Raw genomic sequence first — 55,966 nt, forward strand, 5'->3', positions numbered from 1 at the left:
AGCGGGAACCTCCTGCAGGACCGCGAGCAGCTCGAGCGCATCAAGGAGCTGGTGATCCCGCCAGCCTGGAAGGACGTCTGGATAGCCCCCTACGCGAACGGGCACGTGCAGGCGATCGGTACCGACGACGCCGGGCGCCGCCAGTACCTCTACCACCCCGCGTGGCGTGAGCAGAAGGACCGCGAGAAGTTCGACCGCGCACTGGACTTCGGCGCCAAGCTGCCGAGTGCGCGCCGCGTCATCACCCAGCACCTGCGCAGCGACGGCGTGACGCGCGAGCGGGCGTTCGCCGCGGCCCTGAGGATCGTGGACGCCGGCGCGCTGAGGATCGGGTCCACGCAGTACGCCGAGGCCAACGGGTCCTTCGGCGTCACGACCCTCCTCGTGGAGCACTGCCTCGTGGAGGGGCACACCGTGTCCTTCGACTTCCCCGGCAAGAGCGGCCAGCACTGGGACACGCGCCTCGAGGACGAGGACCTCGCGAACTCCCTGCGGCCGATGCTCGAGCGCGAGGACGCCGACACCGTGCTGGCCTACCGGACCGAGGACGGCAAGTGGCACCACGTCGACGGGTCGCAGCTCAACGAGTTCCTGCGTCAGGTCACCGGCGGTCCGTTCACCGCGAAGGACTTCCGCACGTGGCAGGCCACCGTGGTGGCGGCCATGGCGCTGGCCAAGGAGGATCTCGGGGCCACCACGCGCACCGCGCGGCAGAAGGCCGTCAGCACCACCATGAAGGCCGTGGCGGAGCATCTCGGCAACACCCCGACGGTCGCGAGGACCTCCTACGTGGACCCGCGGCTCGTGGACCGTTTCATGAGCGGCGAGGTCATCCCCATCACCACCTACTCGGGGTCGGAGAAGGCCGTGCAGGAACTCCTGCGCGACTGACGCCCACGTTCCCAACCTTCCCGGCGGTCAGTACGCTGACACCGGGCGCCCAACGAGGAGCGCATCCTTCGACGAAAGGCAGCATGATGACGGAGAACGCGCACGGCGGACACATCGTGAACCCCAACGAGGGCGACGGCTCGACCTCGGATCCGAACTGGCATGGCGACATCGGCGACCAGGGGAACGACCTCCGGTTCGCCGAGGAGCAGGCGCTCATCAACGAGCAGGCCGACCGCGCCGACCGCGACCCCTCGGAGGCCGTCCAGGCCGCCGAGCAGGAGGGCCACTACACGAGCACCGAGCCCGCAGGCGAGTCCGGCGGCTACACCTCGGCACAGGACCCGGCCGAGGAGGGCGAGTACACCGACAAGGACAAGCCCCTGCTCGACGCCCCGGCGGGCGAGGGTGAGTACACCGACCGCGACCGCTAGTCACGGTCGCGACCGCTCGGCGCACCAGCGCCGCAGCGGTCAGGAACGACGACGGCCGAACCCCAGCCGCTCGCGGTAGTCCTCGAGCCGACGCACGGAGACGGACGTCGACCCCGATGGTCCGGATACCCCTCTCGGGGGTACCCGGACCATCAGTGCGTCCGGGTCCACGCGAGCGGTCAGCGAGGTGATCGATCCGGAGGGGTCGCCGTCGAGCTGGGTGGCGATCGGCTCCGCCGACCACACCGTCACCTCGCGGGCCCGGTAGTAGGTGATCACGGGGATCCCGCCCCGGTGGCGCAGGAGGATCTTCGCGGCCATCCAGGTCCATCCGAGCAGGCTGCGGGGACTGAGCACCACCACGTCGAGGTGGCCGTCGTCGATCACGGCGTCGGGCACGAAGTCCACGCCGGCCGGCAGCTTGCCGCAGTTGGCGACCAGCAGACTACGCACCTTCCGGCTCTGCGGAGGCTGTCCGTCCAGGCTGATCGAGATGCGCCGCCGCCGCCCGGGCAGGTGGCGCACACCCGCTTCGCTGTAGGCCAGCCAGCCGAACTTCTCCTTGAGATCCTGCTTGGCGTCCGCCATGACGCTCGCATCGAAGCCCACGCCGCCCATCACGAGGAACGGGTGCTCGCTCGAGGCGCCCGTGCGCTCGTTGCGCAGCGTGATGCCGGCGGCGTCGATCCGCCGTTCGTGACCGTGCAGCGCCGTCCCGAGGCACCCGGCGACGTCGTGGTACGGCAGCCCGAGGTTCCGGACCAGGAGGTTGCCGGTGCCCAGGGGGAGGAGGCCGAGGCTCGCGGGTGCGTGGGCCAGCGCCTTCGCGACGGCCCGCACCGTCCCGTCGCCACCCGCGGCGATCACGAGGTCGGCACCGGCCGCGAGCGCCCGCTCCGCCTGGCCGGTCCCCGGATCCTCCACGGTCGTCTCCAGGATCAGCGGCGGCTCCCACCCGGCCTCGGAGCACGCCTGCTCGAGCAGGGCGCGCGCCTGCGCAGCCTGGGACTTCGTGGGATTGACCACCAGCGCCACGCGCTGCGGCCCGGGGCGTACGGGTACGGGATCGTGGACGGATGCGGTCGGTGTGCGGGTCTGCCGCAGCCGGCGGACGGACCAGTAGCTCTGGAGGGAGGCGGCGGCGGCGGACGCCGCGGCGGTTCCGGCGAGGAGTTTGCGGCCCATGCCTCCTCACGATAGCGGCACCCAAGAGGGCCGCCGGGGGGCGGTGTGGCTTTGGGTAGGCTTGACCGCGTGATCGACGTCAACGAACTCCGCCAGAGCCCCGAGCAGTTCCGAGCATCGCAGCGTGCGCGGAGGGCGGACGAGACCCTCGTGGACGCCGTCCTCGCGGCGGACTCCTCGCGCCGGGAGGCCGTGACGTCCTACGAGACACTGCGCGCGGAGCAGAACGCCTTCGGCAAGAAGGTCGCGCAGGCCAAGGGTGACGAGAAGAAGGCGCTGCTCGCCGAGGTCAAGGACCTCGCCGTGTCGGTGAAGGCGGCCGCTGCCGCCTCCGAGGCCGCGAAGGCCGAGCAGGAGGCCCTGCTGAGGAAGCTCCCGAACCTCGTGCAGGACGGCGTGCCCGAGGGCGGCGAGGACGACTACGTGGTGGTCAAGACCGTCGGGACCCCCCGGGACTTCACCGCCGAGGGCTTCGAACCGCGCGACCACCTGGAGATCGGCGAGCTCATCGGCGCGATCGACATGGAGCGTGGCGCGAAGGTCTCCGGCTCACGCTTCTACTTCCTCAAGGGCGTCGGCGCGCGGCTCGAGCTCGCGCTGCTGCGGATGGCCCTCGACCAGGCCATGGACGCCGGGTTCACCCCCATGATCACGCCCACGCTGGTGCGTCCCGAGACCATGCAGGGAACGGGCTTCGACATCGCGCACGACGCCGAGATCTACCGGCTCGAGGCGGACGATCTCTACCTGGTGGGCACCTCCGAGGTGGCGCTGGCCGGGTACCACGCGGATGAGATCCTCGACCTCACCGGCGGCCCCGTGCGCTACGCCGGGTGGTCGTCCTGCTACCGCCGCGAGGCGGGCTCCCACGGCAAGGACACCCGCGGCATCATCCGCGTGCACCAGTTCAACAAGGTGGAGATGTTCACCTACACGTCCGTGGAGGACGCCCCCGCGGAGCACGAGCGCATGCTCGCCTGGGAGGAGCAGATGCTCGCCAAGGTGGAGCTCCCCTACCGCGTCATCGACACGGCCGCCGGTGACCTCGGCATGTCCGCCGCCCGGAAGTTCGACTGCGAGGCGTGGGTCCCCACGCAGGGCGACTACCGCGAGCTCACGTCCACCTCCAACTGCACCACGTTCCAGGCCCGGCGCCTCAACATCCGGGAGCGGCAGGACGGCGAGGGGCAGAAGGGCACGCGCGCCGTCGCCACCCTGAACGGCACCCTCGCGACCACCCGGTGGATCGTCGCCATCCTCGAGCACCACCAGAACGCGGACGGTTCGGTCACGGTCCCGGCGGCGCTGCGGCCGTATCTTAACGGACTGGAAACCCTGCCCGTCCTCTGAGTGCACTGTGGGCGTCGCCCTACTCCGGCGTCGGTGGCAGGTGCTTCACTGAAGTATGAGTACCTTGATCGACGCCGGCATCGATGACCGGCACGAGAACCGCAGACACCACCTGATCGCCCTCGACGTCGACGGCACGCTCGTCGACCACGAGGGTTCCATGACGGAGGAGGTGCGCGACGCCGCCCGGGCCGTCATCGAGGCGGGGCACGACGTCGTCATCTCGACCGGCAGGTCCCTCGGGGCCACGCTGCCCGTCATCCGCCTGCTCGGGATCACCCGCGGCCACGCGGTCTGCTCGAACGGCGGCGTGACCCTCCGCCTGGACGCCGACCTGCCCGAGGGCTTCGAGGTGATCGATCGCGTGACCTTCGATCCGCGACCGGCCCTCACGGCGCTCCGCGAGCGGTTGCCGTCCGCGAAGTACGCCCTTGAGGACGACCGCGGCAGGTTCCTCTCCACCGAGAGCTTCCAGGACGCCAGCTTCGGGTCCGAGGCGGAGAACGTCTCCTTCGAGGAGATGCTCGGCAGCCGGGCCGTGCGCGTGGTGGTGTTCAGCACGGACAGCTCCGCGGAGGAGTTCGGCGAGGCCGTCGCCTCCATCGGTCTGCACGGCGTCACCTACTCGGTGGGCTGGACGGCCTGGCTGGACATCGCGGCGTCCGGCGTCACGAAGGCCAGCGCTCTCGAGGCGCTGCGCACCCGGCTGGGTACCCCGGCGTCGATGACCGTGGCGGTCGGGGACGGCCGCAACGACATCGAGATGCTCCAGTGGGCCGCCCGCGGCGTCGCCATGGGGCAGGCGCCGGAGGAAGTGCGCGCGGTCGCCACCGAGATCACCGGATCGGTGTACGACGACGGCGCGGCCAAGGTGCTCCGCTCGATCGTCTGACGGCGTCTGCGTCTGACGGATTTCGGCCTTCGCGTCCGACCGTCGCCTCTGACGGGCGTCTGACCGTCTGATGGCCCGTCTGGTCCCGCTCCGCCTGCTCAGTAGGCGAGTGCTGCCTCGGGGAGCGAGGCGGGCCCGTGGGTGAGGTCGAGCAGCCGGGCGGCGGCAGGCCGTGTGGCCCACTCCTCCAGCCAGTGCGACCTGACCACGGCGCGGCTCACGGCCTGTGCGGTGATGCCGAGTTCGGCAGCGATGTACTTCTGCTGCCCGCGCGCGCCCGGTGTCATGAGGTCCAGGACCGTCCACTCGGCGTCGGTCCGGGTGTAGACGATCTGCCCGAGCAGTCTGAGCACCGCTTCCGCCTCCGCCGCGATCTCGCCGTCGGGCCCTTCGACCGCCAGCGGGATGCGCTCGCCGGTCTTCCGCGCCCGGTCGACCGCGCGGCGGGCGTAGACGAGCCCGTAGCCCTCGGCGTCGACCAGGCGCTCCGGAACGGGTGGAGTCAGACCGCCGACGCCGATCCCCACGTGCCACCGGCGGTGGCGGATGGCACGCAGTGCGGCATCCACCGCAGTTGCCGCGTCGTCGACGACGCCCTGCACCTCGTCCCCGACCGATCGCTGGAAGGGGACCAGGGTAGGGAGCGGCCGCAGGGTCTTGAGGAGGTCGCCCGTCAGGTCGCCGACCTCGCGCGAATCGCGCTGGTTGATGGTCAGGACGTACCGCATGGGATCAGTATGGGCCGGGGGCGCCCGAAACCAACGCATTCGGGTTGATTCCGCGCAGTTGAGAGCGGGAGTCGCTAACTCCCGAGACGCACCACGTCGTCGGTGAGGCGGCGGCGGAGGGTCGCGGGCGAGACGTCGACGATGCTGTACTCGATGCCGCTCGGGCCCTTGCTCGCATCGAGTGTCCGGACCCGCGTCGGTTCGGCGTAGACCGTGACCGTCGCCTCGGTGTCGGCCTCGACACCGCCGGCCGCGATCGTCGTCACGGCGTGGGCATCGGCGAAGATCACCGGTGCGCCGGTCTCGAAGTCGCGCTCCCCGAGCACCTGCGGCACGCCGTCGTCGGCCGCGGCGGCCTCGCGATCCACGAGGACGCTCAGCCGATCCACGAGCTGCCCCACCGGGTACACCTCGAAGGCGTGTACACCGGCGTCGCTGATCTGCTCCTCGAGCACCTGCTCACCGTGCACGTAGCCGAACAGCCAGTGCGTGCCGGCGGCGGAGCGTCGCTCTCCGGATACGATCCGCTGACCTGAGCGCCGGAGCGTCAGAATGCCCGTGATGTCCGTCCGGACCCCGAGGCGTGACGGCTCGGTCTCGCCCTCGGGCGTGATCGGGAAGGCGATCTGCTTGGCGAGGAGTCCCCTGAGAGCCACCGTCGCTAGGGCGCGCCGTTCCACGGTCTGCCCGTCGAGGAACGGCAGCGGCACCAGCTGCGGGCGTTCCACGCCGTCGAGCGCCACGATCTCCTCGTCCGTCAGGGTGGGGAGATCGACCTCCGGACCGGCGTCGAGCACCGCCCGGGCACAGGTGAGGTCCCGCTCGGTCCAATCGATCTGCTGCCTACTCATGAGAGCCATCCTCCAAGTTTCCCGACCGGGTCCTTCATGAACTCACCGACGTCCTCCGCCGCGTCACCGACGTTCTCGGCCGCGTCCCCGATCACCTCGGACGCGTCGTCCAAGCGATCTTCCGCGTAGTCCTTCACGGCGCTCCCCGCATCACTGATGGACTCCCCCACGTTCCCGGTGAACTCCGTGATGTTGTCCCAGTTGTCGTAGATGTAGTTACCCGCGGCCCAGGCGCCCGCCGCGAGGCCGGCACCGATGACGATCCCCGCACCCACCGGGTTGAGCAGACCGGCCGCCATGAGCAAGGTTCCGCCACCACCGATCACGCTGAGCCCGCCTGCCACGCGGTCACCGACTCCACGCGCTCCCGAATGGGCGGGATCGATCATGTCGTGGATGCCGCCGGCGATCGCGAAGGGGGCCAGGGCCGGGCCACCGAACCGGAGGGCCTTGCTGAACCGGCTCGCGGTGACGAACTCGTCCGCGTAGGTCGCGTTCCGGATCCCATTCGTGATGTCGAGGAGCCGCTTGCTGTTGAGCAGCGCGCTCGGGGTACGGAGAAGACCGATCGCGTCCTTGATCTTGAGCCCGAGGGGTACCGCGACACTCCCGGCAGCGATTGCCTCGAGCAGCCAATTCCCGCCGGACGTGGCTCCGCCATCACCGGCCCCGCCAGGTCCGGACCCTGCCCCGGTTGACCCCGGTCCGCTGGATCCACCGGCGCCTGCTGCAGAACCTGAGGCCTGATCGCTGGCCTGCTCCTGCTCGCGCACGTTGTCGATCAGCTGCTGTGAGCCGGTAGCGAGGCTGCCTGCGATGCCTGCGAGGGCCGCATCGTGGGAGCCCCACTGGGCCTTGAAGCGGTCCGCGTCGCCTCCCCGCCAACCCTGATTGTTCACCACGCGCTGCGTGAGCGTGGAACGGATCAACCGCAGTTGCTCCGCCGACTGGGAGAACTGCTGCGCCAGTGTCGCGAGGTCCTGCAGGTTCGCGCCGATGATCGCCGTCATGGGAGCCTTCCTGAGCTGAGTGACCGCATTCCTTGCCAGACCCTACCTACGGCGGAGGTGATGGACCATGGGGAGCACTCCCCATGGTCCATCCGCCACCTGGTCCACCGCACCACCCGAACGGTCAGCGTGCTGGCGGTCGCGTGGTGACCACGGCGAAGCGCGGAGGATTGACGAGGCTGAACGAGGAGCCGCTGGTCACCATGCCCACGACGATGATCGGGATCCCCGGCACGAGGAGTGCGCCGCCAAGCATCCGGAGCATGCCGCGCCACGCGCCGGGGCGCCCGCCGTCCGCGATGCGCACGGTGCGCACCCCGAAGAGCGTCTGACCGAGCGTCCGCCGAAGGCCGTAGAAGAGTCCGTAGAAGACGACGGCGGAGAAGAAACCGCCGACGATGAAGATGAGACCCGCGGCGGCGTCGTCGAGCCGCTCCGATGCAGGACCGAGGACGAGCACGAGGACAAGGAGCGCGGCGAAGGACGCCCAGAGGATCAGCCCGACGACGACGTCCACGGCGTAGGCGCCGAGCCTTGGCCCGAAGGCGGCCCGCCGGAGGGTCTCACCCGTTCCGAGGTTCACGACCGTGCGGTCGATCGGCGTGCGGGGCTTCCGATCGGCTGTCTGGCTCATGAGGCCACAGTGTACCGACCAGCAGCGCGCGGACAGGAGCCCCCGCTGCGCGTGCAGCGGGGGCTCCTGGTCGAGGGCTCCGGAGAACCCGACGGCGCGCTCGGGCGCCGTGAGGTGAAGGGTCAGCGTCCCTCGGGCGTCTCCGTGGTGTTCTCGGCCTGCACGTCGACGTCGCGGCCCTGCGGCTCGTCGTGCGCGCTGGCCTCGCCCTGATCCTTGAAGCGCTTCAGCGATGCCTCGACCTCCGCCTCGGCCTCCTCGCGGCCCGCCCAATCGGCGGCCTGTACCCACTTGCCCGGCTCCAGGTCCTTGTACTTCGTGAAGAAGTGCTTGATCTCGTCGAGCAGGAAGTCGGAGACGTCGGACAGGTCCTGGATGTGGTCGAAGCGGACGTCGACCGGCACGCAGAGCACCTTCGCGTCACCGCCGCCGTCGTCCACCATGTTGAAGACGCCGATGGGGCGGGACTCCACGAGGACGCCGGGAATGAGGTCGAAGTCCTGGAGCAGCACCAGGGCATCCAATGGATCGCCGTCCTCGCCGAGCGTGTTCTCGAAGTACCCGTAGTGCGTTGGGTACTGCATCGACGTGAAGAGCACGCGGTCGAGGCGCAGCCGGTGGGTCTCGTGGTCGATCTCGTACTTGACGCGCGAGCCCTTCGGGATCTCGATGGTGACGTCGAGCTTCATCATGGCAACTCCTGGGTAGGTCGGGAAAGCGGACCGCGCCGTGCGGGGGAAGGGGCGAGGCGCCGGTCTACTGTTGATCGTCAGCCCTAACATATCGGTCGCGCACCGGGAGCAGGGCATCATGCTGGTGCGCAGACGGGCCGCCGGGCGTGTACTGCGGGTGGCCGGCGCAGTGTCGGGCGCAGTGTCGGGCCGGTGTCGGACGGCCGACCGAGCACCTGATGAGCACCTGATGAGCACCTGATGAGCACCGTCCGAGAGCCGCACCACCGCAGGAAGGGTTCCGTGAAGCGTCCACTGCGTCTGCTGACCAGCCTGCTGCTGATCATCGCGATCGCCGCGCTCGCCGTCCCGCTCGCCCTCCACCTCACGCCCGCGGTGCTGGCCGCCAACGATCCGCCGCCTCCGCCGCGGCCCGCGGTGACTCCCGCCGCGCAGATCCCACCGACGTCGATCCCGGCCCCCGACGTCGTCGGACCGTTGACCCCCACCGCACCCGCGCCTGCCCCGGCGGTACTCGGTCCGCAGCTCGACGCCGCCCTGCAGCTGGCAGGGCCGGGCGAGCTCGCGGGCACGGTACTCGACGCCGCGGACGGCACGGTGCTCTACGCGCGGGAGGGAACCCGCGTGCAGCCACCGGCCTCGAACATCAAGCTCGTCACGGCGGTGGCTCTCATGACGCACGCGCGGCCGGAGCAGACCCTCGCCACCTCCGTGCTCGCGGCGCCGAGTACCCCGGGAGTGCTCTACCTTCGCGGCGGCGGCGACGTGCTGCTCGGCTCCGGGGTCTCGGACCCCGCCTCGGTGGTGGGCCGCGCCGGGCTCTCGACGCTCGCGGCCGAGACGGCCGCAGCACTGCCGGCGGGGTCGGGGCCGTACACCGTGAACCTGGACGAGTCGCTGTTCTCCGGCGCCACCCTCAACCCCACGTGGGCGCAGGGTGACATCGACGCCGGGGAGATCGCGCCCATCCATCCCCTCGCCGTCACCTCGGCGTGGCTCGAGGAGGGCAGCACGGGCGGGCCGCGGTCCCAGGACGCAGGGCTCGACGCCGCGCGCATCTTCGCGTCCGCACTCACCACCGCCGCGGCGGGGCGGGGCATCTCTGTCGCCGGGGATGTGCAGCGCCGGACGGCACCCGAGGACGCCGAAGGGCTCGCCTCGGTGGAGTCGGCGCCCCTCGGCGAGCAGCTCGAACGCATGCTCGAGGTCTCCGACAACTACCTCGCCGAGTCCCTCGCGCGGATCGCCGCGCTCAGGAGCGGCCGCCCGGGGTCCTTCGGCGGCGCCACGGAGACGATGACCGCGGCCGCCGTCGGGCTCGGCGTCCCGCCGGGGGGGCTCCTCATCGGCGACGCCGCGGGCCTGTCCACCCGCAACGCCCTGTCCGCCGACCAGTTGGCCCTGCTGCTGCGCGCAGTCGTCACGTCTCCGGAGCCGGGGCTCGCGGGGATCGCCCATTCCATGCCCGTCGCAGCGCTCACGGGAACGCTGTCCACGCGGTTCGTCCCGGGCTCCGAGCCTGCGCAGGGTGCCGGAGTGGTACGCGCCAAAACCGGCACCCTGAACGCCGTCACCGGTCTCACCGGGCACGTGGTCACCACCGACGGCCGCCTCCTCGTCTTCTCGTTCCTCGCCTCGGGCCTCGACGGCAACACGGTCGAGGCGAGGGAGGCGGTGGACCGGGCAGCCGCGGTGCTGGCGGGCTGCGGCTGCCGCTGATGCAGCCCGGCGTCGGACGGCGCCACCGCCGGTCCGTCAGCGCGATGTGATCGAATGGGTGCATGACCAGGAACGAGTCCGAGACCTCACGCCCGCAGCTGGTCAACTGGGACATCGCGGCCTCCACCGCGGCGTCGCTCACGCCCGCCGGCCCCACCATGAAGCCCGCCGACATCGCGCGGGCCGTGCAGAACATGCGGGAGCTCGCGGATGCCTCCGTGGGCCACGTACACACCATCTCGCGCCTCGATGCCGCCCGGGACCTCCGTGACTCGGAATTGCTGATCGTGGACCGCGCCACGTGGTCCAGGGCGAACTCGCAGAGTTTCAGGACGCTGCTGGAGCCGGCGCTCGACCAGCTCGCGGCCTCCCGCCCCGACGCCCTGAAGTCGGCGTCCCTCGTGCTCGGTGGCACCCTCACGGGTGCGCAGCTCGGCGCGATCCTCGCGTTCCTCTCCAGCAAGGTGCTCGGGCAGTACGACCCCTTCACGCCCTCCCGCAACGGGCAGGGCGGACGGCTCATGCTCGTGGCACCGAACATCATCTCCGTGGAGCGCGAGCTCAACGTGGACCCCTCGGACTTCCGCCTGTGGGTGTGCCTCCACGAGCAGACCCACCGCGTGCAGTTCGCCGCCGCGCCGTGGCTGAAGGACCACATGACTGGGGAGATCGGGCAGCTGACGTCGGGTCTGATGGACAAGGCCGACACCCTCTCGGAGCGCCTCGGCGCGGCCGTGAAGAGCATCACCGCCGGCAGGGCCCGCGCCCGGGGTGAGGTGACGACGTCGGACGGCGCCCCCGCGCAGGAGATCGGCGTGCTGTCCATCCTGCAGGACCCGGACGACAAGGCCCGCCTCTCGCATCTCACCGCCGTCATGAGCCTCCTCGAGGGCCACGCGAACGTCGTGATGGACGGCGTGGACGGCAGCATCGTGCCCTCGGTCAAGACCATCCGCCGCCGCTTCAACGCCCGCGGCACGTCCCGTGGACCGCTCGAGAAGGTCATCCGACAGCTGATGGGCCTCGACGCGAAGATGCGCCAGTACAGCGACGGCTCGAAGTTCGTGCGCCGCGTGGTCAACCAGACCGGGATGGACGGCTTCAACGCCGTCTGGGAGTCGGCGTCGCACCTGCCCACCGAGCGCGAGATCCACGCTCCCGACGAGTGGATCGACAGGATGAGCCTCCGGCGCCATGGCTAGACGCCCGCGGCTCCTGCCCGCCGTCGGAACGGCCCGCAATCTCGTGTCGACGAGCCTCGCCGATCTGCTGCCGGAGCCGTCCGGACGGAGCGGCCGCGTCGAGCCCGACGACGGCACCGAGGGAGAGACGGTGCTCGCCGACCGTCCGCTCGTGCTCGTGGCCTGCAGCGGTGGACCGGACTCCCTGGCGCTCGCCGCCGTCGTCGTGCACCTCGCCCGCACGCGGCGTGCCCGCGTGGGCGCCGTCGTCGTCGACCACGGTCTGCAGCCGGGAAGTGACGAGGTGGCGGCTTCGGCCGCGCGTGCGCTGACGGAGCTCGGGCTGCAGCCCGTCGAGGTGCACCGCGTCTCCGTGGCGAGCGAAGGCATGGGTCCGGAGGCCTCCGCCCGGACCGCCCGGTACCGCGCCCTCGACGATGCCGCGGCGAGGCTCGGGGCCGACGTCGTGCTGCTCGGCCACACGCTCGACGACCAGGCGGAGCAGGTGCTGCTCGGGCTCGCGCGGGGCTCGGGCACGCGGTCGCTCGCGGGGATGCCGCAGCGGCGGGGCATCTACCGCAGGCCGTTCCTCGAGCTGCGGCGCACGGATACCGCGGCGATCTGCAGCTTCTACGGCCTCGACCCCTGGCACGACCCCGCCAACCGTGATCCCGCCTTTGCCCGGTCACGCGTCCGGACGGACGTCCTGCCGTATCTCGAGGACACCCTCGGCCCCGGGATAGCGCTAGCCCTCGCGCGGACGGCGCGGATCCTCGGCCAGGACGCCGACGTGCTCGAGGGCATGAGTGCCGAGGCCTACGCTCGCCTGCGGATCGAGGGCGACGACGGCGAGGTGCTGCTGCCCGAGGACGGCCTGCTCGCACTACCGGCAGCTCTTCGGCAGCGCGTGATCGCGCTCGCAGCCCTGGACCTCGGCGCCTACCAGCCGAGCTCGGAACGGTTGCGCGCTGCGGAGTCGCTGCTGGACCGCACGGGTTCCGCGGGGCCCGTGCAACTGGGCGGCAAGGTGAGCGTCCACCGCCAGGTACGGGGCCGGGCGGTTCTCCGCGGGCAACCAAGCTATGGCAATCTTGTCCTACGCGGTGCCGGCTCCCCGAGCGGTGCCCGCGGGCCCAGCAGCGATACGCCGGCGTGAAGCAGCCGTGCCGTCCAACACAGGAGTGACCGGTGGATTCCAACGACGTCCAGGCAGACCTCAAGCACGTCCTCTACACCAGGGAGCAGATCCAGCAGCGCGTCGACGAGCTCGCGCAGCAGATCGACGCCGACTACCAGGGCCGGGAGATCCTCCTCGTCGGCGTGCTGAAGGGCGCCGTGATGGTCATGGCGGACCTCGCCCGCTCCCTCCACTCGCACATCACGATGGACTGGATGGCCGTCTCCTCCTACGGCTCCGGCACACAGTCCTCCGGGGTGGTGCGCATCCTGAAGGATCTGGAGACGGACCTCATGGGCAAGCACGTGCTCATCGCCGAGGACATCATCGATTCCGGCCTGACGCTCTCGTGGCTCAAGGCGAACCTGCTTTCCCGCGGCCCGGCCTCGGTGGAGATCTGCACGCTGCTCCGCAAGCCCGACGCCGCGAAGGTGGACATCGACGTGAAGTACGTCGGGTTCGACATCCCCAACGAGTTCGTGGTGGGCTACGGGCTCGATTTCGCCGAGAAGTACCGCAACCTCGATTTCATCGGCACGCTCGCCCCGCACGTCTACGAGTAGGTCCGGCGGCCGGGCGCGCTTCGCCCAGAGGGAACTAACCCCCGGAGCCGCGCGTGGTCAGACACAGACGGTGTATATGTTGAGGTTCTCGCAAGGGCACCCGCACAGCAGTGCGCCCGCACACAGATACTTGCATCAGCAGGAGGGACGGGGCTTGCTGCCCCGAGACGAATGAAATTCAAGAACATCTTCAAGGGGCCGTTCTTCTGGATCGCCCTCGCGGTCGTGGCGCTCCTGCTGGTGCTCCCGAGCCTCTTCGGCAACGGCACCTCACGCGTGGACACCAACGTGGGTCTCCAGCTCCTCGCCGATGACCAGGTCACGCAGGCCAAGATCTACGACGGCGAACAGCGCGTGGACCTCACACTGCGCGACGACTACCAGGACATGGGCCGGAGCGTGCAGTTCTTCTACAGCACCGCACGCGCCGAGAGCGTCGTCGACGCCATCACCGCGTCCGACACCGACGGCTTCACCGACCAGCCCGCCGAGAGCAACTGGCTCCTCAGCCTCGCCGGTCTGATCTTCCCCATCCTGATCCTCGGCGTCATCTTCTGGTTCCTGCTCAGCCGTATGCAGGGCGGCGGCTCGAAGGTCATGCAGTTCGGCAAGTCCAAGGCGAAGCTCATCTCCAAGGACATGCCGCAGGTGACGTTCAACGACGTCGCCGGCGCCGACGAGGCGGTGGAGGAACTGCTCGAGATCAAGGAGTTCCTGCAGGAGCCCGCGAAGTTCCAGGCGCTCGGAGCCAAGATCCCCAAGGGCGTGCTGCTGTACGGGCCTCCCGGGACCGGCAAGACCCTCCTCGCCCGCGCTGTCGCCGGCGAGGCCGGCGTACCCTTCTACTCCATCTCCGGCTCGGACTTCGTCGAGATGTTCGTCGGTGTGGGTGCGTCCCGCGTGAGGGACCTCTTCGAGCAGGCCAAGAACAACTCGCCGGCCATCATCTTCGTGGACGAGATCGACGCCGTGGGCCGTCACCGTGGCGCCGGCGTGGGCGGCGGCAACGACGAGCGCGAGCAGACGCTGAACCAGCTCCTCGTCGAGATGGACGGCTTCGACGCCACCACCAACGTGATCCTCATCGCGGCGACGAACCGCCCCGACGTCCTCGACCCCGCACTGCTGCGTCCGGGCCGCTTCGACCGCCAGATCGGCGTGGAGGCACCGGACATGAAGGGCCGCGAGCACATCCTCTCCGTGCACTCCAAGGGCAAGCCCATGGCTGCCGGCGTGGACCTCAAGGGCGTCGCGAAGAAGACCCCGGGCTTCACCGGTGCCGACCTCGCGAACGTGCTCAATGAGGCGGCGCTGCTCACGGCCCGCTCGAACGCGCAGCTCATCGACGATCGCGCCCTCGACGAGGCGATCGACCGCGTGATCGCCGGCCCGCAGAAGCGCAGCCGCGTGATGAAGGAACTCGAGCGCAAGATCACGGCGTACCACGAGGGTGGTCACGCCCTGGTGGCCGCCGCGCTCCGCAACACGGACCCCGTCACCAAGGTGACCATCCTGCCGCGCGGCAGGGCCCTCGGCTACACGATGGTCATGCCGAGCGACGACCGCTACTCCGTGTCGAGGAACGAGCTCCTGGACCAGCTCGCATACGCCATGGGCGGCCGCGTGGCCGAGGAGATCGTGTTCCACGATCCGTCCACGGGTGCCTCGAACGACATCGAGAAGGCCACCGGTACGGCACGGAAGATGGTCACGCAGTACGGCATGAGCGAGCGCGTGGGCGCCGTGAAGCTGGGTCAGGGCGCGGGGGAGCCGTTCCTCGGCCGCGACATGGGCAGTGACCGCGACTACTCGGACCAGATCGCGCTCGTGGTCGACGAGGAGGTGCGCCGGCTCATCGACAACGCGCACGACGAGGCGTACCAGATCCTCACGGAGAACCGTGACGTCCTCGACCGCCTGGCCCTCGAACTGCTGGAGCGCGAGACGCTGAACCAGGCCGAGATCGCGGAGGTCTTCCACAACGTGCGCAAGCGCGATCTCCGGGAGATCTGGCTGTCCAAGCAGTCACGCCCCGTCCACTCGCTCCCCCCGGTGACGTCCCGCAAGGAACGTGCCGAGGCGCTCGAGAGCGGACGCCCGGCACCCGAGACGGTGTCCCCGCAGGACCAGATCGCGGATGCCGACGTGCCCGGCGACTTCGACGTCCACGGCTCCGAGCTGCCCTCGCCCGAGGCCGGCGGAGCGCCCGGGGGCGGCCGGGACTCCTAGTCCGGTCCGGCACCTGCGAGCGGACACGACGGATGCGGATCCGTCGGTGAGTACTGCCCGGTCCGATGTACGAGGGAGGATGGGCCATGACTGATTTCGACGACGAAGTGGTGGACGCGGCGCTGGTGGCCTCCGGATCGCCGGTGGACCAGCTGCGCATCCAGCGGGCCGTCCGTGAGATCCTCGCGGCCATCGGCGAGGACCCGGACCGCGACGGGCTGCTCGACACCCCGAAGCGTGTGGCGAAGGCCTACGCCGAGATGTTCGCCGGGCTGCACCAGGATGCCGGCGAAGTGCTGTCGACGTCCTTCGACATCAACCACCAGGAGCTCGTGCTGGTCAAGGACATCCCGTTCTACTCGACTTGCGAGCACCACCTCGTCCCCTTCCACGGAACCGCCCACCTCGGTTACATCCCGTCGACGGACGGCCGCGTCACGGGGCTGAGCAAGCTCGCACGCCTCGTCGAGGTCTATGCCCGGCGTCCGCAGGTCCAGGAGCGGCTGACCACGCAGATCGTTGATGCAATGATGGAACACCTCAAGCCAAAGGGCGCGATCGTCGTCATCGAATGCGAACACATGTGCATGTCGATGCGCGGGGTGCGGAAGCCCGGTGCGAAGACCGTCACGTCCGCCGTCCGCGGTCAGATCCGTGAGACGGCGACGCGTGCCGAGGCGATGAGCCTCATTCTCGGAAGGTAGGACCCGTTCCATGGATTCACTCGCCGCAGCGCCCGGTACAGGGCCGGCGACGTCGCCGCTGCCCGTGATCCGGCCGGTCCGGGTGGCACGGAAGGTCGCGGATCTGCCCGTGGGCCGGGCCGTCGTCATGGGGATCCTGAACGTCACCCCCGATTCGTTCAGCGACGGCGGGAAGTACGCCTCCACGAACGACGCCATCAGCCACGGGCTGCGGATGCACTACGCCGGGGCGGACATCATCGACGTCGGCGGCGAATCGACCCGGCCTGATGCACGGCAGGTGCCGAGGGACGAGGAACTCGCCCGCGTGCTGCCGGTGATCAACGCGCTGGTGAAGGCGGGGGCGCTCGTCAGCATCGACACCATGCACGCCGAGACGGCCCGGCAGGCTCTCGACGCAGGAGCCGCGATCGTCAACGACATCTCGGGGGCAGGGTTCGATCCGGAGATGCCCTCCCTCGTCGCGGAGCGCGGCGTGCCGTACATCCTCACGCATCGCCGGGGAACCGCCGCGACGATGAACGGCCACGCCCGGTACGAGGACGTGGTGCGCGAGGTCGTCGACGAGCTCACGGAGCTCCGCGACCGCTTCGTCGCGGCGGGCGTGGACCCGTCCTGCATCATCCTCGATCCAGGGCTCGGCTTCGCCAAGGCCGCCGAGCACAACTGGACCCTCCTGCAGAACCTCGGGGCGTTCACGGCCCTCGGTCACCGGGTGCTGATCGGTGCCTCCCGCAAGCGGTTCCTCGGGACCCTGCTCACCTCGGCGGGGAAGACGGCCACGCCGCTCGAGCGTGATCAGGCTTCCCTCGCGGTCGCCACCCTCGCTGCGGCATCCGGCGCCTGGGGTGTCCGTGTGCACGACGCCGCGGCCACGCTCGACGCCGTCAAGGTGGCAGCCGCGTTCGGTCGCAGGCCGTGAGCGACGTATCGGACGGCGTCCGCACCGGATCGCCGTCGGGTGAGCTCGACGCCGTGGAACTCCGCAGCATAACCGCCACGGGCCACCACGGGGTCTTCGACCACGAGCGGCGCGACGGACAACCCTTCGTGGTGGACATCGTGCTGCACCTCGACCTCCGGCCCGCCGGTGTGAGCGACGACCTCACGCGGACGGCGCACTACGGCGAGCTCGCGGAGCTGGTGCACGGCATCATCGGGGGTGAGCCCTTCGACCTCATCGAGGCCCTGGCGGAGACCATCGCCGCCGCGGTCCTGACGGCGTTCCCCGTCTCCGCCGTCGACGTCACGGTCCACAAGCCGAAGGCGCCCATCGGGGTCCCGTTCGGTGACGTGGCGATCACGCTGCGGAGGGGCCGGGCGTGAGCGCCGTGCGTGCGGTCCTCGCGCTCGGCAGCAACCTCGGTGCGAGCAGCGACACCCTGCTGCACGCCGTCGCCGATCTCGTGGAACCGGACGACGTCCGTCTGCACGCCGTCTCGCCCGTGGTGCGTACCCGGCCGGTGGGCGGCCCGGAGCAGCCCGACTACCTCAACATGGTCATCGAGGTCGAGACGGCCCTCGGCCCCTACGATCTCCTCGCTCACTGCCAGGCCGTCGAGGCGAAGCACCAGCGGGAGCGGACCGTCCGCTGGGGCCCGCGGACGCTCGACGTCGACATCATCACCTTCGGGTCCTGGACGTCCGACGACGAGGTCCTCACGGTCCCGCACCCGCGGGCGGCGTCCCGTGCGTTCGTCCTGCAGCCGTGGGCGTGGATGGACTCGGGGGCGGAGCTGAACGGGCGGTCGGTCGCGGAACTCGCCGCGGAGGCCGAGGATCTCCCCGGCCTGGTGCCCTTCGAGGGAGTCTAGGACGCCGTGAGCACCCTCCGGTTCCGCTGGCTGCTGGTCGTCGGGCTGCTCGCCGGGCTCGCCGGGTACGTGGTGAACCTGCTCGCCACTCGGAACGGCTACGGCACGCCCACGCTGCCGCTGACCTCGCTGGTGACCACGGCGGTCATCATCACCATCACGCTGGTCTTCGGGCGGCGGGTGCAGCAGTGGCGCAATGGTCGGCGGGACCGTCCGCTCGATCCGATCCTCGCCACGCGGACGCTCGTGCTGGCGCAGGCCTGCGCGTACGCCGGGGCCCTCAACCTCGGCTGGCACGCCGGGATCTTCGTGGACCAGCTCACCCTGCTGGGCGTGCGCTCCACCGTGGCCCCGCTCTGGGGGTCCGTGGCGCTGATGGCGGGCGGGATCGTCATGATTGTGGTGGGATTGATCGTCGAGAGCTTCTGCAGGCTGCCGCCCGACGACGACGGCACCGCAGCTCCGGGGCACAGCGAGGGGGAGTATGCGTAGCGAACCGATCGATCCGTCAGGGCTCGAGTGGACCCGGGTGTCGCCCAAGTACCTGCGCGTCCGGCTCCTGGGGTGGTTCATCGGGTCCCTCGTGTGGCTCGTGCTCGCCTGCGTGCCCCTGGCGCTCCGCCTGGCCGGCGTGTGGGACAGCTTCCCGCCGTACTGGCTCGCGTGGGGCCTGCCGGTGCTCGTGCTGGTCATCGCCGCGTGGCGCGGAGTGCTCCTGCCACGCCAGGTCGCGGCGATCGGGTATGCCGAGCGCGACGACGACCTCCTGGTCCGCCAGGGCGTGTTCTTCCGGCGCACCATGGTGGTGCCCTACGGCCGCATGCAGTACGTGGACGTGGCCGTCGGCCCCCTCGAGCGGGCCTTCGGCATCTGCACGCTGAAGCTGCACACGGCCGCCCCCGCCACCAACGCGTTCATCCCCGGCCTGCCCACCGACGAGGGCACGAGACTGCGGGAGCAGCTGTCCGCGCGGGGAGAAGCCAGGCTGGCCGGGCTGTGACCACCGAGCGCGCGCACGCCGAACCGCCGGAGCAGGCCCCGACCGCGCCGTCGCCGTCGTCCCGCACTGCCGGCGCTCCGGCGCCGTCGGCCGAGGCACCCTGGCTGCGCGTGCACTTCATCTCGCCGCTCGTGCGCGGGTGGATCGCCCTCGTGGCCATCCTCTACTTCGCGGGCCGCGACTGGTTCGAGGGCCTGTTCGACGCCGAGACACGGGGGAGGAGCCCGCTCCCCGAGGGTGTGGGGCTCCTCGTGGCGGTCGGCGTGCTGGTGGGCGTCGTGGTGCTGATCGCCCTGGTGTTCCTCGTGTCCTGGTACTTCACGCGCTACCAGGTCACCGAGGACCACGTGCGGGTGCACTCCGGCGTCGTCTTCCGGCAGCAGCGGCAGGCGAGGCTGGACCGCGTGCAGGCCATCGACATCGTCCAGCCCCTGCTCGCGCGCATCTTCGGCCTCGCCGAGCTCAAGTTCGAGGTGGCGGACGCCGGCGAGTCCGCGGTGCGGCTCGCGTTCCTCAAGATCCACGACGCCAAACGCCTTCGCGCCACCATCCTGGCCCACGCGGCGGGTGTCCGGACGGATCCGGAGCACCCGGAGGAGATCGTCGAGGCGCCCGAGCGTGAGGTCGTCGCGATCCCGCCCCGCCGCGTGGTCGGAGCAGCCCTGCTCTCCGGGACCACCGTGGCACTGGTGCTCCTCGTCGTCGTGGTGGTCACCCTGAGCATCGTGCTGGAGACGGTCATCATCGGGGCCTCGATGGCACCCATCCTCATCGGTGTGGTGGGTGCCTACTGGTCCGTGCTCAGCACGGGCTACAACTTCCGCGCCGCCACCTCGCCGGACGGCATCCGGCTCCGGTACGGGCTGCTGGACACCCGGGCGCAGACCGTCCCGCCGGGCCGCGTGCAGGCGCTGAGCATCACCCAGTCACCCCTCTGGCGGCTCAAGGGCTGGTACCGCGTCAAGGTGAACGTCGCCGGCTACGGGTTGTCCGGGAGCAACGAGGGGCAGGCGCGCGCCACCCTGCTTCCTGTCGGGACGCTCGATGAGGTCCTGCAGATCGTTGCCCTCGTGCTCCCGGATCCGGGTACCGCGCGTCCGGTGGAACTCTTCGCCCAGGGCCTCACGGGCCGGGACTCCGCGGAAGGCTTCGCCACCACGCCGCGGCGGGCCCGCTGGCTCGCACCGCTCGCCTGGCGCCGCAACGGATTCGCTGCCACGGACACCGCTCTGCTCGTGCGGTCCGGGGTGCTGTGGCGCCAGCTCGTGGTGGTCCCGCACGAACGGACGCAGTCGCTCTCGCTGCACCAGGGGCCGCTCGGCCGGCGCTTCGGCGTGGCCGACCTCCATTTCCAGACAACCCCGGGCCCGGTCAGCGCCCACGTCATCCAGGCCGACGACGCCGTCGCCTGGGAGCTGTTCCACGCGCAGTCGGCGCGCGCGGCCGAGGCGCGGAGCCGCAGCTCGCCCGAGCAGTGGATGATGCCCGTCCCGGTGCGCGGGCCCGACGCCGCCACTTCCGGGCATGCGCCCGGCACCACCGGTCCCGGGTTCGGCGGCCCCGGGTTCGACGGCCCAGTGGAGTCGGCCGCCCACACGGGAGCAGTTCCGGATCGCGCGGGCGTCGCGGGTGCCGGTGTTCCGGGCGCTGCCGAGCGTGCTTCCTCCCAGCCCGCCGACGACGTCGTGCGCATCGACCCGACCGTCCACGCACCCGCGCCCGCATCGGCTCCGGCGGGTGGCACGCGAGACTCCCGGTCTCTCGCCGTCGGTAACGCCGAACATGCGCGTACCGGCGCGTTGGCTCCCGCGGCTGACGACGCACTCGCGTCCGCCAATGGATCGGACCACCGGGTCGAACACGAACCTGCGCTTCCGGGGGACGGGTCTGCCGGAGACCCCGCCCCCGCGCACCGCGCGTCGGGGACGAGCGGTGCTCCGCAGCAGACGCAGGTGATGCCCGAGGCCCCCCGTTACGTTCCGGCGGAACCCGAAACCGGCACCGGCGACGGCAGGGACGCGCTCGATGGCCGGGAGTGATCCGTCGCGCCGACCGGGCAGGCTCGGCGTCGGCATCATCGGCGCCGGCAAGGTGGGTGCTGTTCTCGGGGCGGCTCTCCGCGCTGCGGGCCACGCCGTCGTCGGCGTCTCCGCGGTGTCCGAGGCCAGCCGTGAACGCGCGGAGAGCCTCCTCCCGGGCGTCCCGGTGCTCGAGATCCGGCAGATCGTGGAGCGGGCCGAGCTCGTCCTCGTCGCCGTGCCGGACGACGCCCTCCCGGAGCTCGTGGACGGACTCGCGCGGCTGAAGGCCTGGCAGGCGGGCCAGCTCGTGGTGCACACCTCCGGCCGGTACGGCATCTCGGTGCTCGCGCCCGCGCGGGCGGCGGGCGCCATTCCCCTCGCCATCCACCCCGTGATGACCTTCACCGGCCTGAGTCTCGACCTCGGGCGGCTCCCGGACAGCATCTTCGGCATCACCGCTCCGGCCGCCGTCCTGCCGATCGCGCAGGCGCTCGTCGTCGAGATGGGCGCGGAACCCGTGGTGGTGGAGGAGGAGAGCCGCGTGCTCTACCACGCGGCCCTCGCGCATGCCTCGAACCACCTCGTGACCATCGCCGCGCAGTCCTCCCAGATCCTCGCGGACCTCGGGGTCCAGCACCCGGACCGCATGCTCGGCCCCCTGATGAAGGCGGCCCTCGAGAACGCCCTGTCCTCCGGCGAGGGAGCGTTAACCGGACCGGTGGCGCGGGGCGACGCCGGAACGGTCTCTGCGCACCGCGCCGCGTTGGAGTCACATGACGCCCCCGATGTCCGGCAGGCCTACCTCGGGATGGCGCGCGCCACGGCGCTGCGTGCGCTCGAGCGGGGGGTGCTGTCCGCCGCCCAGGGTGCGGCCATCCTCGCGGCGCTCGGGGACTCCCGGGACTCGGGCGGCTCGGGCGGCTCGGGCGGCTCGGGCGGCACGGGCGCTGCCGGGCGTACCTGACCCGCGTTGGGTGACCTCGAGCGTCCGCTCGCCCCGAGCAGCCACGCCGATCGGACTCCTCGAACCGCCGCCGAACGCAGACCGTCGAACCCAGACCACGAACCACAGACCCTCGAGAACAGACCACAGGCGCCACCCCGCCCCGTCCGGAAGGACTCCCGTGACCCCCACCGGAACCGATCACCGCTCATCGCTCTCGGTCGTGACGACCCCCGCCGACCTCACGTCCGCGACGTCCGCCCTGCTCCACGCCGTCGGGCCGTCCGCGCGTCGTGCCGTCGGAGACTCGACCGGCATTGATGACCGGCGCCCGTCGCTCGGCCTCGTGCCGACCATGGGCGGCCTGCACGACGGTCACGCGTCGCTCGTGCGGACGGCGCGGGAGGCGGACGACGTCGTCGTCGTCTCGATCTTCGTGAACCCCCTCCAGTTCGGCGATCCGGCGGACCTCGAGCGGTACCCGCGCACGCTCGACGCCGACCTCCTGCTGCTCGCCGAGGCGGGCGCGGACGTCGTCTTCGCCCCCGGGCTCGAGGACATGTATCCCGGCGGCGAGCCTCTCGTGCGCCTGAGCGCCGGTCGCATGGGCGAGGTGCTCGAGGGCGCAGCGCGTCCCGGGCACTTCGACGGCATGCTGACCGTCGTCGCGAAGCTCCTGAACCTCGCGATGCCGGCGGTCGAAGCCCGGTACCGCGCGTACTTCGGGGAGAAGGACGCCCAGCAGCTCGCGCTGATCCGCCGCATGGTGCTGGACCTCGACGTACCCGTGCACATCGAGGGGGTCGCCACGGTCCGCGACGCCGACGGGCTCGCCCTCTCGAGCCGCAACCGCTTCCTGGCGCCGGGGGAACGCCCGGCGGCACTGGCGCTCTCGCAGGCCCTGTCCGGGTTGCGGCAGGCTGCCGAGCGCGGCACACGACCCGACCTCGCTGCAGCGCGCGCGGCCATCGAGGCGGTCGACGGCGCGCACCTCGACTACCTCGAGGTCGTCGATCCGTCCACGTTCCGGACGCTGACGGAGGACGACGACGCCTGGTCGCGACCGGCGCTCGCAGTCGTCGCGGCTCGCGTGGGCTCCGTGCGGCTCATCGATAACACCTTCCTGCCCGCTACGGGTTGACGAGGGCCCCGGACGGCGAGCCGGTGCCCTCGGGGCGGACCCGTAAACTTAGGTTCCGTGACCCACCGAGACGCCCCTCCCACCGACGCCCTTCCCGAGGACGACCTCAACGAGCAGATGCGCTTCCGGCTGCAGAAGCGCGCAGCCCTGCTGGAGGCTGGCACGGAACCGTACCCGGTCAAGCCCGAGCGCACGCACTCCCTCGCGGCGATCCGCGAGCAGTTCGCCGAACTCGGAACGGGCGAGTCGAGCGCCGTGAACGCCGCCGTCGTCGGCCGCGTGGTCTTCATCCGTAATTCCGGGAAGCTCTGCTTCGGCACGCTCCAGGAGGGCGACGGCACGCGCCTGCAGGTCATGCTGAGCCTCGCCGAGATCGGTGAGGGGCGGCTCGCGGACTGGAAGGCGCAGGTGGATCTCGGCGACCACGTGCAGGTGCACGGTGAGGTCATCAGCTCACGCCGCGGCGAGCTCTCGGTCATGGCGGGCTCCTGGTCCATGGCGTCCAAGGCCCTCCGCCCGCTGCCCACGCTGCACACGGGCCTGAGCGAGGAGACCCGCGTACGTCAGCGCTATGTGGATCTGATGGTGCGCGAGGAGGCGCGCCAGATGGTCAGGACGCGCGCCGCCATCACCAGGACGCTGCGGGAGACCCTGCACGCCCGGGGCTACACCGAGGTGGAGACGCCCGTGCTCCAGCTGGTGCACGGTGGCGCGACGGCCCGGCCGTTCGAGACGCACCTCAACGCCTTCGACCAGAAGATGACGCTGAGGATCGCCCTGGAGCTCTACCTGAAGCGCGCGGTGGTCGGCGGGATCGACCGCGTGTACGAGATCGGGCGGATCTTCCGCAACGAGGGCGTGGATTCGACGCACAGCCCGGAGTTCACGATGCTCGAGTCCTACGAGGCCTACGCGGACCAGTTCGTGATGGCGGACCGCATGCAGGAGATGATCGTGGCCTGCGCGGACGCCCTCGGCTCGCGCACCATCGAGACGCCGAAGGGGACCATCGACCTCGACGGTGACTGGGCCTGGCTCGGTGTGTACCCCGGGCTCTCCGCCGCCGTGGGGCAGGAGATCACGCCGGATACGCCGGTCGAGGAGCTGCGGGCCGTCGCGGACCGCCACGAGGTGTCGCTCGACCCGTCGTGGGGAGCCGAGAAGGTGGTCCTCGAACTGTTCTCCGAGATCGTCGAGCCCACGCTGATCCAGCCGACGTTCGTCCACGACTACCCGCCCTCCGCACAGCCCCTCGCCCGCCCGCACCGGGAGGACCCCCGCCTGATCGAGGCGTGGGACCTGATCATCGGGGGGATGGAGCGCGGCACTGCCTTCTCCGAGCTGATCGATCCGGTCATTCAGCGTGAGCGCCTCACCGAGCAGTCGCGTCAGGCGGCAGCGGGCGACGACGAGGCGATGCAGTTGGACGAGGACTTCCTCCGCGCGCTCGAATACGGGGCTCCCCCCATGGGCGGAATCGGTCTCGGACTCGACAGGCTCGTGATGCTTTTCACCAGTGCAGGAATTCGGGAGTCCATCCTCTTCCCCGTGCTCAAGCCCGAGGCAGGTCATTAGCCGTGGAATATGTCGCCGTCCTCCTACCCTCAGCCTGCTTGGCAATACTTTTCTATTTCGTGATCAAGTCCATATTCAACGCTGACCGTGCGGAGCGCGAAGCCATGGCCCGCGCGGAAGAATTGCAGGATGCCGAGGATTTCCGGGCGCGCGAGGCCTCGCAGCGGAATGACGAACCAGGAATAGATCCGCGAAAAGAATGAATCTTTTGACCTCGCTCGAATAGTGCCCCATACTTCATTGGGGTATCAATTCGAAGAGTTCAGAGGAGCATGCCGTGGCACAGAAGGTGAAGATCATCCTCATCGATGACATCGACGAGGGAGAAGCCGATGAAACGGTGAGGTTCGGCCTCGATGGTGTGAACTACGAAATCGATCTGTCCGAGGCCCACGCCTCGGAGCTGCGATCCGCTCTCGGTGACTACGTGGCGGCCGCCCGGCGCAGCAGTCAGTCCCGGCAGCGGTCCGCAGGGACGGGGACGCCGTCGGCCTCCCGCAACCAGGAAGCCGCGCAGATCCGTGAGTGGGCCAAGGAGAACGGCTACACCGTCTCCGCCCGCGGACGCGTGAACAGCGAGATCGTCGAGGCGTTCCGGGCCGCCCAGCGCTGACCCGCAGGGGCAACTGCGCGAGGACGCCCCACCAGCGGATATCTCGCCTGTGGCGAACAGGCCCCCGCAACACACTCCGTGCCCGTAGCATCGAAATACGCGTTAGCTAGGAGTGTGTGTCCTCATGTTTGAGCGATTTACAGATCGTGCCCGTCGAGTTGTCGTGCTGGCCCAAGAAGAGGCCCGCATGCTCAACCACAATTACATCGGCACCGAGCACATCCTGCTTGGCCTGATCCACGAGGGCGAGGGCGTGGCCGCGAAGGCCCTCGAGTCGCTCAGCATCTCGTTGGGTGCAGTGAGGGAGCAGGTGCAGGAGATCATCGGCCAGGGCCAGCAGGCCCCGTCCGGTCACATCCCCTTCACCCCTCGTGCCAAGAAGGTCCTGGAGCTCTCCCTGCGGGAGGCACTCCAGCTCGGTCACAACTACATCGGCACCGAGCACATCCTGCTCGGCCTCATCCGTGAGGGAGAGGGTGTCGCGGCGCAGGTGCTCGTGAAGCTCGGCGCCGACCTCAACAGGGTGCGCCAGCAGGTCATCCAGCTCCTCTCGGGCTACCAGGGCAAGGAGCCGGCTGCTGCCGGCGGGCCGCAGCAGGAGGGGACTCCCGCCGGTTCGGTGGTCCTCGACCAGTTCGGCCGCAACCTCACGCAGGCTGCCCGCGAGTCGAAGCTCGACCCGGTGATCGGACGCGAGCAGGAGATGGAACGCGTCATGCAGGTCCTCTCGCGCCGCACGAAGAACAACCCCGTCCTGATCGGCGAGCCAGGCGTCGGCAAGACCGCCGTCGTCGAGGGCCTCGCTCAGGCGATCGTCCGCGGCGACGTCCCGGAGACCATCAAGGACAAGCAGCTCTACACGCTCGACCTCGGGTCGCTCGTGGCGGGCTCGCGGTACCGCGGTGATTTCGAGGAGCGCCTGAAGAAGGTCCTCAAGGAGATCCGCACCCGCGGCGACATCATCCTGTTCATCGACGAGATCCACACCCTCGTCGGGGCGGGTGCTGCCGAGGGGGCGATCGACGCCGCGTCGATCCTGAAGCCCATGCTGGCCCGCGGTGAGCTCCAGACCATCGGTGCCACCACCCTGGACGAGTACCGCAAGCACATCGAGAAGGACGCCGCCCTCGAGCGACGCTTCCAGCCCATCCAGGTCGCCGAGCCCTCCGTGGCCCACGCGATCGAGATCCTCAAGGGCCTGCGCGACCGCTACGAGGCACACCACCGCGTCTCGATCACGGACGGCGCCCTCACGAGTGCCGCCACCCTCGCCGAGCGCTACATCTCCGACCGCTTCCTGCCGGACAAGGCGATCGACCTGATCGACGAGGCCGGGGCGCGCCTGCGCATCCGCCGCATGACCGCGCCGCCGGAGCTCAAGGAGATCGACGAGCGTATCGCCGACGTCAAGCGCGAGAAGGAGTCGGCGATCGATTCGCAGGACTTCGAGGGTGCTGCCTCGCTCCGTGACAAGGAGCAGAAGCTGCACGACGAGCGCAGCGACAAGGAGCGCCGGTGGAAGTCCGGCGGCCTCGATGACATCGCCGAGGTGGACGAGGAGCTCATCGCCGAGGTGCTGGCGAACTCCACCGGTATCCCCGTGTTCAAGCTGACCGAGGCCGAGTCCTCGCGACTGCTCAACATGGAGGCCGAGCTCCACAAGCGGGTCATCGGTCAGAACGAGGCGATCAAGTCGATCTCGCAGGCCATCCGGCGCACACGTGCCGGCCTGAAGGACCCGAAGCGCCCGGGCGGTTCGTTCATCTTCGCCGGCCCCACGGGCGTCGGTAAGACCGAGCTGGCCAAGGCACTCGCCGAGTTCCTGTTCGGCGAGGAGGACGCCCTCATCACGCTGGACATGTCCGAGTACTCGGAGAAGCACACCGTCTCCAGGCTCTTCGGTGCCCCTCCGGGCTACGTCGGCTACGAGGAAGGCGGCCAGCTGACCGAGAAGGTCCGCCGCAAGCCCTTCTCCGTGGTGCTGTTCGACGAGGTGGAGAAGGCGCACGCCGATCTCTTCAACTCGCTCCTGCAGATCCTCGAGGACGGCCGCCTGACCGACAGCCAGGGCCGCATGGTGGACTTCAAGAACACGGTGATCATCATGACCACCAACCTCGGAACACGTGACATCTCGAAGGGCGTCATGACGGGCTTCCAGTCCGGCACGGACACCACGACGAGCTACAACCGGATGAAGGCAAAGGTCACGGAGGAGCTCAAGCAGCACTTCCGGCCCGAGTTCCTCAACCGCGTCGATGACACCGTGGTGTTCCCGCAGCTCACGCAGGACGAGATCGTGCAGATCGTGGACCTGTTCCTCGAGCGCCTGAGCGGTCGCATGGCTGACAAGGGCATGACGATCGAGCTCACGCCCGCGGCCAAGGTGCTGCTGGCCACGCGTGGCTACGACCCGGCGATGGGTGCGAGGCCGCTGCGCCGCACCATCCAGCGCGAGATCGAGGACCAGCTCTCGGAGAAGATCCTCTTCGGCGAGATCACGTCCGGCGAGCGGATCGACATCGACGTCGAGGGCGAGGGAGACGAAGCACGCTTCACCTTCATCGGCCACGGCGCACCGAAGGAGATCGAGGACGCGCCCGCCGCGCTCGAGGCCTCCGTCCGCGACTGATCCCTCCGGATCGCTCGAGTGCTCCATCGCTCGATGAACGAAGCCCGTTCCGCGTCTCGCGGGGCGGGCTTCGTGCTGTCCGCCCCCATGCCCTCGGGTGCCGTCGACCGCCGCTGGAGCCATCGGTGCCTATGGCAACCGTATTCCTCTGTCAGTGAACTCCTGTGACGGGGCGCACAGCTGCTGGTAGAGATGAGCCATGACCACCCCCTTCTCCTCCCTCGACGACTTCGTCGCCCTTCCCCGTCTCAGCGGCCTCACCCTCAACCGGGACGGCAGCCGCCTCGTCACGTCGATGGCGACGCTGACGCCGAAGAAGACGGGGTACCAGACGGCGCTCTGGGAGATCGACCCTGCCGGCGACGCCCCGGCCCGCCGCCTCACGAGGAGCGCGGCAGGGGAATCCGGCGCTGCCTTCCTCGCCAGTGGTGATCTCCTGTTCACGTCGTCGCGCCCCGATCCGCAGGACGCCGACGCCGAGAAGCGCACGGCTCTGTGGCGGCTCCCCGCGGCCGGCGGCGAGGCGGCGCTGCTCCTGACGCGCGAGGGCGGAGTGGGCGGCGTGACCGCAGCGGAGGCGAGCGACGTCGTCGTCGTGACCGCTGACGTACTCGCAGGCTCCACCGGGGAGGAGGACGACGCCGAACGGCGGAAGGCGCGGAAGGACTCCGGCGTGGCCGCGATCCTCCACTCCGAATACCCCGTGCGGTACTGGGACGCCGATCTCGGCCCGGGCGAGCCCCGGTACTTCGCTCTCACGAACCTCGAGGGCCTCCAGTCCGACGGCCCCGGCGACCTGGAGAACCTCACGCCCTCCGCCCGCGGCAGCCTGCGCGACGTCCACCCGGTGCTGTCCCCGGACGGAGCAGTACTGTTCACGTCGATGACACTGCCTGAGGCACGCGGTTCCCAGCGTGTCGTCCTCGCACGCGTGGATCTCGCCACGAAGCAGGTGGACGTGCTCCTCGAGGATCCGGCGTACGGGTATACGCCCGGCCCGGTCAGTCCGGACGGAAAGACGCTCGTCGTCTCGCGTGACCGCCGCACCACCGCGGACCTGGCGCCGCAGACCTCCCTCGTCCTCGTCCCCCTGGACGGCGGCGAGCCCGTGCCACTCGCGACCGACTGGGATCGTTGGCCCGCACCCGCCGGGTGGCTCCCCGACGGCTCCGCTCTAGTGGTCACGGCGGACGACGACGGCGCCTCGCCCGTCTTCGTCATCGACGCCGCATCGGGAGCGGTGCGGCAGGTCACCACGGATGCAGCCTCCTACACCGATGTGCAGGTGGCGCCCGACGGACGGACCGCCTACGCACTCCGCAGCTCCTACCTCTTCCCCCCGGAAGTAGTGCGGATCGACCTCGCGTCCGGTGCCACGGAGCGGCTGCACAACCCCTTCGAGCGCCCCGCCCTCCCCGGCACGCTCGAGCGCTCGGAATCGGTCGGTGAGGACGGCCAGCGGATCGGCTCCTGGCTCGTCCTGCCGGAGGGTGCCTCGGCGGAGGCCCCGGTACCCGCGCTCCTGGCCATCCACGGCGGTCCCATCGGCTCGTGGAACGCGTGGTCCTGGCGATGGACACCCTGGCTGCTGGCCGCCAAGGGGTACGCGGTGCTGCTCCCCGACCCCGCGCTGTCCACCGGCTACGGCCAGCACATGGTGGATCGCGGCTGGGGCGAATGGGGCCGCGCGCCCTACACGGACCTGATGGCGGCGACGGACGTCCTCGTGGCGCGCAGCGACATCGACGAGACCCGCGTGGCGGCGATGGGTGGCAGCTTCGGCGGCTACATGGCCAACTGGATCGCCGGGCACACCGACCGGTTCGCGGCGGTCGTCACCCATGCCTCGCTCTGGGCGCTGGACCAGTTCGGCCCCACGACGGACGCCGCCTTCTACTGGGAGCGCGAGATGACGCCGGAGGCCCGCGAGGAGAACTCCCCGCACCACCACGTCGCCAACATCAGCACGCCGATGCTGGTCATCCACGGGGACAAGGACTACCGCGTCCCCATCGGCGAGGGCCTCCGGCTCTGGTACGAACTGCTGTCGCAGTCCCGGCTACCCGCCGACGAGAGCGGCCGCACGGCACACCGTTTCCTGTACTTCCCGGACGAGAACCACTGGATCCTGAAGCCGCAGCACACGAAGGTCTGGTACTCCGTCATCGACGCGTTCCTCGCGGAGCACGTCCTCGGACAGGAGCGGGAGCTGCCGCGCGAACTGGGGCTGTGAGGCCTGCCCCGCCGATGGGGCAGAACCCGTCGACGGGGCGCCACGGACATCTTTCACAGATTGTGGAAAATAGCTTCTACAAATCGTAGAAGAATGCTTCTACCGGGCGTAGAATCAGCGCACACGCCGCGTGGAACAGGACAGTTTCCATTGTCCACCGCCGTGCAGAGATCATTCGATTCTGTGCGAAGGAGCACGTTCATGATTCCAGAAACCCTCACCCAGGGTCAGTTCGACACCGTCTACAACTTCCTCTCCCTGGTCATCGCCTCCCAGTTGTTCACCGCGCTCTTCCTCGTGCTCGTCCTCCAGCGGGTCCTCCCGCGATACCGCCAGGCACTCATCATCGCCGCGATCGTGTGCGGGATCGCGGCGTACCACTACTTCAGGATCTTCGACTCGTTCAAGGAAGCGTTCGTCACCGACGCGATCGGTGGGCGCGGAACCTACACGCAGGCCGCCGGGACGTCCTTCAACGAGGGGTACCGCTACGTCGACTGGCTGTTGACGGTCCCGCTGCTGCTGGTGGAGCTCATCGCGGTGCTCGCCCTGACCCGCCAGCTCCAGTCGAGCCTGCTGCGCAAGCTGATCCCCGCCGCCACGCTGATGATCGCACTCGGGTACCCGGGGGAGATCAGCACCACGGACGGCTCCAGGATCATCTGGGGTGTCCTCTCGACCCTGCCGTTCCTCTACATCCTGTACGTGCTGTTCGTGGAGCTCACGAAGTCGCTGGACCGGCAGCCGCCGGAGGTTGCGAAGCTCATCTCGAGGCTCCGCGTCCTGCTCCTCGCGAGCTGGCTCGTGTACCCGCTGGCCTATGCGCTCCCGCTGCTCGGTATCTCGGGCGCGGATGCCTGGGTGCTCAAGCAGGGCGGCTACTCGCTGGCCGACATCGCGGCGAAGGCCGTCTACGCGCTGATCATCTACCGCGTGGCGAAGCTGAAGTCGTACGCGGATGACCCCGCCTTCGCTGCCGTCGAGGAAGCCCATGGCGAGGAGCCGAGCGCCACGCCGAGGGGTACGGCCGCCGCAGGGCGCTGACCCCTGACCATCGCGTCGGCCCTCGCGGGCCGATGGACCGCCGGATCGGTGGACGCCCCCAGCGTCCTGCGGTCCGGCGGTTTGTCGTTAGGGTGAACAGGATGAGCCCGACCTTCACCATCCGCCGCGCCCGCACCTCCGACGTCCCAGCGATCAAGGGTCTCGTGGAGCCGCTGGCCGAGCAGCGCATCCTGATGGCCAAGGAGACCGTGGCCTACTACGAGGGCCTGCCGGAGTTCCGGATCGCGGAGTCGGAGACCGGCGAGGTGCTCGGCTGCGGTGCACTGCACGTCATGTGGGAGGACCTCGCAGAAGTACGCACCCTCGCCACGTCCAGCGCTGCCCGCGGCCGCGGTGTGGGTCACGCCCTCGTCGAGGCGCTGTTGGAGGAGGCGAGGCAGGTGGGGGTGGCTCGCGTCTTCTGCCTCACCTTCGAGGTGGAGTTCTTCAGGCGCCACGGGTTCGAGGTCATGGCGGACCAGTCGGCCGTGGACCCGGTGATCTACTCGGAGTTGCTCCGCTCACACGACGAGGGCATCGCCGAGTTCCTCGACCTCGCCCGGGTGAAGCCCAACACCCTCGGGAACACGAGGATGCTGCGGCTCCTGTAGTGCCGCAGGGCCCGGCTGGCCATCGGGCACCGGGCGAGCCTAGAGTAAGGCTACTTAGCATCGCCTCGTGCGGAGCAGGCGGGCCATCGGAACCGATGGCCGATCACCGAACTGAAGGAGGTCCGCATCATGGGACTGGATGACAAGATCGGGAACAAGGGCGAAGGCCTGGGCGGCAAGATCAAGGAAGGTCTGGGCAAGGCGACCGGCGACGAGAATCTGGAAGCCGAAGGCCACAAGGACCAGGCGTCATCGAGCATCAAGGATGCCGGCGAGAACGTCAAGGATGCGTTCAAGCAGGGCCACTGATTACTGCCGCCGCACATGATGTGAGCGCAGGACACTCGAGGGAGGGCACCCGTCACGGGGCCCTCCCTCGGGCGTTCCGGGCGGCACCGATGGCTGCGTGCGGACCTATAGGCAGGGTCAGGTGCGGGCGGTAACGTTCATCGTGGCCGGGGTGGTCCACGTGAGGCGGGCTGCAGGTCATCGACACGTCCGTAGCAGTCCGTCCAGAACCAGGAGCACCTTTCGTGAAGAAGCTCATCAATGACCCCAGAGCCGTGGTCGGCGAGTCCGTCGAGGGATTCGGCATCGCGCACGCAGACCTCGTCACGGTCCATCCGGACCCGCTGTTCATCACCCGCACGGATGCCCCCGTCCAGGGCAAGGTGGGCCTCGTGTCCGGAGGCGGGAGCGGCCACGAGCCGCTGCACGCAGGCTTCGTGGGGCGCGGCATGCTCGACGCCGCCGTGCCGGGTGCCATGTTCACCTCCCCGACGCCCGACCAGATCATCCCCGCCACGGTAGCCGTGGACGGCGGCGCGGGTGTGCTGCACATCGTGAAGAACTACACCGGTGACGTCCTCAACTTCGAGACGGCGGCCGAGATGGCGGAGGCCGACGGCGTACGCGTCCGCTCGGTCCTCGTGAACGACGACGTCGCCGTCGAGGACTCCCTCTACACCGCAGGCCGGCGAGGCGTGGGCGGCACCGTCCTGGTCGAGCGGATCGCGGGCGCCGCCGCGGAGCGCGGGGACGACCTCGACGCCGTCACCGCCGTCGCCCAACGCGTCATCGACAACGTGCGCTCCATGGGCGTCGCGCTCGCGGCCTGCACCGTGCCGCACGCCGGCGTTCCGAGCTTCGACCTCGGGGAGGACGAGATCGAGATCGGCGTCGGGATCCACGGCGAGCCGGGGCGCCACCGGATCGCGATGGAGGACGCCGACGGCATCACGCAGCGGCTCCTCGACCCGATCGTGACCGACCTCGGCCTCGCCCGCGGCGACCGCACCATCGTCATGGTGAACGGCATGGGCGGGACGCCCGCCAGCGAGCTGTACATCGTCTTCCGGAAGGTGTCCCAGCTGCTCGAGGGGCTGGGCATCACCATCGACCGCTCACTGGTCGGCAACTACATCACGGCCCTCGAGATGCAGGGGGCGTCGCTGACCGTCCTGAGGGCCGACGACGAGATGCTCGGCCTCTGGGACGCACCGGTGCACACCGCGGCACTGCGCTGGGGGGTCTGAGGATGACCGAGCCCCTCGACACCGCGTGGGCCGTCCGCTGGATCCGGGAGACGGCGCGCGTCGTCTCGGAGAACCGCGCTCTGCTCATCGACCTCGACCGAGTGATCGGCGACGCCGACCACGGCGAGAACCTCGACCGCGGTTTCGGCGCCGTCGTCCTCAAGCTGGACTCGGGAGATGCACCCGCAACGCCCTCGGCGGTGCTGAAGCTCGTCGCCATGACGCTGATGTCCACCGTCGGCGGAGCCGCCGGGCCGCTGTACGGTACCGCGTTCCTCCGCGCGGCGACGTCGCTCGGTGACGTGGAGGAGATCGACGCCCAGGCAGCGGCGACCATGATCGCGGCTGCCCGCGACGGGATCGTGGCGCGCGGCAAGGCCGAGGTGGGCGACAAGACCATGGTGGACGCGTGGACGCCCGCCGCCGAGGCGGCCGAGACCGCGGCGCAGGCCGGCGCCTCCGCCGCCGATCTCCTCGCGGCGGCGGCGAACGCGGCCCACGCCGGCGCCGTGGCGACGGAGCCGCTGATCGCGCGGAAGGGCAGGGCGAGCTACCTCGGTGAACGCAGCGCCGGGCACCAGGACCCCGGAGCGGTCTCGACCGCCCTGATCCTCTCGGCTGCCGCCCGCGCCGCCGGAGGAGAGGTGGCATGAGCGTCGGGCTGGTCATCGTCTCCCACAGCGAGAAGATCGCGGAGGGCGTCGTCGAGCTGGCCGGGCAGATGGCGGCCGACGTCGTCATCGTCGCCGCGGGTGGCGTCGACGACGGTGGGGGGACCTCACGCATCGGCACGAGCCTCGAGCGGGTGCAGGCGGGGATCGAGAGGGCGGACGGGCACGACGGCGTGGTGCTGCTGACCGATCTCGGTTCCGCCGTGATGACCGCCGAGATGGTGCTCGAGTTCCTCGACCCGTCGGTCCGCGACCGCGTGCGGCTCGCGCAGGCGGCACTCGTGGAGGGAGCGGTGGCCGCCGCGGTGCAGTCCCAGGGCGGAGGGTCGCTGGACGAGGTGGTCCGCGCCGCGGAGGGCGCCGTCGTGTCGATCCGGCCCGAGGAACTCGAACCGTTCGTGACCCACGCAGCGGCTGCACCGGGCGGACCGGTCGACACCCCCGCCGGGAGCGACGGCCCGCGAGCCGAGGGGTCGTGGACGCTACGGAACCAGATGGGCCTCCATGCCCGGCCGGCGGCCGCGCTCGCAACGGCCCTCGCGGAGCTCGACGCCGAGGTCCTGGTGAACGGCGTGGACGCGAAATCGGTGATGTTGCTCATGAGTCTCGGGCTCGGGCAGGGTAAGACGCTCACCGCGGAAGCGACCGGGCCCGACGCCCGCACCGCCGTCGAGGTGATCGGTACGGCCGTGGAGTCGGGGTTCGGCGAGCAGGCCTGACCCGCGTCCGTGACGCCGCCGGACCATTCCGTCCGGTCCGCGTGCTGTCCTGGGCCGATCACACGGCCGGTCCGCGTGCGTCGCCGGGCTCAATCGTGCGGCCGGACTGCTCAGCGTGTCGGACAGGTGTCAGCCCGGCAATGCCAGCGCGCCGTCGGACTCCTCCGCCAGGCCGTCCGCGAGGAGGCCGGCGATGGCACGGTCGAGCTGCTCCGGGGGCGCCTGCAGCGCGTGCAGCGTGGCGAGCGCCCCACCGCTGATGCCGCTGCCCGGTGCTCCGCCCCGCCCTGCGAACGTGAGCTGCCCGGCACCCGGGTCGGCACTCGGGTCGGAACCTGAGTCGGTACGCGGGTCGGAGCCCGAGCTCACCCGCGGGACGGCGCCCGGGTCAACCCCCGGGTCGGTAGGCTGATCGACGGACAGGGCGACGGGTGGTTCGGAGAGCCTGGCCCGCGGTACCGGTTCCTGCGCTTCCCTGAGCACGGCGACGATCGCCCCCCGCACCTGGCGGTCCGTCCCCGCCCACGACTGGCCCCGCGGCACGTAGGTCGGTGTGGGGCGTCCGGCCTGCACCCACGCGCAGCTGTCGATCACGGGGCAGGCGTTGCACAGCGGTGATCGGGCGGTGCAGATGACCGCTCCCAACTCCATGACGGCCGCATTCCACCGGACGGACAGGGCGTCGTCCTCGGGTAGGAGGGCGGCGGCACGCTTCATCTCCGCGCTGGTGAGCGACGGCGACGGGAGCGCCTCTCCGCCGAACAGTCGTGCGTGGACGCGACGGATGTTGGTGTCCACCACCGTCTCGCGGCGCCCGAAGGCGAAGGCGGCAACCGCGGCGGCCGTGTAGGCGCCGACGCCGGGGAGCGAGAGCAGTTCGTCGTGCGTGGAGGGGACGGCGCCTCCGTAATCGGCCACGATGGCGTTGGCTGCGGCGTGCAGACGCAGGGCGCGGCGCGGATAGCCGAGGCGGCCCCAGTGGCGGACCGCCGTGCCGGAGGGTTCGGCAGCGAGATCGGCGGGAGTGGGCCACCGTTCAAGCCACTCGCGCCAGACCGGCAGCACCCGGACCACGGGGGTCTGCTGCAGCATCACCTCGCTGACGAGGATGCCCCAGGGCGAACACCGCTCTTCCCGCCACGGTAGATCCCGGGCTGTGGAGGCGAACCATGAGGTGACGCAGAGGTGCAGGTCCTCGAGCGTCGCGCCGGTGGTCCCGGTGGTCCCGGTGGTCTCGGCCATGCCGGTCGGCGTAGCCGTGCCGGTCGACGTCGCCGTGCCGGTGGAACGAGCCGCGCGGGTCGAGGTGGCCGCGCCGGCACCGGCCGTGCCTGGAGTGATCATCCTGAATACTCTAGCCAACGGCGTGGTGGCAGCCTGAATGCGGGCACCGCTCCCTAGCCTTGATGCATGGCATCGACGGGCAGTCCTCACTTCGACCCACCCCTGCGCGGCGGGCGGCGGCCGAGTCAGGCCGTGTACCGCAGGCGGCGCCTCGTCGCCGTCGTCCTGCTGCTGCTCCTGCTCGCGGGTCTGGCCGTCGGTGCCGCGACGCTCGCGGGTGCCTTCGGTCCGGGGGCGCGCGGCACCGAAGCGGCTGCCCCGACCTCCTCCGCGACGGACGCTCCGGCACCCACCCCGGACACGACGGCCCCACCGTCGGCTGCGTCGACGCCATCTCCGACACCGACACCGTCGCCGACCGCCGCATCCCCGTCCGCGACCCCGACGCCGTCCGCCACTCCGGCGCCGTCAGCGACGGCCGCCGGCTGCGCGACCGCCGTCGTCGTCGAGGCCGAGACCGACAAGCCCAGTTACGCGCCGGGGGAGGAGCCCGTGCTCTCACTCGTGGTGCGGAACACGGGCACGGAGGCGTGTGAGGTGAACGTCGGCACGTCGCAGATGGAGTTCGTGCTGACGAGCGACGGCGAGCGGGTGTTCTCCTCGGTCGACTGCCAGGCCGATTCGCAGGACCTCCAGCAGACCATCGAACCCGGCGGTGAGGAGCGCGCCACGTTCGACTGGTCGCGCACCAGGACGGTGCCGGAGTGCACGGTCGTCGACGAGGAGCCCGCGCCCGGCGAGTACACCCTCACCACGCGGCTCGGCGCGCGGAGCAGCGAGCCCGTCGGGTTCACCCTGCAGGAGTGAGCGGCCCGGCGGGGCCACCCGGTGGCAGGGCTACATGAAGCGGTCGAGGAGGCTGGTCTCCGCGATGCGCGAGAGGCCCTCCCGGACGGTCCGGGCACGCTGTTCGCCGATGCCGTCCACCGCCATGAGGTCCTCGATGTTCGCAGCCATGAGGTTCTGCAGCCCGTCGAAGTGCTCCACGAGGCGGTTCGCGACCGCGGGTGGCACGGCCTTGATGCCCGAGAGCAGCCGGTAGCCCTTGGGCTGGATCACCGCTTCGAGGGAGTCGGCCGAGGGGTTGAAGCCGAGCACGCTGGCGATGGTGCCGAGATCGATCAGGTCCGTGGAGCTGAAACCCTGCAGGGTCGCCGCGCGCTCGTCGAGCGGCGCGGTGCTCGAGCCGAGGTCCATGTAGTCCCGCAGCACCATCTCGGGACCGGGGCCGAGGCCCGTGGTCAGTTCCTCCACCTGCAGCGACAGCAGCCGGCCGTCGACGCCGAGTTCCAGGACGTACTGCGAGATCTCCTCGGAGATACGGCGGACCATCTCCTGGCGCTGCAGTGTGACTGCGACGTCGCGCACCGTGACCATCGCCTCGATCTCGAGTGCCGACAGCGAGTTCGTCACTTGGTCGAGCCGCGCACGGTAGCGCTCGAGGGTCGCCAGCGCCTGGTTCGCGCGCGCCAGGACGGGCTCGGAGCCCTCGAGGACGAATCGCAGGCCGTCGATGTAGAGGGCGATGATCTGCATGGACTGGCTGACGCTGATCACGGGCAGGCCGGTCTGCTTGGCCACGCGCTCGGCGGTCCGGTGGCGTGTGCCGGATTCCTGCGTCTCGATGGTGTGGTCGGGCACCAGTTGGACGGCGGCGCGGAGGATCCGGCTGGCGTCCTTGTCGCACACGATCGCGCCGTCCATCTTCGCCAGCTCGCGAAGGCGCGTGGGGGAGAACTCGATACCGATGTCGAACCCACCGGAGCAGATGGAATCCACGGTGCGGTCGAAGCCGAGCACGATCAGCGCGCCGGTGCGGCCGCGCAGGATGCGTTCGAGGCCGTCGCGCAGCTGCGTTCCGGGGGCAACCCGGGCGAGGGTGGCTTTGAGCGAGTCCTCCGGACTGCGGACCATGGGCCTATCCTTTCGCCGCACACGCCGTCGGGGACCCGGCACGGACGGGCGGTCGGCGTCGTCGTGCTCCAGGAGAGGATGGCCGGGGCTGCGGACGAGCCGCGCAGCCAACGCAATACTACTGGCGGTGGCGGGACCTCAGCGCCGGGGCGCGTCGCAGATCGGTAACGTCGACGGCACGACGACGGCGGCCGGCCCCGTGGGACGTGCTGAGCGCACACCCCGCCGGGTCACGCGTTGGAGGGAAGCAGTTCGCCGATCAGCACCTGGACGCGGCGCTTGATCTCGTCGCGAATGGGCCGGACGGACTCCACGCCCTTGCCCGCCGGGTCCTCGAGCACCCAGTCCTCGTAGCGCTTGCCCGGGAAGTACGGGCATTCGTCGCCGCAACCCATCGTGACCACCACGTCCGAGGCCCGGACGGCGTCCGTGGTGAGGATCTTCGGCGTCTCGGCGGTGATGTCGATACCCTTCTCCCTCATGGCCTCGACGGCCGAGGGGTTCACCTGATCGGCAGGCTGCGACCCGGCCGAGAGGACATCGATGCGCCCTCCGGAGAGGTGGCTCAGGTACGCCGCAGCCATCTGTGAGCGGCCTGCATTGTGGACGCAGACGAAGAGGACCGAGGGCCTGACGGCTTCAGCTGGGGCGGTGGTCATGGGGATCCTTCGGTGGCGGGCGCGCGCCGTACTCGGCGTTCCCGGAGGTCGATCGGTGGCGGTCCGAGTACGCGCAAACGTATCGATGAGTGTCAATGCGTTGGTATGCTGGGCGCATGACCACTGTCTCCGCGGACGTCGCAGAGCCCGCCTCCGATGCGCTGTCCTCAGATGCGTCGTCCTCCGCTGACGAGGAACGCTGCTGCGTGCCCTCGGGTGCGCAGGCGATGCGCGCCGAGCGGGCCGACGCACTCGCCAGGCAGTTCAAGGCGCTCACCGACCCGAGCCGGCTCCGCCTGGTCTCCCTGCTCTCGTCGAGTTCCGGGAACGAAGCATGCGTGTGCGACCTGACCGGACCGCTCGGTCTCGGTCAGCCCACGGTCTCCCATCACCTGAAGGTCCTCGTCGACGCGGGCATCCTGCACCGCGAGAAGCGCGGCGTGTGGGCGTACTTCTCGATCGTGCCCGGGGCGCTCAACTCCCTCGCGCGTGTCCTGGCCGAAAATCCCTGAGCCCTTTCAGTCCCACCGACACCCCGAAGCGAGAACACGTGACTCCTCAGGCCCGCCCGTCCGTCCTGTTCGTGTGCGTCAAGAACGGCGGCAAGTCGCAGATGGCCGCCGGTCTCATGGCGAAGGTCGCGGGTGCGTCCGTCCTCGTCGACTCCGCCGGCACCGCACCCGGCTCCGAGGTGAACGCCTTCTCCGCCGAGGTGCTCGAGGAAGTCGGGGTGGACATCCGAGCGAACACGCCCCGGAGGATCACGGCCGAGGACCAGGCACGGGCCGACGTCGTCGTCCTCCTCGGGGCCGAGGCGCAGGTCGACGCGGTCGAAGGCCCGCGGTACGAGCGCTGGGAGACCGATGAGCCCAGCGAGCGCGGCATCGACGGCATCGAGCGCATGCGCCTGGCACGCGACGACATCCTCGCCCGCGTCACCGCCTTCCACGCCTCCTTCACCACCTGACCGACCGCTTCCCACTCCCGCGTCGCCGTGCCCGCGGGAGGTGGTCCCTCATGCGTGGACGGTTCCCTCCCGTGCCACGGCATCCCCGCCTTCCTCTCAGCCCTTCCTGCCCTCCTGTAAGGAGCCCTGCGCCATGACCGGTATGACCGTGGTCGCCGTCCTGATCTTCCTCGCCACCCTGACCCTCGTCATCTGGCAGCCGCGGGGTCTCGGCATCGGCTGGTCCGCGCTCGGCGGGGCGGTCGCGGCGCTGCTCACCACGGTGGTGAGCCTCTCCGACGTCCCGGTGGTGTGGGACTTCGTGTGGAACGCGACCTTCGCCTTCGTGGCGATCGTGATCATCTCGCTGATCCTCGACGAATCGGGCTTCTTCACCTGGGCCGCACTCCACGTCGCCCGCTGGGGGCGGGGCAACGGGCGGCTGCTGTTCACGCTGATCGTCCTGCTCGGTGCCGCGATCTCCGCGGTGTTCGCGAACGACGGCGCCGCCCTGATCCTCACGCCGATCGTCATTCAGATGCTCCTCGCCCTCGACTTCCCGGCTAAGGCCTCCCTCGGCTTCGTGATCGCGTGCGGATTCATCGCCGACGCGGGAAGCCTGCCGCTGGTGGTGTCCAATCTCGTGAACATCGTCACCGCCGACTTCTTCGACATCGGCTTCGCCCGCTACGCCGTCGTCATGGTGCCCGTCGGCATCGTGTCGGTGGCCGCGAGCCTCGGCGTCCTGCTCCTGTTCTTCCGCCGGGCCATCCCGCGCCACTACGACGTCGGAGACCTCGCCCGGCCGGGCTCCGCCATCACCGATCCGCTGACCTTCAGGACGGGCTGGGTGGTGCTCGGAATCCTCCTGGTCGGCTACTTCGCAGCGGAACCGCTCAGCGTACCGCTCTCGGCCGTCGCGGGCGTCGGCGCGGTGGTCCTGATGCTCGTGGCCTCCCGACAGCCCGGGTTCCTGTTCGCCCGGTCCTCCGGAAGCGCCGCGGCGGGAGCCGCCGGGGCGCCGGGATCCTCGAGGGCCACCCCGACGGCCCCGGACGGCACCGCCCCGGCGCGCGCCATCTCGGTACCGCGGATCCTCCGGGAAGCGCCCTGGCAGATCGTCCTGTTCTCCATCGGGATGTACCTCGTGGTGTACGGGCTGCGTAACCAGGGCCTCACGGACGAGCTGGCGGGCGTCTTCGCGGGCATCGGCTCCCACGGTGTCCTGATCACGGCCCTCGGAGTCGGAGTGATCGTGGCGGTCCTCGCCTCGCTCATGAACAACCTCCCCACCGTGCTGATCGCGGCACTGGCCATCGGCTCCGCCGGAGCCACGGGGCTGACGCAGGAGGCGATGTTCTACGCGAACGTCATCGGCTCGGATCTCGGTCCGAAGATCACGCCGATCGGTAGTCTCGCCACTCTCCTGTGGCTGCACGTGCTCGACCGCAAGGGCATCCACATCGGCTGGGGTCAGTACTTCCGCACGGGGATCGTCCTCACGCTGCCGGTCCTCGTCATCACGCTGGTGGCCCTGGCCGGGTGGCTCACCGCCGTCGGGGTGTAGGCGCGGACGAACGGCTGTGCTGTCGCCGAGATGGGCCGGGCGGCCGCGTCAGGAGAGGCTCGGGTCAGAAGAGGATCGCGAGCGCCTCGGCCAGCGTCGACACCTCACGCACCGAGAAGCCCTTCGGCACGGGCCCGGTGCCGCCGGGTGAGGCGGGCACGATCGCGTGGGTGAAGCCGAGCCGCTCCGCCTCCTGGATGCGCCGCCCGATCCCCGGCACGGGACGCACTTCGCCTGCGAGGCCCACTTCCCCAAACGCGATCAGCCGCGCCGGCAGCGGGTGGTCCGCCTTCGCCGAGGCGATGGCGAGGGCGACGGCGAGATCCGTCGCCGGCTCGGTCAGACGGACACCGCCGACGGTCGCGACGTAGCTGTCGTCCTTGTGGAGGCTCAGCGAGGCCCGGCTCTGCAGCACCGCCAGAAGCATGGCGACCCTCGAGCTGTCGAGCCCGCTCGTGGCACGCCGCGGCTGTGAGTTCGGTGATTCGGCGAGCAGTGCCTGCACCTCGGCAAGCAGTGGTCGGCGCCCCTCGAGGGTCACGGTGATGCACGTACCGGAGACCGGGTCCTTGGTCCGCGAGACGAACAGTCCGCTCGGGTCGGCAAGCCCTTCGATCCCGGCGTCCGTCAGGTCGAAGCAGCCAACCTCGTCCGTGGGGCCGTAGCGGTTCTTGATGGCCCTGAGCAGCCGCAGCCGGGAATGGCGCTCACCCTCGAACTGGCAGACCACGTCCACGAGGTGCTCCAGCAGTCGCGGGCCTGCGATGGAGCCGTCCTTGGTGACGTGTCCCACGAGCAGGGTGGTCATGCCGCGGGCCTTCGCCGCGCCGATGAGCGACGCCGCGACCTCGCGCACCTGGGTCACCCCGCCGGCGCTGCCGTCCACGGCAGCGCTGCTGAGCGTCTGCACGGAGTCCACCACCAGGAGGGAGGGGTCGAGCTTCTCCACCTGACCGAGGGCCTGGCCGAGGTCCGTCTCCGCGCTGAGGTAGAGGGAGTCGGCGACGGCGTCGATCCGATCCGCGCGCAGCTTCACCTGCGCCGCGGACTCCTCGCCCGTGACGTAGAGGACGTCCTTGCCGAGCCGGGCCACGCGCGCGGCGACGTCGAGCAGGAGCGTGGACTTGCCGACACCCGGTTCGCCGGCGAGCAGGATCACGGCGCCCGGCACGAGGCCACCGCCCAGCACGCGGTCGAGCTCGTCGATCTTCGTGGGCTGGAAGCCCGAGAGGGTCGCGTCGACGTCGGCGATCCGGCGCGCGGGCGTCGTCACGGCGGTGGCCGCCGTCGTGCGCGCCGTCACCTGGCCCGCCTCCTCGACGGTGCCCCATGCCTGGCACTCGCCGCACCGGCCCACCCACTTCGCCGTGGTCCAGCCGCATTCCGCGCACCGGAAGTTGGGGAGGTTGCCGCGGCCCGAGCGCGCGGTGGTGGAGGTCTTCGTGGCCATGGTGTCAGGCTACCGGCGGGTACCGACGATCCTGGGTGGCAGGTACCGCTGTGGAGTAGGGGTCAGAGCCGCGGCATGTAATCGGCGGCGTCCTCGTGGGAGAGGCCCGTCGCCTCCAGCAGGTCCACGACCAGCGGCCGGAGCAGCAGCACCAGGCCCTCGCCCTCAAGCCCGCTGATCCGCAGGGTCTGGGGGTGGAGGTCCGTGGCCACGGCGGCGAGCTCGTTGCGGGCCTGCCGGAGGTTGAGGCTCCGCTCTGTCGAGTCCCGGGAGGACAACGCGCGGCTGAGGGTGTCGACGGCGTCCGCGGTGTCGTCGATGGACTGCCCGAGGGTCTCGATCTCGTCGTCGGACAGGGCCGTGTGGTTGATGGCGGAGGTCAGCCGCCGCGAGAACACCCTGCTGTTGCGGATCGCGAGGTCGATGGACTCGACCGCACTGCGCAGGTCGCCCAGCTCGTCCCGGTGACGCCGGTAGGCGGGCGAGAGGCGTGCCACCTCCTGCGCGGCGCGCATGCTGCCCGTCAGGCCGTCGAGCTGCGATTGACAGTTCCGGGCGCGGACGAGTGCGTGCCAGGCCATGGTCGAATCACTCTCACGGAGGGCCGAGGCGCTCTCGCGCAGCACGGCGGCCAGCTCCCCGAGGAGCCCTCGGACGTTCGTCTTCGGCTCCCGGCGGGGGTCGCGTGGCAGCAGCATCGTCACGATCAGCGCGAAGAGTCCGCCCACGATCGCGTCCGCGCTGCGCGTGAAAGGACCCCCGTCGGGAGCCGGGAGGAGCACCACCAGTAGCGACTGCAGGCCCAGCTGTGTGGTGAAGATGGTGCCGCTGTCGAGGAAGCGTGCGAGGAGGATGGAGACGAAGAGGACGACGGCGGCCTGCCAGAGCCCTGTACCGAGGACGTGCAGGAGCAGATCGCCGAGAGTGATGCCGAGGGTGCAGCCGATGGCCACCTCGAGTACCCGCCGCAGGCGTGGATCACGCGAGAACCCGAGGGCGATCAGCGAGGACGTCGCGGCGAACAGGGGGCCGTCGTGGCCGAGCACGTACTCGGCGAAACCGTATGCGCCGACGGCACAGATCGTCATTTGCAGTGCGGTGACCACCGAGTTGGCGCTGCGCCGTGATCCCACTTGTAAGCGAGTGCGCAAAAAGGCGAGGGCAGTGACGACTCCCTGACGCGGCGGCATGCCCCCAGTCTAGAAGGTGCCCTTCAGGAGATCTTCGTCTCATTCGCAAGCGCGGATCGGCCGCACCGGGCAATGGTTGTGCGCTGTTCACCTTTCGTTAACGTCTGCCGGTCAGTCTCTTTACCTGCACTGCCTAACTTCGGGATGTACCCGAAGAGGTACCTCTCTACCGAGCGCCGTCCTGCGCTCCGATTAACATTCCCTGGAAGGGGCACAATCTCGTGAAGGCACTTCGTTTCGGCCGCGCTGCGGCAGTATTTTCCATCGCAGCGTTGGCATTGACAGCATGCGGGTCTGACAACGCGACTGGCGAGCCGGCAGCATCCGGAGCCCCTGCGTCCGAAGGCGCTGCAACTGTCAGCGGAAACCTGACCGGCGCAGGATCATCGGCCCAGAACGCTGCGATGACCGCGTGGCAGGAAGGGTTCTCCTCGGCAAACGACGGCGCGACCGTCCAGTACTCGCCGGATGGCTCCGGCGCAGGCCGTGAGGCCTTCCTCGCCGAGGCCGTTCAGTTCGCCGGCTCGGACGCCTACCTGGACGACGAGGAGTACGCCGCCTCGCAGGAGATCTGTGGCCCCGATGGCGCCATCAACATCCCGGTCTACGTCTCCCCGATCGCAATCGCGTTCAACCTCGAGGGCGTGGACGAGCTCAACCTCGACGCACCGACCATCGCGTCGATCTTCCGCGGGGAGATCGCCACGTGGGACGACGAGGCCATCGCTTCGCAGAACTCCGACGCCGAGCTTCCCAGCACGCCGATCACCGTCGTTCACCGTTCGGATGACTCCGGTACCACCGAGAACTTCACCGATTACCTCGCCGCAGCGGCACCCGATGTCTGGACCGACGAGGCCGACGGCGCCTGGCCGGCAGAGCTCGTCGCGGAGAACGCCCAGGGCACCAATGGCGTGGTTTCCACCACGACGACCACTGATGGCGCGATCACCTATGCCGATGCTTCCGCCGTCGGTGACCTCGGCACCGTAGCGGTGCAGGTCGGCGAGGAGTACGTGCCGTACAGCCCCGAGGCCGCCGCCGCCGCCGTCGACGTCGCAACCCCTGTCGAGGGCCGGTCGGACGTCGACATGTCCCTCGAGCTCGAGCGTGATACCGAAGAGGCAGGCACCTACCCCGTCGTCCTCGTCTCGTACCACATCGTCTGCAGCACCTACGAGGACCAGGAGACCGTCGATCTCGTCAAGGCTTTCGAGTCCTACGTGGTCAGCGAAGAGGGCCAGCAGACAGCTGAAGGTTCCGCCGGCAACGCGCCGATCTCGGAGACCGTCCGCACGGACGCCCAGACCGCCATCGATTCGATCACGGTAGCGTCCTAGTCGATGTGTACGCCCCGCCGGGATCCGCTGGATCCGGGCGGGGCGTGCGCCGTCCGCGGTACGATCCGGTTCTCACCGGCTCCGCGATCCTGATCCAGGCGCGTAGCGCCCACCACTCGCTCTGAAGGGTTCCCCGTGTCGACCAACACTCTGGCCAAGAGAGAGGTGGGAGGTAAGTCCGGAGACAAGGTCTTCTCCGGGGCCACCCTCGCCGCGGGCTGCCTCATCCTGGCAGTCCTGTTCGGTGTCGCCCTGTTCCTCGTCATCCAGGCTCTGCCCACGTTCAGCGCCGACCCCACGGACATCACCGGTGGAGAGGGCTTCGGCACCTACATCTTCCCGATCGTCGTCGGGACAGTCATCGCGGCCGCGATCGCGCTGCTCATCGCGACCCCCCTCGGCATCGGCGTGGCGCTCTTCATCTCGCACTACGCGCCTCGGCGCCTGGCCATGGGCTTCGGGTACCTGATCGACCTGCTCGCGGCCATCCCGTCGGTCGTCTACGGAGCCTGGGGTTATGCAGTCCTTGCTCCCCTTCTCGCCTCCGGGTACGGCTGGCTCGCCACGAACCTCGGCTGGCTGCCCATCTTCGCCGGCCCGGCGAGCCAGACCGGCCGTACCATCCTCACGGCGGGCATCGTGCTCGCGGTCATGGTGCTCCCCATCATCACGTCCCTCAGCCGTGAGATCTTCCTGCAGACGCCCACGCTCCACGAGGAAGCCGCGCTCGCCATGGGCGCCACGCGCCTCGAGATGATCCGGATGGCGGTCCTGCCCTTCGCCCGCGCAGGCATCGTCAGTGCCGCGATGCTCGGTCTCGGCAGGGCCCTCGGTGAGACCATGGCCGTTGCGCTCGTGCTCTCGGGAGGCGCCCTCGGGGCCAGCCTCATCCAGTCCGGCAACCAGACGATCGCCGCCGAGATCGCCCTCAACTTCCCGGAGGCGTTCGGGCTGCGGCTCAGCGAGCTCATCGCAGCCGGCCTCGTGCTCTTCGTCATCACCCTGGCGGTCAACATCATCGCGCGCCTGATCATCAGCCGCCACAAGGAATTCTCGGGAGCCAACTGACATGAGCAGCTCAACTCTTGAAAAGCGGAAGTCGCAGCTGACGAAGGGCAGGATGCCCTCGTACGTGGTCTGGGTGGTGCTCGCCGCCGCCGTCGTCCTCGGTGCGGCCGCTGCCGCCGTGATCGGCTTCAACGTGTTCCTGTGGGCCTTCCTCGCTGCCGTGTTCTTCATCATCGGCGCCACGGTGGTCACCGCCGTGAAGGAGGGCGGCCGGAAGGCATCGGACTCCCTCATGACGTACCTGGTGTACGGGTGCTTCATCATCGCGCTCCTCCCGCTGCTCTCCGTCATCTGGACGGTCCTCGAGCGCGGCCTGCCCGGGCTCTCCTACGACTTCTTCTTCACCTCGATGAATGGCGTCACCGGCGCGACCGACAACGCCTCGAAGGAGACCGGCGCGCCGGTGCTGGGCGGCGCTTACCACGCGATCGTCGGGACGCTGCAGATCACCCTGTGGGCCACGCTCATCTCGGTGCCGATCGGTCTGATGGCCGCCGTGTACCTCGTCGAGTACGGCACGGGCGGCACGCTGGACCGCGCGATCACCTTCTTCGTGGACGTCATGACCGGCATCCCCTCGATCGTCGCGGGCCTGTTCGCCGCAGCCTTCTTCGCCCTGCTCTTCGGTCCGGGCACCAGAACGGGCTTCGTGGCGGCGGTCGCGCTGTCGGTGCTGATGATCCCGGTCGTGGTGCGCTCCACGGAGGAGATGCTGAAGATCGTCCCGAACGAGCTGCGCGAGGCGGCCTACGCGCTCGGCGTCCGCAAGTGGCGCACGATCGTGAAGGTGGTGGTGCCGACGGCGATCTCCGGTATCGCCTCTGGCGTAACCCTCGCGATCGCGCGCGTGATCGGTGAGACGGCGCCTATCCTCGTCACGGCGGGCTTCGCGAGTTCCATCAACGTCAACGTCTTCGGTGGCTGGATGAGCACCCTCCCCACGTTCATCTACTACCAGATCCTCACGCCCACCTCCCCGACGAACATCGACGCGAGCACCCAGCGCGCCTGGGCGGCGGCGCTGATCCTCATCGTGATGGTGATGCTCCTCAACCTCGTGGCCCGTCTGGTCGCCCGGGCGTTCGCGCCCAAGACCAGCCGCTGATCCGCGACCTGCCGCCCGACCCGAAACGATAAGGAAAGAATGTCCAAGCGAATCGACGTCAAGGACCTGAACGTCTACTACAGCAAGTTCCTTGCCGTGGAGGACGTCAACATCAACATCGAGGCACGCTCCGTCACGGCGTTCATCGGCCCCTCGGGCTGCGGCAAGTCCACGTTCCTCCGCACCCTGAACCGCATGCACGAGGTCATCCCCGGCGCGCGCGTCGAGGGTGAGGTGCTGCTGGACGGCGACAATCTCTACGACTCCGCGGTGGACCCGGTGACCGTTCGTGGCCAGATCGGCATGGTCTTCCAGCGCCCCAACCCGTTCCCCACCATGTCCATCCGTGACAACGTGCTCGCCGGCGTCAAGCTCAACGACAAGCGCATCAGCAAGTCGGACGCGGACGCGCTCGTCGAGAAGTCACTGCGGGGAGCCAACCTGTGGAACGAGGTGAAGGACCGCCTGGGACGTCCCGGCTCCGGTCTCTCGGGTGGCCAGCAGCAGCGCCTCTGCATCGCCCGCGCCATCGCCGTCTCGCCGCAGGTCATCCTCATGGACGAGCCGTGCTCCGCGCTCGACCCCATCTCGACGCTCGCGATCGAGGACCTCATCAACGAACTCAAGGCCGAGTACACGGTGGTCATCGTGACGCACAACATGCAGCAGGCAGCACGCGTGTCCGACCGCACGGCGTTCTTCAACATCGCCGGGACGGGCAAGCCGGGCAAGCTCATCGAGTACGACGACACCACCACGATCTTCAACAACCCGAGTATCAAGGCCACGGAGGACTACGTCTCCGGTCGCTTCGGGTAAACCCCTGACGCACTGCGGCACAGCACCGCGGCACAGCACCGCGAACGACGACGGCGGCTCCTTCCGGGGCCGCCGTCGTCGTGCGTCCGGCCGTGGGCCGCAAACCCGGGGCAGATGTCGCGCGGAAGGGGTAAAGGAATCCCGGGTCCGGACAGCCGCCGCGGCGGCACCGGGAATCGTGAGGGTCGATCCCTGCCGGCGACCTAGAGCAGCGGGCTCAGGGCGAGGAAGAAGATGGCGCCCATCAAGGCGGTCGCCGGCGCGGTGGTCAGCCAGACCGCGAGGATGCGGATCACGGTGGGACGCTGCACGGAGGCGCTGTGGCCGTTCGCACCTGCGCCCACGATCGCCGAGGTTATGGTGTGCGTGCTCGAGAGCGGCACGTGGAGCGAGATGGCCCCGATGAAGAGCATCACCGAGCTCACTCCCTGCGCCGTCATGCCGCGCAGCGGATCTACACGGACCAGCTTGTTGCCGAGGGTGTGGGTGATCCGCCAGCCGCCGAACAGTGATCCCGTGGCCAGCAGCACGGCGGCGAACACCTGGACCCAGAGCGGCATGTCCGAGCCGACGGCGTAGCCGGAGCCCACCAGCGCGAGCAGGATCACCGCCATGGTGCGCTGTCCGTCCTGGAGCCCGTGCCCCAGTGCGAACGCCCCGGCCAGCACCGACTGCGCCATGCGGTTGCCGCGGTTCACCGCCGCGGGGGAGCCGTTGCGCAGCAGCCACGTGGCCGGGAACACCGCCACGTAGGCGAGCACGTAGGCGACGACGGGCGAGAGCACGAGCGGCAGTGCGATCTGGAGCAGGAGCATCCGGCCCATGCCGTCCATGGACGGGCCGCTGGTCAGCTGGGACGCGGCGCCGGCTCCCACGAGGCCGCCGAGCAGGGCGTGCGTGGACGAGGATGGCTTGCCGCGGTACCACGTGAACAGTCCCCAGAGGCAGGCTGCGAGCAGGGCCCCCATGAGGATGCCGAGTCCCACGGTGCCCGAGGGGAGCCCGATGGCGGCGTCCGTGAAGAAGAGTGCCAGGGAGGTGCTGAGGAGCGCGCCCACGAGGTTGAACAGGGCCACGAGCAGGACGGCGACGGTGGGCGTGAGCGCCCGCGTGCGCACCGCTGTCGCCACGGAGTTGGAGACGTCGTGGAAGCCGTTGAGGAAGGCGAAACAGCCGGCCGTGGCCACGACGGCACCGAGGAGGAGGGGCTCCACCTACGATTCCTTGACGATGATGCCGCCAACCTGCGTGGCGACCCTCCGGATGTCCTTCGTGACGTCGACGAGCTGGTTCGCCACGTCCCGGTGCCGGGCGTAGACGAGCGGCTTGTGGTCGTTCAGGAGTTCGGCGCACCAGCTGCGGTGCGTCCGCTCCGCGCGGCGGGAGAGCCGGAGGATCTCGATCCAGTACTCCTCGAGGTCCTCCATGGACGTGAGGCGCTGCATCGCGGTGGCGGTGAGCTCGGCCTGCCGGTTGATGACCTCGAGCTGGTCCGCGGCCCGGCGGCTGAGCTTGCTCAGCTTGTACAGGGCGATCAGCTCACCGGCGCCGTCGAGCTTCTCGATCGCCTCGTTGAGCAGCCGCGACAGCGCATAGAGGTCCTCCCGCGGCAGGGGGTTGATGAAGGAGGACCGCATGGAGGTGAGGAGGGCGAAGTGCAGGTCGGTCGACGCGGACTCGTGCTGGTGGAGTTCCTCCACGAGGCGGTCGTACTCCTGGGTGGAGGCCCCGAGGATGGCGGACATGGTGCCGACGCCGAGGACGAGTTGCTGCGCCATCCGCGAGAGGAGTTCGAGCCCGGCGTTCTCCTGTGGGAAGAGGCGTAGTTTCACGGAGTCTTCCTGGACGGGCACGGAGCTCTCAGTGCGGCGGGCGGTACCGGACGCACTGCGTCGGGGCAAAGTAGTGGCGCCGAACCGGGAGCGCCTCTCGGCGGAAGGCCGCTCGAAGCGGCTGAGTGTTGAAGCCCGGGGGTTCCACGGTCCGACGCCTCTTCAAGTCTTGCCCTCCCCGCAGCCCGTGTCAACATCGGTCCCCGGGACGTTCAGTCGAGCTCCCCGCGACGCCACGACGACGCGGCGTGCTCGAGGTCCTCGGCCGTCTTGATCAGTTGGTGGGAGTTCCGCGTGAGTTTGGAGGCGTGGGCGCCGTTGGCGATCTCGGCGTCGTCGGCGTGGTTCGCCTGTCCGAGGGCGATCACCCGGCAGAACGCGGCGAAGCGTTCCAGCGCGACGTCGAACTCGCCCTCGAAGGCGCCGGAGAGGATGGTGTCCGCCATCGCGGTCATCTCCGCGGCACCCGGCGGCTCGGCGACCCCGGCCACCACTTTCGAGACCTGCGCCACCTCCTTGCCCGACGTGAAGTACGCGGCGATGCGCTCAGGGTTCTGCTGGGTCGCCGCCCGCAGTGCGTACAGCCGCCAGAGGGCGCCCGGGAGGGAGCGTGCGGGGCTTTCCGCCCACATCTCCGCGATGGCCTCGAGACCCTGCTGGTCGGCGAGCTCGACGAGCCGCCGGGTGACGTCGGGATCATCGGCATCGCGTCCGTGGTGCACCAGTGCGTGCGCCGCCATGTGTGCCGCCTCGGACACCCGGGAGGGGTCCACGCCACCCGCGAACACCTCGAAATCCATGGGTGCGAAAGGCTTCGGCTTGTGCGGCCGAGGGCTCTTGTTGGTGTAGTCGCCGTCCATGGGACGAGGATACTCCTGCGGTTCACCGGCCCTGCCGCCGTACCCGGGGCGGAGGCCTTCTGCGATAAAGTAGACGGGTCATCGCTGCACGACGGCGGCTCCCGCCGGCCGGGCACGATGCGGCGGGCCCTTAGCTCAGTTGGCTAGAGCAATGGACTTTTAATCCGTGGGTCGTGGGTTCGAGCCCCACAGGGCCCACCGCCACGCAGGAGGGGTTCCGGTACGCGCCGGGACCCCTTCTGCGTGTGAGGGATCAGCCGGCAAGCTCGTGCACCACGAAGGCCGACAGGACACCGAGCGCGGCGATCAGCCCGGTGAGCAGGTGCTGCCGTTCGAACGCCTCGGGGATCATGGTGTCCGCGACCATGGCGAGGATGGCGCCGGTGGCGATCGCGGTGATGAAGGCGATGGTGCCGCCCGGAGCCTCTGCCAGGAGGGTGTAGCCCGCGAGGGCGGCGAGCCCGGAGGCCAGCGCGATCCCACCCCAGAGTCCGAACACGTACCGCGCGCTGCGGGCCGCGTTCTTCATGCCCGCGCTGCTCGAGAGACCCTCCGGCACGTTGGAGACGAACACCGCGACGAGCACGGCGGGGTTGATCGCCCCTCCGGCCACCAGCCCGAGCCCGAGGACCACCGACTCCGGGACGCCGTCCAGCAGGGCCCCGAGCGCGATCGCGTTGCCGCTCCCGGCGTCGTCCTCGGTGGGCTGCTGGGAGCCCGAGCGTTTCCGGTGCTGCGCGCCCCGGTGGGCGAGCAGGTCATTCGCGCCGACATGGGTGAGCGCGCGGCGAGGAAGCCGAGCGCCGTGGGCGCCAGGCCGCCCGTCTCCTCGGCCTCGGCGACCAGTTCGAAGGCGAGAGCGGAGATGAGCACGCCGGCGCCGAACGCCATGACGAAGGACAACTTCTGCGGCGGGACGCGCCAGCGCCATGCGATCGCGGCGCCGATGAGGAGGGCGGCGCCCGCGAGGGCACCCCACCCGAACGCCTGCACCCGGAGCGGCACACCACACCTCTCCCTGGTCGTCCTGCTGATCGTGCTGCTGACCGACCTGACCGACCTGGCCGACCTGGCCGACCTGACCGACGCGGCCGACCTGGCCGACGGCGTGGATCGACGGCCCAGCGTCGCACGGCCTCGGCCCATCCGGGGCAGGATGTTCGGCCGGCTCCGCCCCTTGACCGGTCCTGTCCGGGGAGTCCCGACCGGATGATCCGGCGGCGCGCCGGACGGGCCACCGTGCGACGTCGAATCGTTACCTCCCGGACTCCTTCCGTCCTCGGAGCGCCGTTAGGCTCGAAGGACGGAAGCACGATCATCGGTGCCGAGCTGTGTCCCTGGGGCCGTTCGGCCGGGAGCTGAAGGGTCCTCATGCGAGTACGCGCACACTGCTCGGTCGCCGTACTGACGGCCTGCCTTCTCGTCACCTCGGCCCCCGCGGCGCTCGCGGACCCCGCGGACGAAACCCGATCATCGGGGACAGGGGCGTCGGCCGACGCCCGGACGCCTCTCCGGTTCGCGACCTACAACGCGAGCCTCAACCGCCTCGCGGCAGGGGATCTGGTCAGGGACCTCAGCACGCGCGGCAACGCCCAGGCCCGGGCCATCGCCGAGGTGGTGCAGATCAACCGCCCGGACGTCCTGCTGCTCAACGAGTTCGACTACGTCCCGGACGACAGGGCCGCGAACCTGTTCCGTGACAACTACCTCGCGGTGGGCCAGAACGGCCGTACCCCGATCGACTACCCGTACGTGTACACGGCGCCCTCCAATACGGGCGTGCCGAGCGGATTCGACCTCAACAACGACGGCACGGTGGGTGGCGCGGACGACGCCCTGGGCTTCGGCACCTTCGAGGGCCAGTACGGCATGGTCATCTACTCGCGCTACCCCATCGAGCAGGAGGACGTCCGCACCTTCCGGACCTTCCTCTGGGAGGACATGCCCGGTGCTCTCCTGCCCGACAACGCGGCCACCGCGACCCCCGGCGACTGGTACTCGCCCGAGGAACTGAGCGCTCTGCCGCTGTCCAGCAAATCGCACTGGGACGTCCCCGTGACCGTGGGGGGCCGTACCGTGCACGTCCTCGCCAGTCACCCCACGCCGCCCGTGTTCGATGGTGCCGAGGACCGCAACGGGAGGCGCAACAGCGACGAGATCCGCTTCTGGTCCGACTACGTGAACTCGGGCGCGGCCGCCTCCTACATCTATGACGACGACGGCGGCACGGGCGGCCTGAAGCGTGGCGAGCGTTTCGTCATCATGGGGGACCAGAACAGCGATCCCCTCGACGGCGACTCCCGCGAGGGATCCATCGACCAGCTGCTGCAGAACAAGCTCGTGCAGGATCCGATGCCCACGTCGCGGGGTGCCGTCGAGGCCTCGGCGCTGCAGGGTGGCGCGAACGCGATCCATCAGGGCGACGCCGCGCTGGACACGGCCGACTTCGAGGACCGGAACGCCGGAAACGTGCGCGTGGACTACGTGCTCCCGTCCCGCGGACTGCGGGTGGCCGGCTCCGGCGTCTTCTGGCCCCGCGTCGGACAGCCGGGGTCCGAACTGACCGGCATTTTCCCGTTCCCCACGAGCGACCACCGGCTCGTCTACGTGGACATCACCGTGAACGGGTCGCGGCAGCGCTGACCCGCGATGCACCACGTCCTTGCCCGGGCCCGCACGGCGGGTGTACGTTCGAGGGCATGAGGACAATCCTGTTTCAGTAGCGAGACGGCTCCGCCGATCTCACCGCATCTTGTCGATGTCATCACTCCAAGTGCGCCCACTGAACCCGCTCCTCGACACCCGTCGACGCAGCTGTTGCTGCGCGTCGTGGTGTCCGCCGTTGCTGAGTGAGCGCTCCGAACGGAAGGAACCCCATGACCAGCACACCCAGAAAATCAGCCGCGTCCGAGGAATCGGAACGCACCGACGCCGCAGCGGCTCGCGCTCGCAAACTGCTCGACGATCCGCGCGCGAGGCTCGCCCTGGAGAAGAAGAACCAGGCGGCCAAGCCCTCCGCGGGAACCGGTGCAGGCCACGCGAAAGCGGCGCACGAGAGCGGGAAACAGGGCAAGAAGGAGAAGAAGGTGCGCTGGTGAGCAGGGCCGGCAGCACCGGTTAACTGGAGCTGGCTCCGAGTTCTGCGTATGGGGGAATCGCAGAAATCGGAGCCAGCGATCTCAGTATACTTCGACGGGACACTGGAAAGTCCAATCGAAAGGTGAGAATGGCCGTCACAGCAAAAGCCTTTCAGCTGTGGCGTTCCCGCATCGCCCCGCAGGCCACCGTGACGGACGTCTGCCGTGTCGCCGGGATCAAACGGTCGACCCTCGCACAGCAGTTGGTGCGCGGGAAGGTGTCCGTCGCGACCGTCGTCGCGATCGCCCGGGGGTACGGCGTCTCACCGGTGCGGGCCCTCGCCGAGTTCGACGGGTACGAGGACGTCCCGGCGGGCGTGCGCACCCCCACCGATGCCGAACTGGTCAGCCAGGTCTCCCACATCGACATCCTCCGCCTGCTGCTGGCACGCAGCGCTGACGAGGAGTGCGCGGGGACGGACCTCCAGTTGCAGCTCGCCCCGTTCCCGCACCGGAACTCCGTGCGGGCATGGATCGAGGCGGTGGACCCGGGTGATCTCCGCCAGCAGATCGCCCTCAGGACCGGCGTGGCCCGGCAGAACCTGTCCGCGCAACTCACGGCCGGGCGGCTCGCCCCGGAGATCGCCGTGGAGGCCGCGCGCATCGCCGGGGTCTCGCTGACGAGCGGCCTCGTGGTGACCGGTCTGCTCACGCCCGAGGAGGGTGGATGGCCGGAGGACGGACGGGCTCGCGCTCTGTGTGCCATGCCGGACCTCGATCTCGTGTTCCTGGCCCGCGACAGGCTCGACGTGCTCGGCAAGCAGATCAGACGTTCCGAGCTCGACGACACGAAGGATCGCGCCATGTGGGAGAACCTCGGATGAACCCGGCCATCATCCAGTGGGGGGCGCTGGCCCTGTGCGCAGTGGGGGCCGTGATCCGTGTTCCCGGGCTGAGGAACGGGCAGGGGCGGACCGTCTTCGCCGCTCTCGTCCTCCTGACGGCGGCCGTGGCGCTGTCCCTCTCCCCGATCTACGAAGTGGTGGACGCGGCTCTGGGCGGCGTCAACGTGGCGAACCTCGTGCTCCGCTTCGTTCTGTATGCCGTGTTCGTGCTCCTCGGTGTGCGCATGGCGGCGGCCTTCGGTTCCGCGCTCGGGAAGCGGCTGATCATCGGGCCGTTCGGCGTGGCGATCCTTGCGCTGACGGTGATCGCCACGCTGTACTTCTTCGTCGCCAGCGAGCTGCCGGTGACCGCGCGCGCTCTGGCGGGCTATCACGACCAGGAGACCGTGAGGCAGTACGCGACCGTCGGCCGGCTCTATCCGGGATACGTGTCCGCCTGCCTCGTCCTCCCCGCGGTGGCTTCGGTGCTGGACACTCGATCGCGGGCCGTCCACAGGGTCGCCGGAGCATTCCTCGCGAGCGGTTTCACGATCGTCGTGGTGTACGTCGGGCTGCGGCTGACCTCGATCGACCTGCGGCAGTGGGACATCGTGCTGCCCTTCACGGCGATCGTCCTGACCGTCGTGGGGCTGTGCCTCATCCGCATCGGACGCACGATGATCCGGCGTCGGGAGCGGCACGCCAATCTACTCGCCTGAGGTCGGAGCGGCACAGAGACACGGTTCTCCGGCACTCCCGGAGTAATGAGACGCAAACGTGTCCTACGGTGATTCACAGATTCATGATCGTGTGTGAAAATTATGATTATGTAACTGCCGCTGTCCGTGGGGGGTCAGCGGATGGTTATCAGCCGAGTGGCTGTGTCCATGAGAACGGGTGGACCCAGTCACTCGAACCGTCTGGGGACGACACAGAGGGCGCCTCCCGTTGCTTGCCAGCAGCGGAAGGCGCCCTTTTCTGTGGTCGGCGGCGCCGACCTGCGTGCGCCTACTCGGCGTCGTGATCCGTCTCGATGATCCGGGCCAGTCCCTCGAGGGCATCCTCGGCGCCGTCACCCTCCGCACGGAGCACCACGACGTCACCGTGCGATGCGCCGAG

Annotated in this window: 56 protein-coding genes, 1 tRNA gene and 1 pseudogene (2 of these 58 only partly in view); 42 read left to right on the top strand and 16 right to left on the bottom strand. The window is 69.7% G+C overall.

The window, feature by feature from the left end; translation table 11 throughout:
* Both AC4D16_RS13005 and AC4D16_RS13010 read left to right on the top strand, forming a co-directional pair.
* Positions 1–891: the 3' portion of a DNA topoisomerase IB gene (locus AC4D16_RS13005; protein ID WP_490955293.1), read on the top strand. The gene continues 84 nt to the left of window position 1, outside the view; 891 of the gene's 975 nt are visible here — the last part of the coding sequence; its start codon lies off the left edge, out of view; its stop codon occupies positions 889–891.
* 83 nt (positions 892–974) lie between these two features.
* Positions 975–1,325 carry a hypothetical protein gene (locus AC4D16_RS13010; protein ID WP_490949809.1) on the top strand — a complete coding sequence of 117 codons (351 nt, stop codon included), beginning with the start codon at positions 975–977 and terminating at the stop codon, positions 1,323–1,325.
* Positions 1,326–1,364: 39 nt separating this feature from the next.
* On the opposite strand, the gene AC4D16_RS13015 is transcribed toward AC4D16_RS13010, so the two are convergent.
* On the bottom strand, positions 1,365–2,510 hold the full coding sequence (locus AC4D16_RS13015; RefSeq protein WP_490955294.1) for a diacylglycerol/lipid kinase family protein: 1,146 nt from the start codon (positions 2,508–2,510) through the stop codon (positions 1,365–1,367).
* A 69-nt stretch (positions 2,511–2,579) separates the two neighbouring features.
* Here AC4D16_RS13015 and serS point away from each other — a divergent pair, with 69 nt between their 5' ends.
* Complete coding sequence (gene serS / locus AC4D16_RS13020; RefSeq protein WP_490955295.1) at positions 2,580–3,860, top strand: serine--tRNA ligase; 1,281 nt, start codon at positions 2,580–2,582, stop codon at positions 3,858–3,860.
* A 55-nt stretch (positions 3,861–3,915) separates the two neighbouring features.
* Positions 3,916–4,752 carry an HAD family hydrolase gene (locus AC4D16_RS13025; RefSeq protein ID WP_490949806.1) on the top strand — a complete coding sequence of 279 codons (837 nt, stop codon included), beginning with the start codon at positions 3,916–3,918 and terminating at the stop codon, positions 4,750–4,752.
* A gap of 98 nt (positions 4,753–4,850) precedes the next feature.
* Here AC4D16_RS13025 and AC4D16_RS13030 read toward each other — a convergent pair whose 3' ends face one another.
* The 5 genes from AC4D16_RS13030 to AC4D16_RS13050 form a co-directional block, all read right to left on the bottom strand.
* Positions 4,851–5,480 carry a hypothetical protein gene (locus AC4D16_RS13030; RefSeq protein WP_490949805.1) on the bottom strand — a complete coding sequence of 210 codons (630 nt, stop codon included), beginning with the start codon at positions 5,478–5,480 and terminating at the stop codon, positions 4,851–4,853.
* A gap of 74 nt (positions 5,481–5,554) precedes the next feature.
* A complete protein-coding gene (locus tag AC4D16_RS13035; RefSeq protein ID WP_490955296.1) occupies positions 5,555–6,331 on the bottom strand; it encodes a hypothetical protein in 777 nt (258 codons plus the stop codon).
* Positions 6,328–7,341 carry a WXG100 family type VII secretion target gene (locus tag AC4D16_RS13040; protein ID WP_490955297.1) on the bottom strand — a complete coding sequence of 338 codons (1,014 nt, stop codon included), beginning with the start codon at positions 7,339–7,341 and terminating at the stop codon, positions 6,328–6,330. The genes AC4D16_RS13035 and AC4D16_RS13040 overlap by 4 nt, the downstream gene beginning before the upstream one ends.
* A gap of 124 nt (positions 7,342–7,465) precedes the next feature.
* Positions 7,466–7,975: an RDD family protein gene (locus AC4D16_RS13045; RefSeq protein WP_490955298.1), complete on the bottom strand. Its 510-nt coding sequence runs from the start codon at positions 7,973–7,975 to the stop codon at positions 7,466–7,468.
* A 122-nt stretch (positions 7,976–8,097) separates the two neighbouring features.
* Positions 8,098–8,664 (bottom strand): inorganic diphosphatase, encoded by a 567-nt coding sequence (locus AC4D16_RS13050; protein ID WP_490955491.1) that lies wholly within the window; start codon positions 8,662–8,664, stop codon positions 8,098–8,100.
* A 243-nt stretch (positions 8,665–8,907) separates the two neighbouring features.
* Between AC4D16_RS13050 and dacB the strand changes: the two genes are divergently transcribed.
* The 25 genes from dacB (at position 8,908) to dhaM (ending at position 34,792) form a co-directional block, all read left to right on the top strand.
* Positions 8,908–10,386 carry a D-alanyl-D-alanine carboxypeptidase/D-alanyl-D-alanine endopeptidase gene (dacB, locus tag AC4D16_RS13055; protein WP_490955299.1) on the top strand — a complete coding sequence of 493 codons (1,479 nt, stop codon included), beginning with the start codon at positions 8,908–8,910 and terminating at the stop codon, positions 10,384–10,386.
* 62 nt (positions 10,387–10,448) lie between these two features.
* On the top strand, positions 10,449–11,588 hold the full coding sequence (locus AC4D16_RS13060; RefSeq protein ID WP_490949800.1) for a zinc-dependent metalloprotease: 1,140 nt from the start codon (positions 10,449–10,451) through the stop codon (positions 11,586–11,588).
* Positions 11,581–12,723, top strand: coding sequence for a tRNA lysidine(34) synthetase TilS (tilS, locus tag AC4D16_RS13065; RefSeq protein WP_490955300.1), 1,143 nt, complete (start codon positions 11,581–11,583; stop codon positions 12,721–12,723). Before AC4D16_RS13060 ends, tilS begins: the two co-directional genes overlap by 8 nt.
* Positions 12,724–12,755: 32 nt before the next feature.
* Positions 12,756–13,307: a hypoxanthine phosphoribosyltransferase gene (gene hpt, locus AC4D16_RS13070; protein ID WP_490949798.1), complete on the top strand. Its 552-nt coding sequence runs from the start codon at positions 12,756–12,758 to the stop codon at positions 13,305–13,307.
* A 171-nt stretch (positions 13,308–13,478) separates the two neighbouring features.
* Positions 13,479–15,536: an ATP-dependent zinc metalloprotease FtsH gene (gene ftsH / locus AC4D16_RS13075; protein WP_490949797.1), complete on the top strand. Its 2,058-nt coding sequence runs from the start codon at positions 13,479–13,481 to the stop codon at positions 15,534–15,536.
* Between the two features lie 86 nt (positions 15,537–15,622).
* Positions 15,623–16,240, top strand: coding sequence for a GTP cyclohydrolase I FolE (folE, locus tag AC4D16_RS13080; protein ID WP_490949796.1), 618 nt, complete (start codon positions 15,623–15,625; stop codon positions 16,238–16,240).
* A gap of 10 nt (positions 16,241–16,250) precedes the next feature.
* The gene (gene folP, locus AC4D16_RS13085; protein ID WP_490949795.1) at positions 16,251–17,162 is read left to right on the top strand and encodes a dihydropteroate synthase; all 912 of its coding nucleotides are present in this window, start codon (positions 16,251–16,253) and stop codon (positions 17,160–17,162) included.
* The gene (gene folB, locus AC4D16_RS13090; protein ID WP_490955301.1) at positions 17,159–17,566 is read left to right on the top strand and encodes a dihydroneopterin aldolase; all 408 of its coding nucleotides are present in this window, start codon (positions 17,159–17,161) and stop codon (positions 17,564–17,566) included. Before folP ends, folB begins: the two co-directional genes overlap by 4 nt.
* Entirely contained in the window at positions 17,563–18,054 is a 492-nt protein-coding gene (gene folK / locus AC4D16_RS13095) for a 2-amino-4-hydroxy-6-hydroxymethyldihydropteridine diphosphokinase (protein WP_490949793.1), read from the top strand. The genes folB and folK overlap by 4 nt, the downstream gene beginning before the upstream one ends.
* A gap of 6 nt (positions 18,055–18,060) precedes the next feature.
* A complete protein-coding gene (locus AC4D16_RS13100; protein ID WP_490955302.1) occupies positions 18,061–18,546 on the top strand; it encodes a DUF3180 domain-containing protein in 486 nt (161 codons plus the stop codon).
* Positions 18,539–19,054 (top strand): PH domain-containing protein, encoded by a 516-nt coding sequence (locus AC4D16_RS13105; RefSeq protein ID WP_490949791.1) that lies wholly within the window; start codon positions 18,539–18,541, stop codon positions 19,052–19,054. The genes AC4D16_RS13100 and AC4D16_RS13105 overlap by 8 nt, the downstream gene beginning before the upstream one ends.
* Positions 19,051–21,093, top strand: a complete 2,043-nt coding sequence (locus AC4D16_RS13110) for a PH domain-containing protein (RefSeq protein WP_490955303.1) — start codon at positions 19,051–19,053, stop codon at positions 21,091–21,093. Before AC4D16_RS13105 ends, AC4D16_RS13110 begins: the two co-directional genes overlap by 4 nt.
* Positions 21,080–22,039 carry a Rossmann-like and DUF2520 domain-containing protein gene (locus AC4D16_RS13115; RefSeq protein ID WP_490955304.1) on the top strand — a complete coding sequence of 320 codons (960 nt, stop codon included), beginning with the start codon at positions 21,080–21,082 and terminating at the stop codon, positions 22,037–22,039. The genes AC4D16_RS13110 and AC4D16_RS13115 overlap by 14 nt, the downstream gene beginning before the upstream one ends.
* Positions 22,040–22,199: 160 nt before the next feature.
* Positions 22,200–23,159, top strand: a complete 960-nt coding sequence (gene panC / locus AC4D16_RS13120) for a pantoate--beta-alanine ligase (protein ID WP_490955305.1) — start codon at positions 22,200–22,202, stop codon at positions 23,157–23,159.
* A 117-nt stretch (positions 23,160–23,276) separates the two neighbouring features.
* Positions 23,277–24,734, top strand: a complete 1,458-nt coding sequence (lysS, locus tag AC4D16_RS13125) for a lysine--tRNA ligase (protein ID WP_490955492.1) — start codon at positions 23,277–23,279, stop codon at positions 24,732–24,734.
* A gap of 38 nt (positions 24,735–24,772) precedes the next feature.
* A complete protein-coding gene (locus tag AC4D16_RS13130) occupies positions 24,773–24,937 on the top strand; it encodes a hypothetical protein (RefSeq protein ID WP_490955306.1) in 165 nt (54 codons plus the stop codon).
* Positions 24,938–25,011: 74 nt separating this feature from the next.
* Positions 25,012–25,347, top strand: coding sequence for a histone-like nucleoid-structuring protein Lsr2 (locus tag AC4D16_RS13135; protein ID WP_490955307.1), 336 nt, complete (start codon positions 25,012–25,014; stop codon positions 25,345–25,347).
* 124 nt (positions 25,348–25,471) lie between these two features.
* Positions 25,472–27,979 (top strand): ATP-dependent Clp protease ATP-binding subunit, encoded by a 2,508-nt coding sequence (locus tag AC4D16_RS13140; protein WP_490949785.1) that lies wholly within the window; start codon positions 25,472–25,474, stop codon positions 27,977–27,979.
* A gap of 199 nt (positions 27,980–28,178) precedes the next feature.
* Positions 28,179–30,212 (top strand): S9 family peptidase, encoded by a 2,034-nt coding sequence (locus AC4D16_RS13145; RefSeq protein ID WP_490955308.1) that lies wholly within the window; start codon positions 28,179–28,181, stop codon positions 30,210–30,212.
* A gap of 201 nt (positions 30,213–30,413) precedes the next feature.
* Complete coding sequence (locus AC4D16_RS13150; RefSeq protein WP_490949783.1) at positions 30,414–31,256, top strand: bacteriorhodopsin-like; 843 nt, start codon at positions 30,414–30,416, stop codon at positions 31,254–31,256.
* Between the two features lie 101 nt (positions 31,257–31,357).
* Complete coding sequence (locus AC4D16_RS13155) at positions 31,358–31,867, top strand: amino-acid N-acetyltransferase (protein ID WP_490949782.1); 510 nt, start codon at positions 31,358–31,360, stop codon at positions 31,865–31,867.
* A gap of 129 nt (positions 31,868–31,996) precedes the next feature.
* Positions 31,997–32,176 (top strand): CsbD family protein, encoded by a 180-nt coding sequence (locus AC4D16_RS13160; protein ID WP_490949781.1) that lies wholly within the window; start codon positions 31,997–31,999, stop codon positions 32,174–32,176.
* 224 nt (positions 32,177–32,400) lie between these two features.
* Positions 32,401–33,402: a dihydroxyacetone kinase subunit DhaK gene (dhaK, locus tag AC4D16_RS13165; RefSeq protein ID WP_490949780.1), complete on the top strand. Its 1,002-nt coding sequence runs from the start codon at positions 32,401–32,403 to the stop codon at positions 33,400–33,402.
* A 2-nt stretch (positions 33,403–33,404) separates the two neighbouring features.
* Entirely contained in the window at positions 33,405–34,055 is a 651-nt protein-coding gene (dhaL, locus tag AC4D16_RS13170; RefSeq protein WP_490949779.1) for a dihydroxyacetone kinase subunit DhaL, read from the top strand.
* Positions 34,052–34,792, top strand: coding sequence for a dihydroxyacetone kinase phosphoryl donor subunit DhaM (dhaM, locus tag AC4D16_RS13175; protein WP_490949778.1), 741 nt, complete (start codon positions 34,052–34,054; stop codon positions 34,790–34,792). The genes dhaL and dhaM overlap by 4 nt, the downstream gene beginning before the upstream one ends.
* A 129-nt stretch (positions 34,793–34,921) precedes the next feature.
* Here dhaM and AC4D16_RS13180 read toward each other — a convergent pair whose 3' ends face one another.
* Positions 34,922–36,034 carry an HhH-GPD family protein gene (locus AC4D16_RS13180; RefSeq protein WP_490955493.1) on the bottom strand — a complete coding sequence of 371 codons (1,113 nt, stop codon included), beginning with the start codon at positions 36,032–36,034 and terminating at the stop codon, positions 34,922–34,924.
* 168 nt (positions 36,035–36,202) lie between these two features.
* Between AC4D16_RS13180 and AC4D16_RS13185 the strand changes: the two genes are divergently transcribed.
* Complete coding sequence (locus tag AC4D16_RS13185; RefSeq protein ID WP_490955309.1) at positions 36,203–36,943, top strand: hypothetical protein; 741 nt, start codon at positions 36,203–36,205, stop codon at positions 36,941–36,943.
* Positions 36,944–36,973: 30 nt separating this feature from the next.
* Here the strand turns inward: AC4D16_RS13185 and disA are convergent, their stop codons facing one another.
* Positions 36,974–38,050, bottom strand: a complete 1,077-nt coding sequence (disA, locus tag AC4D16_RS13190; protein ID WP_490949776.1) for a DNA integrity scanning diadenylate cyclase DisA — start codon at positions 38,048–38,050, stop codon at positions 36,974–36,976.
* A gap of 230 nt (positions 38,051–38,280) precedes the next feature.
* Entirely contained in the window at positions 38,281–38,709 is a 429-nt protein-coding gene (locus tag AC4D16_RS13195) for an arsenate reductase ArsC (protein ID WP_490955310.1), read from the bottom strand.
* 227 nt (positions 38,710–38,936) lie between these two features.
* Between AC4D16_RS13195 and AC4D16_RS13200 the strand changes: the two genes are divergently transcribed.
* The 3 genes from AC4D16_RS13200 (at position 38,937) to AC4D16_RS13210 (ending at position 41,222) form a co-directional block, all read left to right on the top strand.
* The gene (locus tag AC4D16_RS13200; RefSeq protein ID WP_490955494.1) at positions 38,937–39,221 is read left to right on the top strand and encodes an ArsR/SmtB family transcription factor; all 285 of its coding nucleotides are present in this window, start codon (positions 38,937–38,939) and stop codon (positions 39,219–39,221) included.
* A 38-nt stretch (positions 39,222–39,259) separates the two neighbouring features.
* Positions 39,260–39,676, top strand: a complete 417-nt coding sequence (locus AC4D16_RS13205; protein WP_490955311.1) for an arsenate-mycothiol transferase ArsC — start codon at positions 39,260–39,262, stop codon at positions 39,674–39,676.
* 133 nt (positions 39,677–39,809) lie between these two features.
* Positions 39,810–41,222 (top strand): arsenic transporter, encoded by a 1,413-nt coding sequence (locus AC4D16_RS13210; protein ID WP_490955312.1) that lies wholly within the window; start codon positions 39,810–39,812, stop codon positions 41,220–41,222.
* Between the two features lie 64 nt (positions 41,223–41,286).
* Here the strand turns inward: AC4D16_RS13210 and radA are convergent, their stop codons facing one another.
* Positions 41,287–42,672, bottom strand: a complete 1,386-nt coding sequence (gene radA, locus AC4D16_RS13215; protein ID WP_490949772.1) for a DNA repair protein RadA — start codon at positions 42,670–42,672, stop codon at positions 41,287–41,289.
* A gap of 62 nt (positions 42,673–42,734) precedes the next feature.
* Positions 42,735–43,862, bottom strand: coding sequence for an FUSC family protein (locus tag AC4D16_RS13220; protein WP_490949771.1), 1,128 nt, complete (start codon positions 43,860–43,862; stop codon positions 42,735–42,737).
* Positions 43,863–44,083: 221 nt separating this feature from the next.
* On the opposite strand from AC4D16_RS13220, the gene pstS reads away from it, so the two are divergent.
* The 4 genes from pstS (at position 44,084) to pstB (ending at position 48,194) form a co-directional block, all read left to right on the top strand.
* Entirely contained in the window at positions 44,084–45,202 is a 1,119-nt protein-coding gene (pstS, locus tag AC4D16_RS13225; RefSeq protein ID WP_490955313.1) for a phosphate ABC transporter substrate-binding protein PstS, read from the top strand.
* 135 nt (positions 45,203–45,337) lie between these two features.
* Positions 45,338–46,270: a phosphate ABC transporter permease subunit PstC gene (gene pstC, locus AC4D16_RS13230; RefSeq protein ID WP_490949769.1), complete on the top strand. Its 933-nt coding sequence runs from the start codon at positions 45,338–45,340 to the stop codon at positions 46,268–46,270.
* A gap of 1 nt (position 46,271) precedes the next feature.
* Positions 46,272–47,375, top strand: coding sequence for a phosphate ABC transporter permease PstA (gene pstA / locus AC4D16_RS13235; RefSeq protein ID WP_490949768.1), 1,104 nt, complete (start codon positions 46,272–46,274; stop codon positions 47,373–47,375).
* A 39-nt stretch (positions 47,376–47,414) separates the two neighbouring features.
* Positions 47,415–48,194, top strand: coding sequence for a phosphate ABC transporter ATP-binding protein PstB (gene pstB, locus AC4D16_RS13240; RefSeq protein WP_490949767.1), 780 nt, complete (start codon positions 47,415–47,417; stop codon positions 48,192–48,194).
* 203 nt (positions 48,195–48,397) lie between these two features.
* Here the strand turns inward: pstB and AC4D16_RS13245 are convergent, their stop codons facing one another.
* The 3 genes from AC4D16_RS13245 to AC4D16_RS13255 all read right to left on the bottom strand — a co-directional run bounded on the left by AC4D16_RS13245 (position 48,398) and on the right by AC4D16_RS13255 (position 50,886).
* Positions 48,398–49,408 carry an inorganic phosphate transporter gene (locus AC4D16_RS13245; protein ID WP_490955314.1) on the bottom strand — a complete coding sequence of 337 codons (1,011 nt, stop codon included), beginning with the start codon at positions 49,406–49,408 and terminating at the stop codon, positions 48,398–48,400.
* Entirely contained in the window at positions 49,409–50,026 is a 618-nt protein-coding gene (locus tag AC4D16_RS13250; RefSeq protein WP_490949765.1) for a DUF47 domain-containing protein, read from the bottom strand.
* Positions 50,027–50,238: 212 nt separating this feature from the next.
* Entirely contained in the window at positions 50,239–50,886 is a 648-nt protein-coding gene (locus AC4D16_RS13255; RefSeq protein ID WP_490949764.1) for a hypothetical protein, read from the bottom strand.
* Positions 50,887–51,010: 124 nt separating this feature from the next.
* On the opposite strand from AC4D16_RS13255, the gene AC4D16_RS13260 reads away from it, so the two are divergent.
* Positions 51,011–51,084, top strand: a tRNA-Lys gene (locus tag AC4D16_RS13260).
* Between the two features lie 55 nt (positions 51,085–51,139).
* Here AC4D16_RS13260 and AC4D16_RS13265 read toward each other — a convergent pair.
* Positions 51,140–51,891, bottom strand: a pseudogene (locus AC4D16_RS13265) (ZIP family metal transporter).
* A 366-nt stretch (positions 51,892–52,257) separates the two neighbouring features.
* Here AC4D16_RS13265 and AC4D16_RS13270 point away from each other — a divergent pair.
* The 4 genes from AC4D16_RS13270 to AC4D16_RS13285 all read left to right on the top strand — a co-directional run bounded on the left by AC4D16_RS13270 (position 52,258) and on the right by AC4D16_RS13285 (position 55,566).
* Positions 52,258–53,529 (top strand): endonuclease/exonuclease/phosphatase family protein, encoded by a 1,272-nt coding sequence (locus AC4D16_RS13270; protein WP_490955315.1) that lies wholly within the window; start codon positions 52,258–52,260, stop codon positions 53,527–53,529.
* A 233-nt stretch (positions 53,530–53,762) separates the two neighbouring features.
* Positions 53,763–53,984 (top strand): hypothetical protein, encoded by a 222-nt coding sequence (locus tag AC4D16_RS13275; protein WP_490955316.1) that lies wholly within the window; start codon positions 53,763–53,765, stop codon positions 53,982–53,984.
* A gap of 128 nt (positions 53,985–54,112) precedes the next feature.
* Complete coding sequence (locus AC4D16_RS13280) at positions 54,113–54,847, top strand: hypothetical protein (protein ID WP_490955317.1); 735 nt, start codon at positions 54,113–54,115, stop codon at positions 54,845–54,847.
* A complete protein-coding gene (locus tag AC4D16_RS13285) occupies positions 54,844–55,566 on the top strand; it encodes a hypothetical protein (RefSeq protein WP_490955318.1) in 723 nt (240 codons plus the stop codon). The genes AC4D16_RS13280 and AC4D16_RS13285 overlap by 4 nt, the downstream gene beginning before the upstream one ends.
* Positions 55,567–55,855: 289 nt before the next feature.
* On the opposite strand, the gene AC4D16_RS13290 is transcribed toward AC4D16_RS13285, so the two are convergent.
* Positions 55,856–55,966 carry the 3' end of an HPr family phosphocarrier protein gene (locus AC4D16_RS13290; RefSeq protein WP_490949759.1) on the bottom strand. It continues 168 nt past the right edge of the window, so 111 of the gene's 279 nt are visible here — the last part of the coding sequence; its start codon lies off the right edge, out of view; its stop codon occupies positions 55,856–55,858.

This window comes from Arthrobacter sp. TJ-236 (assembly GCF_058269235.1).

What these genes read in the sequence shown, in the direction of transcription:
- AC4D16_RS13200 (WP_490955494.1), top strand. Translation starts at nt 38,937, where the DNA reads ATGCGCGCCGAGCGGGCCGACGCACTCGCCAGGCAGTTCAAGGCGCTC.
- AC4D16_RS13010 (WP_490949809.1), top strand. Translation starts at nt 975, where the DNA reads ATGATGACGGAGAACGCGCACGGCGGACACATCGTGAACCCCAACGAG.
- AC4D16_RS13030 (WP_490949805.1), bottom strand. Translation starts at nt 5,480, where the DNA reads ATGCGGTACGTCCTGACCATCAACCAGCGCGATTCGCGCGAGGTCGGC.
- AC4D16_RS13160 (WP_490949781.1), top strand. Translation starts at nt 31,997, where the DNA reads ATGGGACTGGATGACAAGATCGGGAACAAGGGCGAAGGCCTGGGCGGC.
- tilS (WP_490955300.1), top strand. Translation starts at nt 11,581, where the DNA reads ATGGCTAGACGCCCGCGGCTCCTGCCCGCCGTCGGAACGGCCCGCAAT.
- disA (WP_490949776.1), bottom strand. Translation starts at nt 38,050, where the DNA reads ATGGTCCGCAGTCCGGAGGACTCGCTCAAAGCCACCCTCGCCCGGGTT.
- dhaL (WP_490949779.1), top strand. Translation starts at nt 33,405, where the DNA reads ATGACCGAGCCCCTCGACACCGCGTGGGCCGTCCGCTGGATCCGGGAG.
- AC4D16_RS13255 (WP_490949764.1), bottom strand. Translation starts at nt 50,886, where the DNA reads ATGGACGGCGACTACACCAACAAGAGCCCTCGGCCGCACAAGCCGAAG.
- AC4D16_RS13035 (WP_490955296.1), bottom strand. Translation starts at nt 6,331, where the DNA reads ATGAGTAGGCAGCAGATCGATTGGACCGAGCGGGACCTCACCTGTGCC.
- AC4D16_RS13210 (WP_490955312.1), top strand. Translation starts at nt 39,810, where the DNA reads ATGACCGGTATGACCGTGGTCGCCGTCCTGATCTTCCTCGCCACCCTG.
- AC4D16_RS13275 (WP_490955316.1), top strand. Translation starts at nt 53,763, where the DNA reads ATGACCAGCACACCCAGAAAATCAGCCGCGTCCGAGGAATCGGAACGC.
- AC4D16_RS13270 (WP_490955315.1), top strand. Translation starts at nt 52,258, where the DNA reads ATGCGAGTACGCGCACACTGCTCGGTCGCCGTACTGACGGCCTGCCTT.
- AC4D16_RS13280 (WP_490955317.1), top strand. Translation starts at nt 54,113, where the DNA reads ATGGCCGTCACAGCAAAAGCCTTTCAGCTGTGGCGTTCCCGCATCGCC.
- AC4D16_RS13185 (WP_490955309.1), top strand. Translation starts at nt 36,203, where the DNA reads ATGGCATCGACGGGCAGTCCTCACTTCGACCCACCCCTGCGCGGCGGG.
- pstA (WP_490949768.1), top strand. Translation starts at nt 46,272, where the DNA reads ATGAGCAGCTCAACTCTTGAAAAGCGGAAGTCGCAGCTGACGAAGGGC.
- AC4D16_RS13040 (WP_490955297.1), bottom strand. Translation starts at nt 7,341, where the DNA reads ATGACGGCGATCATCGGCGCGAACCTGCAGGACCTCGCGACACTGGCG.
- AC4D16_RS13060 (WP_490949800.1), top strand. Translation starts at nt 10,449, where the DNA reads ATGACCAGGAACGAGTCCGAGACCTCACGCCCGCAGCTGGTCAACTGG.
- pstB (WP_490949767.1), top strand. Translation starts at nt 47,415, where the DNA reads ATGTCCAAGCGAATCGACGTCAAGGACCTGAACGTCTACTACAGCAAG.
- AC4D16_RS13045 (WP_490955298.1), bottom strand. Translation starts at nt 7,975, where the DNA reads ATGAGCCAGACAGCCGATCGGAAGCCCCGCACGCCGATCGACCGCACG.
- AC4D16_RS13180 (WP_490955493.1), bottom strand. Translation starts at nt 36,034, where the DNA reads ATGGCCGAGACCACCGGGACCACCGGGACCACCGGCGCGACGCTCGAG.
- AC4D16_RS13285 (WP_490955318.1), top strand. Translation starts at nt 54,844, where the DNA reads ATGAACCCGGCCATCATCCAGTGGGGGGCGCTGGCCCTGTGCGCAGTG.
- ftsH (WP_490949797.1), top strand. Translation starts at nt 13,479, where the DNA reads ATGAAATTCAAGAACATCTTCAAGGGGCCGTTCTTCTGGATCGCCCTC.
- AC4D16_RS13015 (WP_490955294.1), bottom strand. Translation starts at nt 2,510, where the DNA reads ATGGGCCGCAAACTCCTCGCCGGAACCGCCGCGGCGTCCGCCGCCGCC.
- AC4D16_RS13140 (WP_490949785.1), top strand. Translation starts at nt 25,472, where the DNA reads ATGTTTGAGCGATTTACAGATCGTGCCCGTCGAGTTGTCGTGCTGGCC.
- AC4D16_RS13195 (WP_490955310.1), bottom strand. Translation starts at nt 38,709, where the DNA reads ATGACCACCGCCCCAGCTGAAGCCGTCAGGCCCTCGGTCCTCTTCGTC.
- AC4D16_RS13145 (WP_490955308.1), top strand. Translation starts at nt 28,179, where the DNA reads ATGACCACCCCCTTCTCCTCCCTCGACGACTTCGTCGCCCTTCCCCGT.
- AC4D16_RS13025 (WP_490949806.1), top strand. Translation starts at nt 3,916, where the DNA reads ATGAGTACCTTGATCGACGCCGGCATCGATGACCGGCACGAGAACCGC.
- AC4D16_RS13155 (WP_490949782.1), top strand. Translation starts at nt 31,358, where the DNA reads ATGAGCCCGACCTTCACCATCCGCCGCGCCCGCACCTCCGACGTCCCA.
- AC4D16_RS13105 (WP_490949791.1), top strand. Translation starts at nt 18,539, where the DNA reads ATGCGTAGCGAACCGATCGATCCGTCAGGGCTCGAGTGGACCCGGGTG.
- dhaM (WP_490949778.1), top strand. Translation starts at nt 34,052, where the DNA reads ATGAGCGTCGGGCTGGTCATCGTCTCCCACAGCGAGAAGATCGCGGAG.
- AC4D16_RS13115 (WP_490955304.1), top strand. Translation starts at nt 21,080, where the DNA reads ATGGCCGGGAGTGATCCGTCGCGCCGACCGGGCAGGCTCGGCGTCGGC.
- AC4D16_RS13050 (WP_490955491.1), bottom strand. Translation starts at nt 8,664, where the DNA reads ATGAAGCTCGACGTCACCATCGAGATCCCGAAGGGCTCGCGCGTCAAG.
- radA (WP_490949772.1), bottom strand. Translation starts at nt 42,672, where the DNA reads ATGGCCACGAAGACCTCCACCACCGCGCGCTCGGGCCGCGGCAACCTC.
- dacB (WP_490955299.1), top strand. Translation starts at nt 8,908, where the DNA reads ATGAGCACCGTCCGAGAGCCGCACCACCGCAGGAAGGGTTCCGTGAAG.
- folP (WP_490949795.1), top strand. Translation starts at nt 16,251, where the DNA reads ATGGATTCACTCGCCGCAGCGCCCGGTACAGGGCCGGCGACGTCGCCG.
- lysS (WP_490955492.1), top strand. Translation starts at nt 23,277, where the DNA reads ATGCGCTTCCGGCTGCAGAAGCGCGCAGCCCTGCTGGAGGCTGGCACG.
- AC4D16_RS13220 (WP_490949771.1), bottom strand. Translation starts at nt 43,862, where the DNA reads ATGCCGCCGCGTCAGGGAGTCGTCACTGCCCTCGCCTTTTTGCGCACT.
- folE (WP_490949796.1), top strand. Translation starts at nt 15,623, where the DNA reads ATGACTGATTTCGACGACGAAGTGGTGGACGCGGCGCTGGTGGCCTCC.
- AC4D16_RS13150 (WP_490949783.1), top strand. Translation starts at nt 30,414, where the DNA reads ATGATTCCAGAAACCCTCACCCAGGGTCAGTTCGACACCGTCTACAAC.